Here is a 57671-nt window from a genome sequence, read left to right on the forward strand (position 1 = left end):
GTTCCGATCATTAAGATAATTGGCAGTAAAATCGTAAAAAAGGAAACCCCGACAGACGGATAAGATGTTGCCGAAACATTTGCCGCCACTACTTTCGGTTCTGTTTCCGGTTTTACCCTTTTACTAATATAATGAGCAAATAACGGGCCGCCAATGATACCGGCCGGCAAAGCGACAATCAATGAATAAAGCAAAACCTGCCCCACATCGGCATGAAAAATACCGATCGCTGCCATTGCTCCCGGATGGGGCGGGACGATGCCGTGTGAAATGGATAAAGCAGAAATCATCGGGATCGCAATCAGCAAAAGATTTTTCTTCGTTGTTTTTTGGATCGCAATCACAAGCGGCAGTAAAATGACAAGGCCGACTTCAAAAAATACCGGAATACTGATAATCAAGCCGGCAAAGAAAGTGGCCCATGGAAGATTCCGGTCACCGAATGCCCGGGTGAAATAATTTGAAATCTGTATACCGGCGCCTGATTCGGACATCATTTTTCCTAGAATGGTGCCCAGTGCAAGAATCCCCAGCAATGAACTGAGAATACCCCCGACACCTTGTTCATAATCTGTCACAATTTTTGTGATTGGCAGTCCGGCTGCAAGGCCAAGAGCCAAACTTGCAACCGACAGACTGATGAATGCATGCCATTTTAACCATGTGACCCCGACAATGACGAGTGCAATGGCAAGGATGGTAATCGTGATGAGATAAGCACTGCTCATGAAAATCACTGCTTTCTTTAATAATTTTAAGAGTACGATTGCTGATGAAGCGAATGGCCTCTTATCCGTTGATGCAAAACAGGAGGCCTTTCCCCCGGCCGCAACACCGCTGATGTATAAATAGGGCTTGTTTTTTGGAACCGGCTAAAAAGCATTCCCGGTTCAAACGGCGAAAATACCCGGCTAGAGCCGGCATTCATCTGCGGCTTTAAAACGCGGCTGGCGTCAGGCAATGTATGCTTCAAATCGCGGCTCATGCTTGCCTCGCATTCGTTTTAACGGATATTCAAGCCGCGGCCAATACCTGTATAAATATCGCAGTACTGTTGCCTGCTGTAAAAATAGGCATCATGCATGGGTGCTCGGGTTTGATATAAAAACTCAAATTCAGCTTATATCGTTCATTTTTCCGCGTCTGTTCCAAATTGCGATTGTTGAAAAGCAGCAATATCGTTCCATTCATCGTTCAGTTTGCGCGAAAGGCGGATGAAGATCGGGAATAGCTGCTCATAAACCGCCACGTTTTCCGGGATCGGCTGATGGCTGTGTACAGAACCAACCATTGTGGAAACGACATCCAGGCTGTCCGCTTCTCCTACCGCATACAAGCCAAGTACAGCCGCCCCCAGGCAGGAACTTTCAAAACTTTCCGGGACATTGACCGGCTGATTGAAAATATCTGCCATCATCTGGCGCCAAAGCGGTGAACGGGCAAATCCCCCGGTTGCCTGGATCCGTGCCGGTTCTCCGGTTCTTTCCTTCATGGCCAGCATGACACTGTAAAGGTTGTAAATAATGCCCTCCAACACGGCCCGGATCATATGTTGTTTTTCATGATGCAGAGTGAGGCCGAAGAAGGCGCCCCGGGCATTCGGGTTCCACAACGGTGCGCGTTCACCGCTGAAATACGGCTGAAAAATTAACCCGTCCGCACCCGGCTTCACACGCGATGCCATTCTTGTCAGCACATCATAAGGGCTGATGCCAAGCCGCTTTGCCGTTTCAACCTCGGAAGCTGCAAATTCATCCCTTGCCCATCTCAATATGCCGCCTCCGTTATTGACAGGCCCGCCTACCACCCATTTATCTTCCGTCAATTCATAGCAGAAAAGCCTGCCTTTTGGATCAGCAGCAGGATGGTCCAGTACGGTCCGGATCGCGCCGCTTGTGCCGATGGTGACCGCAACAACGCCCGGATCAATCGCGTCCACGCCGAGATTTGAAAGCACACCGTCGCTTGCGCCGAGCACAAATGGCGTATCTTTGCCCAACCCCATTTGGTCTGCATATTGGGGATCAAGCCCGCTCATGATCTGTGTGGTCGGAACAGGTTTGGATAACCGGTCCGCTGTTAATCCGGCCAGTTTTAATGCTTCTTCATCCCAGGACAAGGTGTCCATTCTCATCAGACCGGTGCAGGAGGCAATGGAATAATCGATAACGTATTGATGGAACAAACGGTAAAAAACATATTCTTTAATCGAAATAAATTTTGCTGCTTTTTGAAAGATTTCAGGCCTTTCATGCCGCAGCCACATCAGTTTTGGCAATGGGGACATCGGATGGATCGGCGTCCCCGTCCGCATATAGATTTCATGGCCACCCAATTCTTCTTTCAGTTTGCGGCACCAGCCGATGCTCCGGTTATCCGCCCAGGTGATGCAGCGCATAAGCGGTTTGCCTTCCCGGTCTACAGGGATGACACTGTGCATGGCGCAGCTGAAGCTGACAAACCGGATTGTTTCGGGGCTTTGACCGCTCTTCTCTGTAACAGCCTGAATGGCATGAAGGACAGCTTGGAAAATCTGCTCCGGATCCTGTTCTGCAGTAAATGCATCCGGCGTATACAACGGATAACCTTGATTGGCATTTGCGATGATGGTTCCATCGGTTTTGTAAAGCACAGCTTTGGTGCTGGTTGTGCCGATATCAACCCCTATCATACAGGCGTCATGCATCGTAAAAGCCTCCTTTTTAGTATGTTAAAGCGAACGTAGCAAATTCATTGAATACTTGTCGACAACTTGAATGTAATAAAAAGTGATGCCGCCGGGCCAGATTGCCGAAAAGAAATGGAAACATAAAACCCTGTGCCAGGCAGGCTGCGCCTACTCCGTTTTTCCCTCTGCCGGAAAAGATTTATCGAGTGTTCTTTTTGAGTCTTTAAAATAAGCAGAAACAGATTGTTCCACGTTTTCTTCATTTCCGGTTAAAAGGCTGTTTACGATTTTCCGGTGTTTTTCAATGACCCATGCCAGATGGTCAGGGCCGTGGGCAAAAACATCTTCCGTTGTCACGAGGAGTACGGCCATGATCAAGGACTTCATGCCATTCCAAAGATTCAAGATCCGTTTATGGCCGGCATGGCGGATGATCCGATCATGGAAAGAAAAATCGTAATAGGCGAAATCGCTGTGATTCTCGTATTTTGCTGCAATCTTCATTTTATCGATCGTCTCGTTCAGGAATTGGATCAACTGTTCCTGAGGAGCAGCAGACACTCTTTGCTGCGCAAAAATCTCAATCATTTCACGTACGTCGTACAGTTCATGAATATCTGTCAGTCCCATTCCCAGTACGCGGGCGCCCATTCTTTCCAATTGAATAAGACCGTCGTTGGCAAGGGCTTTCAATGCATCACGGACCGGCGAACGGCTCGTCCCGTATTTCCGGGCAATCTGGTTTTCGGAAATGATGTCACCAGGCTTGATTTCATTTGTAAGGATCAGCAGGCGCAATTCATTTGCGATCTGCTCGCCAAGAGAAGCATTTTTCATCCATTGTTCAGGGAACTGCAGCATATTCAAAACTCCCGTTCGTGTAAATTTGATCCCGAAAAGCCTGTCTCCGTTTCAGGCGGCTTACTGGCCGGACCGGGTCACTGCATGTCCGCCAAATTCATTCCGGAGTGCGGCAACGACTTTGCCGGTAAAAGTATCTTTTTCAAGGGAACGGTACCGGTTCATTAAGGATAAGGCAATGACCGGTATGGATGCTTGCAAATCAAGTGCGGTTTCAACCGTCCATTTGCCTTCGCCGGATGATGCCATGACACCACTGATTTCATCGAGATGGGCGTCTTTTGAAAATGCATCTTCCAATAGTTCAACAAGCCAGCTGCGAATGACGGATCCGTTGTTCCACACTTTTGCAACAGCCTGGTTGTCGTAGTCATACGGGCTTTTCTCGAGAATTTCAAATCCTTCAGCCAATGCTTCCATCATGCCGTATTCAATACCGTTATGCACCATTTTGAGGAAATGGCCGCTTCCCGGTTTTCCGGTGTATAAATACCCGTCTTTTTCTGAAATTTTTTCAAAAAGGGGCTCCAACTGATCAAATACCGGCTTGTCTCCCCCGATCATCAGGCAGGCGCCATTCCGGGCTCCGTTGATCCCGCCGGACGTGCCGACATCAAGAAAATGAATGCCTTTGTTTTGAAGCAAAGTATAATGCCTGCATGAATCGGTATAATGAGAGTTGCCGCCGTCAATTACAATATCGCCGGCGCTGAGCAAGTTGCTGAGCTTGTGAATGGTTTCGTTTGTCGGTTCCCCGGACGGCACCATCACCCAAATTTTTCTAGGGGCTTCAAGATTTTGGATCAGCGCTTCCAATGAAGGAAAGCATTTTGCCCGTGAATCAAGGGATGACAACTGTGCGGTTGCATCTCTGGACGTGTCATACGCCTTTACATCCACTTGGTGATCCAGCATATTGAGTGATAAATTCAACCCCATTTTTCCAAGTCCAACGATCCCGATTTCCATAAGAGATCCTCCTCTCGTAAGATTGTAAGATTAGTATACTTGTCGACAAGTTGAATCGTGAGCGCTTTCTTTTTTGTGAAAAAGTAAAATGTTTTCGTTTTCAAATCCATCATAGTTGATCGAACAGGGGTTGTCAAGGAAGAGAATGTATTCCTATTTTTTCCACTTATCTGCATACAAGCGTTCCATCGATCCGGAATGGGAAGTTTCAGGTGGTATAAAACTGGATCGGATCTCCCCAGACGCTCCAAGAGCTTTACCTCCGTTAAGTGTGGAGCCTCAAAACGGCTAGAGGTCTAAAGAAAGGCTCTTAAGCTGTTTCGAGGCTTTTTACTCTTTGATTCTTTCTTAATTGTACTCATATTGAGTAGAAGCTTATTATGCCAACAACCCAAAGGAACAATAGTATTCCAATAATTGTAAACAACATAATTTTTGTACTTTTTTTCATGACCCGGCCCCCTTTTTATTAACACTTTTTACCAATCCGCGTAATGCCTGTCCATCTTTTTCCATCACATTTTTACCAATTCTTCATCTATCATTATTAATCAAACAATAAGGAAATTCCTTTAAAAAATGGCCATTTTGTTGCGGGAAAGTAAAATATTTTCGATTTCAACTTTTTCATAGTCTGAGAGATATGCCCGCCGGTCCGCATGGAAATTTTCAGTTGGTATCTAAACTTGATGCAGATCAAATGCAGATTTTCACAATTGATATAGAATAAAGGGAGGGGGAATTCAACAGATCGGAGTGAAAAAAGATGAAAACGATCATTGTGTATTCAACCATGACAGGTACAACCGAATTTATGGCAGAACAAATTGCGGCAGCCCTGACAGAAGCGGGTTATGCCGTTGATATAGCAGAATCAACCAATACAAGCGCGCATGAACTTACCGGTTATGATCTGATTCTGATCGGCGCAAATACATGGGACGAGGGCGATCTTTGGGATGAGATGATCGATTTTTATGAGGAACTTCCGGAAGTCGATTTAACCGGCAAAAAAGGTGCGGTGTTTGGCGCCGGCGACTCTTTTTACGAGCATTTCGCCACCGCGGTGGATACGATGGAGGAAGCATTGAAAAAGCAGGGGTGCGAGCTGCTTTTGGACGGGTTAAAAGTGGATGTCGTCCCGGATGAGGAAATCGAAACCGCCTGCAAAGATTTTGCCCGGAAACTTGATTTGCGCTGCCGCGAGCTGGGGCTTGTGCAGCAATGAACACCGTCATCCTGCACAAGCTTTCCCTTTTGCCAGAAGAGCCGGGATGCTATTTGATGAAAAGCCGGGAAGGGGAAATCATTTATGTTGGAAAGGCAAAAAAGCTGAAAAACCGGGTACGCTCTTACTTTACCGGTTCCCATGATGAAAAAACAACCCAGCTTGTCGGAGAGATTTTTGATCTGGAATGGATCGTCACAGCGACCAACACGGAGGCTTTGGTGCTGGAAATGAATCTGATTAAGCAGTACCGGCCGAAATACAATATTATGCTAAAAGATGATAAAAGCTACCCCTTTATCAAAATTACGGATGAACGGCACCCTCAGCTCATTTTAACGCGCGAAGCAGGCCGTGATAAAGGGAAATATTTCGGCCCGTTTCCGAATGCCCGGGCGGCAGCGGAGACAAAAAAAGTACTGGACAGGCTTTATCCGCTCAGGCGTTGTCCGGAATCAAGCACCCGCCCCTGCCTGTATTACCAGCTTGGACTGTGCATTGGCACCTGTGCAAGGGAAGTGGGTGAAGAAGAATACAAGGAACAAATCCGCAAAATTGTCCATTTTTTCCACGGCGGTTACCGAGCAGTTTTAAAAGACATGAAAAAAGAAATGATGCAGGCAGCAAAAAAGCTTGATTTTGAAAAAGCGGAACAACTGAAGGAACAAATCATGCAAATTGAAGTGACCATGGAAGATCAAAATATCGTGCTGAACGACCCTGTAAGCCGGGATATATTCGGCTTTGCTGTTCAAGACGGGTTCATGTGTGTCCACGTTTTTTATATGCGGGACGGCAGGATTATAGAGCGGGAGGTTATTTTCAGACCAATTGGAAGTAAGGAACCGAAAAGGGCATTTCTTGACTTTTTACAGCATTTTTATGGCGAGAGTGGCAATACGTTGCCAAAGGAAATGCTCATTCCGGCAGCAGTTGGGAAGGAAGCGGCCGAAATATGCGTTTCCGCCCGTATCGTGCAGCCGAAACGCGGGCAGAAAAAAGAAATGGTGCAGCTGGCAACTAAAAATGCGCGTATTGCGCTGGAAGAAAAGGTTTCGTTAATGGAACTTGAAACGGTGTAGACTGCCGCATATTTCACGGCAATATCGGCAAAAGAATACGTACTGCAGTGCCTTTGCCAGGTTCGCTTTTTACATTGATAGAGCCCCCGTGAAGTTCCACGAGCTGTTTCGTAATCGCCATACCGAGGCCGGGATCACTTGTCTGTAAAGCGTTTTCCGGGTAAAATGGCATGAGAAGCTAAGCCATCATCATATGACAATAAGAGCTTGGGCAAAACTAAATTTTTTTTAGGGGGCTCATCACATGGAGTGCCATCATCATATCCATGGTTCCCATCCCGGGCATGGTTGTAAAAGCCATGCGGGATGCATACGGCTCGTGCCTATTTTCAACCATCTGGAAGAAGAACAGATGGCGAAGATCGGGGCGTCTGTTGAAACGCTGGCATTACAAAAGGGGGAAATACTTTTCCGGGCAGGGGAAAGAGATGATACGCTGTATATTATCCATACCGGAAAAGTAAGGATTTACCGGTTGGCAGATTCGGGAAAGGAGCAGCTTGTCCGCATATTAAATCCGGGTGATTTTACCGGCGAGCTGGCTGTTTTTCAACCGGGGGAAATTCATGAAAATTACGCAGAGGCCCTGCAGGATTCGACCATCTGCAGGATGAAACAGAAGGACCTTCAAGCCTATTTGCTGGCATATCCCCAAATCGCTTTAAAAATCTTAACGGAAATCACAAAGCGTTTGGAAGAATCGGAAAAACAAACGGCCCGGGTAGCGGTCGAAAATGTGGAATCCAGAATCATCTCCTTTTTAGCCAGTTGTGTGGAACAAAGCGGGACGAATGATACAGTGATTGCCTTGCCAATGTCTAAAAAAGATTTGGCTTCTTATCTTGGAACAACCCCCGAAACCATCAGCCGAAAGTTTACAAATCTGGAAAAACAGGGATTAATAGAACAGTTGCCAAATAAGAAAGTCAAAATTCCTGACTTGGACGAGCTGTTATTGTATGCAGATGAGGCAACGTCAGCCGGCGGCCACCACTGAAAAAGTGCTGAAAAAATAAACAAGCGGCGGGAAACCACTAATAATGGTGACCCGCCGCTTTTTGTGTGTCCAAAATTTTGCCTGCGCATTTTTTCAATGGACCCGGCCTGCGGTGTATTTTTAAAAAAATCTTGACAAGGGTCAATGATGAAAGCAAGTGGCTCTTTTAAAATAATCGTATAACAGGTGAGGGGGAGTTCCAATGTTAGAACAAATCCATCAACATAAGCATCATCTGGCATGGATCGCCGGCGTTTTGATCGTTCTTGGTTTATGGATGAACTGGATGGGCTTTTACGCCTGGAGGGACGGTTTTTTGATGGCGGCAACCGTTGCTGCTGTCCTTCCCATCGCCATCAAAGCCTGGCAAGCGGCGAGGATGAAAACGTTCAGTATTGAGTTGCTCGTTACGGTGGCGGTTGCAGGTGCCTTCCTGATCCACGAATATATGGAATCCGCAGCCGTCACTCTTCTGTTTTTGTTCGGCGATTATTTAGAAGCCAGGACATTAAAGAAAACCCGTTCGTCTTTAAAGCAATTGGCAGATATGGCCCCGCAGGAAGCGATCTTGCTTCAAGAAGACGGAACCCGAAAAAAAACGGCCGCAGATCGCGTCCGGGTAGGGAACAAGCTGGTTGTCCTCCCGGGCGGCAAAATTCCGGTTGACGGGACCATTGCAAAGGGCCGGGCATTCGTGAACGAATCAGCGGTTACCGGGGAACCGGCACCCGTCATGAAAAAAGAAAACGATCCTGTTTTTAGCGGCTCGATTTTAGATAACGGCTATATCGAAATGATCGCTGAAAAGGTCGGGAATGACACAACCTTTGCAAAGATGATTGAACTGGTGGAAGAAGCACAGGATGCAAAATCGAAAACCGAACGTTTCCTCGACCGGTTTGCAAACTATTACACACCGGCGATTGTCATCCTTGCACTCGCCGTGTTTGTTTTTACCCGTGATTTTCACAAAGCGATTACCTTCCTGGTCATTGCCTGCCCAGGTGCGCTCGTGATTGGCGCTCCCGTGTCAAACGTAGCGGGAATTGGAAACGGCGCGAAACACGGTGCGCTGATCAAAGGCGGGGATGTGATGGAAAAACTGTCAAAAGTGGATACGCTCGTATTTGATAAAACCGGCACGCTGACAAAAGGGAAGCCGGAAGTCACGGATTTGCACCTGCTTGGCACAAGGCGCGAAGAGGAAGTGCTCGGGCTTGTGGCCAAGGCGGAAACCGTTTCTGAACACCCGCTCGGCCAAACGATTGTGAAAGAAGCAGAAGCAAGGGGCATCCCGTTTAACCGGTATCACTTGCAGGAAGGTGAAGCGATAAAAGGGAAAGGCATGACGGCAACCATTGATGGCATAGCCATTACTGTGGGGAACCGCAAATTGATGGAAGCACAAGGCATCACCATTTCTCCATCAGCGGGCAGTTACGCAACCGATCGTGAAAAAATGGGGAATACTGCTATTTTTATTGCGGTCAATGGAAAGTTGGAAGCCATTCTGTCCATCGCCGACCAAATCCGTGAAGATGCCCGGGCTGCCTTGGAGGACATGCGCGCTGCCGGGATCAAAAGGATCGTCATGTTAACAGGCGATAACCGCCATACCGCCCGAGCCGTCGCCAACCAATTGGGTATTGATGCCTTTCATGCAGAGCTGCTTCCGGATGAAAAAGTGGACTATGTGAAGAAACTGAAAGAGGAAGGAGCTGTTGTGGCGATGGCAGGAGACGGCATGAATGATGCCCCTGCGATTGCAACGGCAGATATCGGGCTTGCCATGGGGAAAGGCGGAACGGATATCTCTATCGAAACGGCTGATATCGTTTTGATGGCAGACAAGCTTTCCCAATATGCCCATGCCTTTGCCCTGTCGAAAAAAACGATGCGGAATATGAAACAGAATATAGCAATTGCACTTTCGGTCGTCGTATTTTTGCTTGTTGGTGTTCTTCGGGGACAAGTAGACCTTGCAGCCGGGATGTTTGTCCATGAAGGAAGCGTTTTAGCTGTTATTCTAAATGCAATGCGGTTGATCGGATTTGCACCAAAGGGCGGACGGCAGAAGTTCAAGATCAGCAAAATCGGCCAACTTGATGGAGATCAATTACGGAAACCAGTGCGGCATGTAAAATAAAAACAAAAGGAGGGAAACGGAATGAAAAAAGCCGTGATGCAATTAGAAACGTTAACCTGTCCGTCTTGTATGAAAAAAATAGAAGGCGCGCTGGACAAAGTGGAAGGTGTGGAAAATGTGAAAGTACTTTTCAACGCCAGCAAAGCAAAAGTGGATTTTGACGAGGCAAAGGTTTCGGCAGATGAATTGAAAGAAATCGTTGAAAAAACAGGCTATCAAGTTCAAGCAGTGAAGACGAATTAAAAAAGGATAAGGTTGAGGCCAGTTGTTGGTCCCAACCTTTTCTTTTTTTGCAACCTGAAAGACGTATACGAATCAGCCCAGAAAGGTCGCGGTTGTTGGATCAACTTTTTCATTTTTGCAACTGCTGCTTGAAAGGGGCGGGAATAACGGGCTAATCGGGATTGCCTCTATAACGTAGACAGGTTCTATGTGAAGGAAGGCCTCCGTTTTTTTCAAGCTTCCTTAACAGGAAGATCTTCGTTATTTCGTGCTTCCTTAACGTAGCTGGGCTCTATGTGAAGGAAGGCCGTCGTTTTTGCATGCTTTCTTAACGTAGCCGGGTTCTATGTGAAGGAAGGCCGTCGTTTTTGCATGCTTTCTTAACGTAGCCGGTTCTACGTGAAGGAAGGCCGTCAATTTTGCAAGCTTCCTTAACATAGCCGGGTTCTATGTGAAGGAAGACCTCCGTTTTTGCATGCTTTCTTAACGTAGGCGGGCTCTATGTGAAGGAAGGCCGTCGTTTTTGCATTCTTCCTTAACGTAGCTGGGCTCTATGTGAAGGAAGGCCGTCAATTTTGCAAGCTTTCTTAACGTAGCCGGGCTCTATGTGAAGGAAGGCCGTCATTTTTTCAAGCTTTCTTAACGTAGCCGCACTCTATGTAAAGGAAGGCCGTCAATTTTCCGTGTTTCCTTAACGTAGCCGCCCTCTATGTAAAGGAAGACCTCCGTTTTTTCAAGCTTCCTTAACATAGCCGCGCCCTATGTGAAGGAAGATCTTCATTTTTCCGTTCTTCCTTAACGTAGATGAGTCAAGTCCAGGTTATTGTGTAAATTTATGGGCAAATGTTTTCAACCACCCTTTCATTTTTTCGGCTTAACTTCCATGGATTTTTTTCTTCATCTCCGGGAAGGGATGTCAAATGCCTTTCAATTTGACATCCCTTCCCGGAGATGAAATCATCCATGATGGAAGTTAAGCTGAAAATGCTGCTAACTATTCTTTCCCATAAGTGACTTCCTCTTCGAGTATTCTGTATCTTGATACTGCATTAAAACGGCACCAACCAAACGAAAAGCAGATTGGGTATTAGGAAAAATGCGAATGACCCTTTCCCTTCTACGAACCTCTTGGTTAAGCCGCTCGAGGGAATTAGTACTCCGTATGTGCATACGAATATTCTCAGGAAAGTTCATGTATTGGATAGTATCTTCAAAACCTTCATCTAAAATGGCCAGGGCTTTTTCAAATCTTGCTTCTGTACCAAATTTGTTTATTAATTCATCTTTAAACTTGCGTATGTCCTCAATCGTAACGGCCTCAAACACGCGCTTAATCATCACCCGGATTTCTGCAGTATCTTTTTTGGGCAGTTTTTCAATGATATTGCGTTTAAAATGAACATTGCACCTTTGCCAAGCAGTGCCAATGAATTCCCGTTGTATTGCTTTCTGAAGGCCCATGTGAGCATCGGAAATAACGAGTTTTGGTGATTGGAGTCCACGTGATTTAAGTTGTTTAAAAAATGAACTCCAACTCTCCAAACTTTCTGCATGGTCAACGCTTAAACCCAGTATTTCACGTGTATTCTTCTCTGTAATGGCAGTCGCAATATAAACAGCCTTTGATATGACCTTATGGTGCTCCCGTACTTTTATATACATGGCGTCCACAAACACATAAGGGTAGTAGGTTGTATTCAACGGTCTCTCGGCCCAAGCATTCACAATGGGATCCAGTTTTTGCGTAAGGGAAGAGACAAACGACTTGGATACATTCTTACCGCAAAGCTGTTCTACGACATTTGTGACCTTACGGGTAGAGACGCCATTGATGACCATCTCCAACATAGAAAGGACGAAAGCTTGGTCACATCTGGCATACTTTTCAAATAAGGTAGTTGAGAATTCGCCATTACGTGTCCGGGGAACTTTTAATGTAACATTGCCGATGCTCATCAACAGCTCGCGTTCATAGTAACCGTTCCGGTAATCCCGGCGTTCAACAGCGCGTTCATAAGGGCTCGTTTTTAAATAGTCATCCCTTTCCTTTTCCATAAACTCGTTTAACACGAGGACAACCGCTGATTTAATTACCGCGTCAAGATCTGAAGTCATGATGGCTTCTTTTAAAACATCCAAATTTAGGTTAAACTGTAAGTGAGTCATTTTATCTCCTCTTTTCATTGTTTATTGTCGTTGAAAACAGTGTTGCCAAGAGTTGATAAAATGACTCCTTCTTTTTACACAATTATACGGACTTAATCCGTAGATGGGCTCTATGTGAAGAAAGCCCTTCATTTTTCCACGCTTTCTTAACATAGCCGGGCTCTATGTGAAGAAAGACCTTCGTTTTTCCATGCTCCCTTAACGTAGCCGGGTTCTATGTGAAGGCAGCAGCCCACATTTTCACCAGTGCTTTACGAAGAGCGCCCCTATGAATATGAGAAGGAAACGCTTAAAATTTTTGCCATTGTGCTTCTGGTTTTTTGTAATGTCATGTGTGGAGGGGAAATTTAATGGGTAAAGTCAAACCGATGTATTGTACCTGCTCCCTCAATCGTCTAAAATGGATAACGGACTGTGAAAATCCATTCCATTAGGAAAAAGGCGAAGAAGGCTGCTCCGTATTCGGCATCTTTTTACGGACAAACTTGAAACATATTCAACGTAACTGAGGATTGATATCTTTTGTCGAATATGGTAGGATAACAACATATAGAAATTCTAAAACAAAAAAATACTAAATATAGTATGCGAGTATTGGTGGCTTTGAAATGCCTGAAAAGGGAATCCGGTGGGAAACCGGAGCTGCCCCCGCAACTGTCAGTGTGGACGAAAGAGCGAACCACTGTACCGGCTGCTTTTTTTGGCGGCGGTATGGGAAGGGCTTCATTAGAATGAAACACAAGCCAGGAGACCTGCCAATACTCGAAGTTTCTATTCTTCGGGGTGCGGGAACGGGAAACGGCGGAACAGATGATCACGGATGCTGTTTTTCTGCCGTTTTTGCCGTTCATCCCCCTGAAATGAACGGTTTTTTTGCGTTCAAAAAAGGGAGGAGAAAACGTGATATCTATTCAACTGGAATCAAAAGAAATGATTTTGCAGCTCATTGATCAAATGTCTGCAGGCCTGGAGATTGAAACCGGCGCTTATAAGGAAAAGATTTTAAAGTTATGGGACCAGGATGCCTCTTTGGTGGAAAAAACAGATCTACTTATTAAACATGCCCTTGAAAATATCGATGAAGCAGGTGCGACCTGGACATTCTTTGCAGCGAGAATTTACTTACATAAGCTTTATGCCGAAGCCGCCAAAAACCGGCATTATGATCCAACCCTCAAGTACGGGTCTTTCTATGATTTGATCAGGCAGCTGGTAGAAAAAGGCATTTATTCTCCAAAACTGCTTGACAAATATACAAAGCAGGAAATAGAAACGCTCGGCCGCCTAATCGACCCGGAGAAGGATTTGCTTTTTACGTATCCCGGCCTCTATACGCTCGTAACCCGTTATCTGGCAAGTGATTTTGAAAAGCATGTCTATGAACTGCCGCAAGAGCGCTGGATGGTGATTGCGATGTACCTGATGCAGGATGAACAGCAGGAAACCCGGATGGAACATGTGAAGGAAGCGTACTGGGCACTCAGCAATCTGTACATGACGGTCGCAACCCCGACGCTCGCGAATGCGGGCAAAACGCATGGCCAGCTCTCGAGTTGTTTCATTGATACAGTGGCGGACAGCCTGCAATCAATCTATGACAGTAACACCGACATCGCCCAGCTTTCGAAAAACGGCGGCGGGATCGGTGTGTATATGGGAAAAATCCGTGGACGGGGAAGCGCGATTAAAGGTTTCCCGGGCATGTCGAGTGGTGTGGTGCCGTGGATCAAACAACTGAACAACACGGCAGTGAGCGTTGACCAGCTCGGGACAAGAAAAGGCGCCATTACCGTCTACCTCGATGTGTGGCACCGCGACATTGAAGATTTTCTCGATTTGAAGTTAAATAACGGCGATGACCGGCTCCGTGCCCGCGATATTTATACAGGCGTGTGCATCCCAGATTATTTTATGGAACAGGTGGAAAAGCGCGGGGACTGGTATGTTTTTGATCCGCATGAAGTAAAAGAAGTCATGGGGTTTGCTCTTGAAGATTTTTACGATGAAGAGAAGGGAAAAGGGAGCTGGCGTGAAAAATATGAGGCGTGCATCCATGCCGATCTCCGTTCGAAAAGGAAAGTTCCGGCGATCGAGATTATGAAGCGCATCATGAGATCGCAACTTGAAACAGGAGCGCCGTTTATGTTTTACCGCGATGAAGTGAACCGGCAAAACCCGAACAGCCACAAAGGGATCATTTACTGCTCCAATTTATGCACGGAAATTGCCCAGAACCAGTCCCCGACTGAGCTGATTGAAGAATGGATCAAAGAAGAAAATGTGATCGTAAAGAAATACCGTTCCGGGGATTATGTCGTCTGTAACTTGAGTTCCATCAATCTTGGGAAAGCTGTCCCGGACGGGGTGCTCGAACGGCTTATCCGCATCCAGGTCCGCATGCTCGATCATGTGATTGATGTCAATACGTTGCCCATTAAACAAGTGCAAATCACGAACAAAAAGTACCGTGCGGTCGGGCTTGGCACGTTTGGCTGGCATCATTTGCTGGCACTTGAGGGAATTGAATGGGAAACGGAAGCAGCCGTCGAATATGCGGATAAACTGTACGAAAACATTGCCTACTATGCGATTAAAAGCAGCATGGAATTAGCCAGGGAAAAAGGCAGCTATCCGGCATTTCCAGGCAGCAAGTGGAGCACCGGCGCTTATTTTACCGGTAAAGGCTACACAAGTGAACGCTGGTTGGCGCTTGCTGAAGAAGTGAAAAAATACGGCTTGCGGAACGGATATTTAATGGCGGTTGCACCGAATGCGACCACTTCGATTATTGCCGGCTCGACAGCAAGCATTGACCCGGTTTTCCAGCCTTATTATATGGAAGAAAAAAAGGATTACAGATTTCCGGTTACAGCGCCTGATTTAGACCACCGGACGTACAACATTTACCGCCGTTCGGCTTATAAACTTGACCAAAGATGGTCCGTCCGGCAGAATGCGGCAAGGCAAAAACATATTGACCAGAGCATCTCTTTCAATTTTTATGTGCCGTACAATATCCGCGCGCAAGTGTTGCTTGATCTCCATCTGCAAGCTTGGAAGTCCGGCTTGAAAACGACCTATTATGTGCGCTCGACCTCCAATGAAGTGGAAGAATGCGAGTGGTGCCAAAGTTGAAAGTGCTGATTGCGTACTTATCCTATAGTGGCAATACAAAAGAAACGGCGGAACTGCTGGCATCCTGGTGCAGGGCGCGCGGGATGGCGGTGGACATGCACGAAATCGGCATTTCCCCGCCGTTTTCGCCGCGCGACTATGATTTGATCCTGGTCGGAACTTTCACATGGGAACGGGGCGCCACGCCTGAAGAAGTGAAGGATTTTGTTCTGGAAATTGGCTGGAAACCTCCCAATGTCGCTGTGTTTGGAACGGGGGAAACGCAATTTGGCGGTGATGATTTATTCTGCCTGGCCGCCCGCAAACTTGCGAAATTTTACAACAGCCCATGGGAACCGTTAAAAATTGAACAGTCTCCGAGGGGAAGCCAGGAAAAAGAAGTGGAAAAATGGATAGAAGGAGTGCTGGAAGATGTCAAACGCTTTGCTGGAAAAAGCGAAAACGTTGGATCCGGTTCACCCGAATAAAGCGACTGCCTTATTCGGAGGAAAGTCAAGCGGAATTTTAAACTGGAATGATCTTGCTTATCCGCACTGGTACAAGACGTATAAACGATTGTTGGGGAATTACTGGCAGTCGGATGAAGTGAATATGTCAACAGATGTGAAACAATTCCCGCTGTTATCGGAAAAAGAGCAGGAAACGTTTTTGAAAATCATCAGCCTGCTGGCAACGCTCGATTCTTCACAAACGAGGACGATTTTGCTTGCTTCACTGTATGCGACCGATCCGTCCGTCCAATCGATTTTGGCGGTGATTGCCCAGCAGGAAGCTGTCCACAATGAGAGTTATTCTTATATTTTATCGTCCGTCGTGTCCCTTGATAAACAAAATGAAGCGTTTGAAATTGGGCGAAAAGATCCGGTGCTACTAAAGCGGAACAAAAAGCTAATGGAGCAATACAATGCGTTTGCCCAGCAGCCGGATGTGGAAGATATTGTGAAAACGCTCGTGTATTCGACACTGCTGGAAGGGTTGTTCTTTTATTCCGGTTTTGCTTTCTTTTATAATCTGGCGCGGCAGAACAAAATGGTCGGCACATCGACGATGATCAGTTATATTAACCGCGATGAGCTGGAACACGGGCGCTTTATTTCGGAACTGATCCGCGCGGTGCTTTCCGAACATCCGGAATTGAACACGCCGGCCTTTTCCGATTGGGTATATGCCCGGTTCCGCGAGTCCGTTGACTTGGAAACCGAGTGGTCGGAATACGTGCTCCAGGACGTGGAAGGGATCGATCTTGAGGAAATGGCAGGTTTTATTAAATACCGTGCCAATAAAATGCTGCGCATGATCGGATTAAGCGAGCTGTACCCGGAACATGTTGAAAATCCGATGAAATGGATTCGCGCCTATGCTGATAATTTCGATGCAACCAAAACGGATTTCTTTGAACAAAAGTCCCGTTCTTATACAAAAGTGAGCGATTTGAACGGATTTGATGAGCTGTAATCTGTCTAGAACACAGTTTGCAGCACGGTGAAAAAATATTTTCGGAAAGAAAACGGCAAAAAAAGATCTGATGGATGGCACTAGCAAAAAAGCGGGAGTGATTCCCGCTTTTTGCATGCCAACTAGGGCTTGCTGAATAAGCAAAATTTCTAGATTTGGCAAGGATGCTGACGGATTTGGCAAAAATTTAAATGCAAGGGGTTTACAACCAATTTAGGGAAAAACTTGCATTCAAAAGCCAATACAAACGAGATATTTTTAGACAGCGTTTACGGACAAATAGGGTGCAAACTCAGAATTGGATTCGTTCAGCAAGCCCCAATTACGTGGTGAAATGCTTTTCCTTTTTCAAACGCATGAGCGCTTTTTTATTTTTCCACAGCAGGATGATGAAGTTGCCCAGCCAGATCCATAAGAGAAAACGAGGATATTTTTGAAAAATGAGAAAGAGGGATAGCAGCAGGAATCCGGTTGTCGTTTGCAGGCTGTCTTCACTGCTGGTTGTTTTTTTGCCTTTTTTCACCACCTTTGCTAGGACATAAAAGCATGCAAGAATAACGGCATAAGTGAGGGATATGCGAAATTTGGTCAATGCGCTCCATACGCCGAAGCTTACGGCAAGGCCTTTTCCACCGTTTCCCTTTAAAAAAGGGGAAAAGGCATGCCCGGCAATCGGTGCCAGGGCAATGGGAATCAACGCCTTGTGCGATGGGACCGCCCCCGATTTTATGATCAGCCAAACTGGAAGAAAACCTTTGCCGAAGTCACCCGCAATGCCAAGCAGCCCAAATTTGTAACCGGCTTTTTTCCAAAGGTTTGCTGCACCAGGGTTTCCGTCCCCGGTTTTGCGAATATTGACGTTTAATAACAAGCCGATCCAGTAAGAAAACATCAGCGAACCGGAAAGAAAACAAAGTGCTGATAATAAAAAAGTCATTTGTTTTGCCCCCTTCCCACATCAATGTATCTGCCTTTCCAAAGCACTTTTTTACGAAAATGGGACTGATAAAGGGAATACAGGATGACAACCAGGAAAAAAATCATCGATAAAAAGTGAAATAAAGGATGCAGGATGCCAAAGTTTCCCGTATGCCGGTTAAAATAATAGATTTGGGCGGCATACAGCAAATACCCCGCAACAAAGTAAGGGATGCCGGAGAAGCAGCCGAGCTCGGATATGAGCAGACCGAGAATCCAGAAAACTACAGCCGCAATTGTAAAAGGATGAATGGCTGATGTGCTTAACACCGCCCCTTTTGCAAATCCTTGCAGCTCATGGCTGAAACCGCCGGGATACATGTGGAAGAAGACGAGCCCGCTTCCGGTAAAATTGGTGACCGGAATGCCAGCCTGTTGAAAACGGGCGCCTAAGTTCAGGTCGTCCAGCATTTCAGCGCGGATATTCCCGTGCCCGCCAATTTTGTCATAATCTTCTCTTGATACACAAATACAGGCACCATAAAGCCCTTTTTGTCGGTTTAGGCGCTCAAACGGCGAGGTGAATGAGAAAATCCCGAGCAGGTTCAGAACCATTGCCAGTTTCTCATAAAATTTTTCAGTAAGATGGTATGGAACGACAGAGATGGCGCCTCCCTGCTGTTTTTGTGCTGTAACAAGAGAGCTGATGGCGTGTTCAGCAAGGCGGATGTCGGCATCGAGAAAGATAAGCAGATCCCCGGTGGATTTCACGTAACCGTTCCAGACGGCCCACGTTTTTCCGGTCCATCCATCCGGAAGATCAGGCGCAGAAACGACGGTGACACCGAATTTTTCTGCTGTTTCTTTTGTTTTGTCTTCGGAATGGTCGTCCACCACAATGATTTCACCGGGTTTGGTTGTTTGCTTGTTTAAAGAATCCAACAGGGCAGGCAGGGTGTTTTCTTCATTTCTTGCCGGAATAATAACGGATATCTTTTCCCGCCCGGCTGTGCCGTGTGCTTGCGGTAAAGGGCGCTTACGGAAAAGGACGAATCCCGTCAGCAGGCCGCATAAAATAAACCAGAATAAAATGGCAGACATGTTCACCACTTCCTGTTCTGCTGTATAGAGTGAACGTAGGGTAAATTTGTATGGCAAAGCAGTTAAGATGAATTTTGTATCTCTATTTTACATCAGGGCTTCCCGGAAGGAAAAAGTTAGCATGCAGATAGAATGATGGTTTTGCGTCTGCCCCTCCTGTTCTGAGGGCATGGCAGATGAAATTTGAAAAAATAGTGTGCCCACCACTTGAAAAACGAACGTTTGTCCTTTATAATAAAACTGAAAAATAAGAAAAGGAGTGCTGCCTTTGGAACTTGTAATGGAAAAACATGCCGGTTATCACGTGCATGATCGTTTTTTTAAGGAGCTGATCCAAAACTTTTTTCAGGAGTTTATGGAGGCGTTTTTCCCGGATGTGTCAGCGGATCTCGACTACCGCCGGGTGCGGTTTTTGTCGCAGGAACAGTTTACGGACTTTCCGGGCGGTGAGCAAAAACGGGTTGACATCCTTGCCGAAACGAAGGTAAAAGGCAAAGATACCGTGATTCTCATCCATGTAGAGCCGCAGTCGTATTACGAGAAACCTTTTCCTGAACGCATGTTTCGTTACTACATGATGATCAGTCTCCGGCACCGGAAACCGGTATTGCCGATTGCCGTTTTTAGTTACGAGGAGAAAACAGAAACCCCTGATACGTACACCTTTGCGTTCCACAACATTGAAATTCTTCGTTTTCACTATTTATCCATTCATCTGATGAAACAAAATTGGAGAAATTATATCCGGAGCAACAACCCTGTTGCCGCGGCATTATTAAGCAAAATGGGGTATACAGAAAAAGAACGGGTGCAGGTCAAACTGGAGTTTCTGCGGATGCTGGCCCGGATGGAACTTGACCCTGCAAAAATGAGGCTGTTACACGGTTTCTTTGATTATTATTTAAAATTGAACGAAAAAGAGGAGGCGGAAGTAATGGAAAACATTAAAATGCTGGATCCAGACGAAGCAGAGCAAGTATTGAAGCTGCCGAATTCCTATTTTGACCGCGGGTATAAGAAGGGGAAAGAGGAAGGCAGAGAAGAAGGAAGGGAAGAAGAAAGAAAAGAATTGCTACAAACGATTCCAATTGCCATCAAAATGTTGCAGGAGGGTATGAAGCTTCAATTAATTGTGGAAAAAACTGGCCTGAGCCAGAGAGAAGTGGAAAAAATAAAACAACAATTGGAGCATTCATAAGATGGAAGTCAGGCTGCCTGGTGTGGATGGAAAAGAAGTTGTCCTGGACTTGCCAAATTCTTACTTTGACCGCGGGTATAAGAAGGGGAAAGAGGAAGGCAGAGAAAAAGAAAGAGAACGATTGATTATCAATTTTCTAAAAAATCAAGTGGATGTGAAGGTCATTGCCCAGGGATCCGGCTTGAGTGAAGACGAGATCATGAAGATCAAAAGGCAGATAGAAGGGGAAAAGCCTTGAACCCGAGTTATGACGAGGCAGAGCAAGTATTGAAGCTGCCGAATTCCTATTTTGACCGCGGGTATAAGAAGGGGAAAGAGGAAGGAATTGAAATAGGAGTAGAGAAGGGAAGAGAAGAAGAGAGAAAAGAAATGTTGCAAACGATTCCAATTGCCATCAAAATGTTGCAAGAGGGTATGGAGCTTCAATTAATTGTGGAAAAAACTGGCCTGAGCCAGAGAGAAGTGGAAAAAATAAAACAGCAACTGGAAAATTTATAAGTAAAAAAAGATTTTCACCGGACATCTGTTTGCCGGTGCTTTTTATATGGCAAAACTTTCTAAAAATACAGCTGTTAAAATTTCGTGCAAAATGTATTATAATTTTAAATAGAATAAAAAAGGGGTGAGGAAATGGAGGAAAGTGTTACAAAGGCAGTTCAGGATTACTATCCCGATTCATTTGCAACTTGTTACGGCTGCGGGCGGCTGAATGAAAAAGGCCATCATTTTCGCACGGGCTGGCTGGGGGACAAAACCATCACGATTTATACGCCGCTTCCTGAATATATGGGGGGAATTCCAGGGTTTGCCTACGGAGGGATCGTAGCATCGCTGATTGACTGCCATAGCGCCGGTTCCGCATCGTTGTATGTGCTCCGGAAAAACGGCAACGAACTTGGCGACGGGACAGAGCCGCCACGGTTTGTAACCGGCACATTAAAAGTGGAATATAAACACCCTACCCCGCTTGGTGTGCCGCTTAAGGCAATAGGAACCGTTACCGAGATTCATCCGAAAAAGTACCGGATCAACACAGAAGTATTTGCGGAAGATAAAGTGGTCGTAACAGGGGAAGTTATCATGGTCATGATGCCGGAAAAATTCAGGGAGAAAGTAAAACAGCAGTAAAGCCTAGCGCGGCATCGGTCCTTGAAAGATGCGCCGGGTAAAAACAATCAAGCAGCATGGAAAGCATCTTCCGGGCAACCGGCACGGATGCGGACCGCCATTTCCACAAGACAGCCAAACAGAATAGAAAGATGGGGAATAGATTGGAAAAAGTTGTACAGCAACTTGCAACAGAAGCGCATACACTACGAGCGAAAGGAATCGCGCTTGTTTTATCAGGCGCGGTACTATGGGGTGTATCCGGTACGATTGCGCAATATTTGTTCCAGCATTTGCAAATGGATATGCAATGGCTCACGGTCATGCGGCTGCTTGTATCCGGCCTGCTCTTGCTCGGATTTTGTTACGGAAGAGAAAGAAATCGTGTCACAGGGGTATGGAAAGACCCGGCTTCACGGAGAGATCTGATTTTTTTTTGCGGTTTTCGGCATGCTCGGCGTCCAATACACCTATTTTGCCGCTATCCGGTACGGCAATGCAGCAACAGCAACCATTTTGCAAAGCCTCGAGTGTGTCATTGTGCCATGTTTTCTGGCCGTCCGATTCAGGAGAATGCCTGGTCGGCGTACGTTATTTGCCGTCTTTCTTGCAGTTGCCGGAACATTTTTGCTTGTCACACACGGCAGTTTTACGACGCTGTCCATTTCGGGAAAAGCACTTTTCTGGGGTATTTTAACGGCTTTGACCGCTGCTTTTTACACGCTCCAGCCAATTAAGCTTCTCCATCAATGGGGTGCGGACGTAACTGTCGGTTGGGGGATGCTGATCGGGGGCGCGGTCTTAAGTTTCATCCATCCGCCGTGGCATGCAGCTGGGAACTTTTCTCCGGCCGCGGTGCCGGGGATTGCTTTTGTCATTTTATTTGGAACGCTGGTTGCCTTTCTTTGCTATTTGGAAGGGCTGAAATATTTAAGTGCATCAGAAACAACCGTACTTGCCACAGCAGAGCCGCTTTCCGCCGCATTTTTAACTGTGGTGTGGCTCCATGTTCCGCTCGGCTTTTTTGACTGGGCCGGTGCGCTGATGATTATCAGCACCATTTTCATTTTGGCGTTAAAAGGAAAACATGCATAACACCGCGTGGCGGTCATGATACCAGCTTCAGCCCGACCGCTGCGCCTAAAATCATCGTGATAAAAACAATTCTCCGCCAGTCTCTTGATTCTCCAAAAAATAACATGCCGACAATTGCGCCCCCTGCTGCACCGATTCCTGTCCAGACGGCGTAGGCCGTGCCCATCGGCAGTGTCCGCATCGCAAACGACATAAACAAAAAACTTCCGCCGAAAGCAAGCACCATGAGTAGCACAGACGACAGATTGCGGCGGCGGTTTACCATATTCATGGCAGCCACGCCGAGCGTTTCACATAACCCTGCAATGAATAGAGAAGCCCAAGCCATCAAGAATCCGCCTCCCCGTTACTTTTTTCATTTTCCACAATCCTTAAGCCGATAATGCCCGCCAGCAGAATGAAAATCAAAACAATTTTTATCAAACTGAACGGTTCGCCGAAAAATACGATTCCGGAGAAAACCGTTCCGGCAGTGCCAAGCCCGACAAAAACGGCATATACCGTTCCGACCGGCAAATTCTTGCTTGCCGCAATGAGTGCGTAAAAGCTTGCAGTAATGGCAACCAGCGTGCCCGCCCATTCTAACAAATTATCCGCATGCTTCAGCCCGATGACCCAAAAGACTTCGAAAAAAGCACCAACAAGCACAATGAGCCAGGACTTGTTCATTTCAAACACCTCCATAAAAAATCCCGGCGAGCTGCACAAAAAGCATCCCCCGGGTTGTACCATGGCAAAAACGTGATCCTTCATCTATCCTTTTTGTCAGCCGAAAAGAAACGCGTGTACATAATCATATGTATTTTTGGCAAGCAGCAAAAATGTGACGGCGATAAACAGCGCGCGCACATAGCCGCTCCCCTTTTTGATCGCGAACCGCGAGCCGATGATGGAACCGGCGATTTGCCCAAGGCCCATCGGAATCCCGTAGGCATAATGAACCTGCCCTAAAAAAATAAACATAAGGAGGGCTGAGATATTGCTGCCAAAATTTAAAAACTTCGCGTTTCCGGCTGCTTTTAAAAAGTCAAACCCGATCATAAGGTAGGCAAACATTAAAAAGGAACCGGTGCCTGGGCCGAGAAATCCGTCGTAAAAACCGATCAAAAAAATGAGTGCTGTAAACAGAATCAGCCGGCGGACGGATAATTTTTTATACGTTATGATTTTTCCCCAGTCTTTCTTCGTCACCGTATAAATGCCGACTGCGGCAAGCATGATCAGCATCAATGGTTTTAACACATCCGGATCCATGAGATGGACGGTGTAAGCGCCGAGCATCGAACCGAAAAACGTGAGCGGAAACATTTTATAAATGGAAGATAAATCCAGTTTCCCGGAACGGTAAAATACAAATGTGCTGGTAAACGATCCCATTGTCCCCGCGAGTTTGTTGGTCGCAACCGCTGCAGACGGCGAAAGCCCAGTAAACAGCAGGGCAGGCAGGGCAATCAGGCCGCCCCCGCCGACAACAGAATCAATAAAAGCTGCACAAAACCCAAAACCAACTAACAGTGCCAACATGGATGGATCGAGCCCGAATATCATAAAATCAGCCTTCCTTTTTTATCACTGTTGTTATCGTAGCGAAAAATTTAAAAATTGTAAATATCTTTCCGCTCTGGGTATGTGCAAAATTTTTCCAACGGAATGAATAAGGGACTTCCGTGTGCTTTACTAGCTACAGCTGCATTTTGCTATGCTGTCCGTATCAGCAGATAAATAAAGTATGGTGCGCCGAGGATTGAAATGACAATCCCGACCGGTAGTTCCATGGAAGGTATCACGACTCTTCCGACTGTATCGGCCAAAAGCAAAATGTTTGCCCCAATCAGCGCCGTTAAAGGCAGGGAAAATTCATGCTTTGTCCCCATAATCCCGCGGGCAATGTGGGGCGCAATCAGGCCGAGAAACGTAATGCCACCCCCGACCGCTACACAGCATCCGGCCAGCCCGACCGCGGTCCCGAGAAGTTTCAGTCTTTCTTTTTCAAGGGGCACCCCGAGTCCTGTGATGACCGGCTCATCCAGACGCATAATATTCAAGTAACGGGCTTTGTATATAGCAAATGGGAGCAGAACAACCAGCCAGACCAAAGTGACAAGGACATAATCCCAGTTTGTTGCCCAAATGCTTCCTGATATCCAGGTCAGCGTTTTTGTGAAATCCTGGGGATCCATTTTCATTTGCAGGACAGTTGTTGCCGCATTAAAAGCTGCATTTAATCCAATCCCTGTCAGAACAAGACGGGCGGGCGCCACGCTTCCCCCTTTTTTTGCAAGCAAATAGACGAGGATCGCCGAAAGAAAGGCGCCGGTTAATGCGAAAAACGGCATGACAAAAATAGAAACTACCTCGGCAAGAAAGGCCGTGCCCTTAAAAAAGAATGTATATAACACAACGGAAAAGCTTGCTCCTGCATTCACGCCGATAATGCCGGGATCTGCAAGCGGGTTTCTAGAAATGCTCTGGAGAATGCCGCCTGAAACGGCAATTCCGGCGCCAATCAGCATCGCGAGCATGATCCGGGGCAGACGGAATTCAAACAGGGTCATCCGCTGGTTGCCAACATCACTGCCGAAAAAGGCAGACCATATTTGCGGAAACGGAATATTCATCGTGCCTGTCCGGATGCTGGCAAAAAAGAGGACGGCCAGCAAAACAAGTAGGATAGCGCAAAGCATGCTGAATTTCCGTTTGTCGGTTGAAAGCCGGTTTCCCACTACAATCCGCCCCCTTCTTTTCGTGCCAAATAGAGAAAGAACGGGACGCCGATGATTGCGGTCACTGCGCCTACCGGTGTTTCAAAAGGGGCATTGATCATTTTTGCAGCATCATCGGCAATGATCAACAAAAGGGCGCCGAGAATCGCCGAACAAGGGATGATCAAGCTGTAATCCGACCCGACAAGGAAGCGGGTAATGTGCGGGATGACCAATCCGACAAACCCGATCATTCCGGCAATGGATACGGCCGCCCCTGTCAGCAAAAGAACGGCCACAATGCCTGCTATGTAAACAAATACCGTGTTTTGGCCGAGTCCTTTTGCGATTTCCTCCCCGAGGCTTAAAATAGTGACGGCGCGCGAGATGGCAATGGCGATGATCACACCGGCAATGATGGCCGGAATCACATACTTGAGCTGGCTGGATTGCACACCGCTCACGCCGCCTGCATACCAGTAGCTCAAATCTTTTGATATGTTGAAACGAAGCCCGATCGCCGTAGATAAGGCGCTAAGCAGAGAAGTAACGGCCGATCCGGCAAGCGCCAGCTTTACAGTGGTGTTCCCGCCCCTGGATAAAGCTGTAATTGAAAAAACGAGTGCCGCCCCCAAACCGGCTCCGGCAAAAGATACGAAAATCAGGCTCCGGTAAGAAATACCCGGAAAAAAAGCATAGGCAATCGCCATAAGAAAAAGGGATCCCGAGGTTACCCCCAAAATAGACGGGGATGCGAGCGGATTTCGCGTCATTCCCTGCATGACCGAACCGGAAACGGCCAGCCCGGCACCGACGCATAAAGCGGCAATGGCACGCGGCAGCCGCAATTCATGGATGACGACATGGGCCGGGTTGTTTGCATCATAAAAAAACAAACTTTTCCATACAGTTGTATAGCCGACATTCGATGCACCCAATTGAATGGAACCCGCGACGGCAAGTATGATAAAAATCCACCCGAAGCCGAGGATAAAATAAGCCAGTCGTTTTTTATACGGTTGATCCTGCACGCGGTGTGCCGCTTTACTTGTGTGCGCTTTTGCCATCCCTGACTTCCTTCCTTCTATTTCGATACGGTTAAAAATTTATGATTCAAAAAGAAAAAAGATTGACAGAATGAAAAATTTTCGCTTTAATTGATGTTGATAATCATTATCATTTATCTGTCTACAATATTTTAACATAATGCCAGGGGGATGAAAATGTCTTACAATCTAAAATTAAAAAAGATTTTCCAAATATGCGGGATTGTCTTTCTGTCCGTTGCCCTTGCTGCCTGCGGGAACAGCCAGTCCGGAAATGGAAACGGAAACAAGCCTGCCGGCGGTTCAAAAACCCGGACGGTAACAGACGTGATGGGGCATAAAGTAAAAGTGCCGGCTCATCCGAAACGCGTCATTGCGACTTATTTGGAAGACCATCTTGTTGCACTCGGGGTGAAGCCTGTCGCACAATGGAGTGTCAGCAACGGCATTCAGGAATATTTGCAGGACGATTTACTGAAAGGGGTACCGGCTATTTCTTACGACCTGCCTTATGAACAAGTGCAAAAATTCAAGCCGGATTTAATCCTGATTGACGATGCCAGTATGGTGGAAGGCGGGAAGTATGAACAATACAGCAAAATCGCTCCGACCTTTGTCGTAAGCAAAAAGCAAAACAGTGACTGGAGAAAAGAACTGCTTACTGTTGGGAAAGTGTTGAACAAAGAAGCAAAGGCAAAACAAGTGCTCGCAGATTATGAAAAAACAGCCAAGAAGGCAAAAGAGCAACTGGCGAAAAACGGAAAAGCTCCTTCTGCCGCTGCAATCTGGCTTGTGAACAATAAATTCTTTATCGTATCGAAAAATGTATCAAGCGGAGACGTCCTGTACAATGATCTAGGCTTGAAGGTGCCGGCTGTTGTAAATGAAATTTCCGCAAAAGCAACCAGCAACTGGAATGCCATCTCGCTTGAAAAATTAACCGAGCTGGATGCAGACTATATTTTTCTGATTAACAGCGATAAAACCCACGCAACAGAGCTGGACAACGCATTATGGAAAAGCATTCCTGCCGTCAAGAAACACCATGTAGCTGAATTTTCCGCTAATACCGGCTGGCTTTACTCCGGCGCGATTGCAAACAAAGAGATGATCCGGGATGTGTTAAAAACGATCAAATAATCCTTTTCGCGGCCTGCCGTCCATGTTGCATGAACGGCTTTGGCCGGGGGAATCACATATGGATTTCGGATCGGTGCGGACACGAGGGAAGAACCCCCTCTTTCCATCAATGAAAAATTTTAAAAATTTGAAAAAAGAACAGCAAGAATGCTTGAATTGTGGAAAAACCTGGAGATTACCGGTAAAAAATCGATTTGACACCCATTTAAAAACCTTATAGAATAAAAATGATATTAAGAATCATTTTCATTTAATGATAGATTCATAGGAGGAACTGAGATGCCAAAGCTTTGTGCAGAAAATTTAAAAGTTGCCTATGGAGATCATGAAATTATTAAAAACTTAAATTTAAATATACCAGCCGGAAAAATGACGGCGATCATCGGCCCGAACGGATGCGGCAAATCCACTTTGTTAAAGGCATTGGCGCGCATCCTCTTTCCGAAAAACGGATCCGTTTATTTGGATGGAAAAGAGCTGGCAAAACAATCAACAAAGAAAATTGCGCAAAAGCTTGCGATTTTGCCCCAGTCTCCGAGTGTGCCGGAAGGACTGACGGTTTCGGAACTTGTATCTTATGGCAGGTACCCGCACCAAAAAAGGTTTGGAAAACTAAATCGTGAAGATTGGAAAGCAATTTACCGGGCCCTTGAAATGACCGGAACGGAAGAATTGAAAGACCGCCCTGTGGATGCGCTTTCGGGTGGACAGCGGCAGCGGGTCTGGATTGCGCTCGCACTTGCGCAGGATACCGAAATGATTTTACTGGATGAACCGACAACCTACCTTGACCTGTCACATCAGCTGGAAGTGCTGGAACTCTTGCAGGAACTGAACAGAATGGAGCACCGCACAATCGTGATGGTGCTGCACGATTTAAACCAGGCGGCCCGTTTTGCGGACCATATCGTTGCCATGAAAGATGGCGAAATCCTTTACGAAGGCAGCCCCGAAGCTGTGGTGACAGTGGAAATGATGCGGGAATGTTTCGGATTAGATGCCCAAATTGCAGTTGATCCGAGGTGCAAAAAACCGGTTTGCCTTTCCTATGATTTGATTAAACCGTATAAAGAAGTACGTGCACAAATGGCGTAGCCACTTTCTTTATGAGCGGGAATGGAGGATCTTGGCATTGGACCATAAAATATACGATGTAACCATTATTGGCGGTGGGCCGATTGGCTTGTTTACGGCGTTTTACAGCGGCATGCGAAAATTAAAGACGAAAGTGCTGGAGTCTAGCGGCCAGCTGGGCGGAAAAATCACGATGTTTTATCCGGAAAAAACATTGCGGGATATTGGCGGGATCCGGAAAATAACAGGCGGGGATCTTGTTAAGGAACTGATCCGGCAGGCGGAAACTTTTTCGCCAACGATCCTTTTTCATCAGCATGTATCCGGATTACAGCGGCGCCCGGACGGTATCTTTATGTTAAGTACGGAAAATGGCGGCCTTCACTTGACCAAAACGGTTATCCTCACTGTCGGGGCGGGCATTTTTAAACCGATTAAGCTTGATATTCCGGGGGCAGAGCGCTATGAATCCGGCAATCTCCATTATGCCGTCGATGACTTGAATCGTTTCCGCAACAAGCGGGTGCTGATTTCTGGCGGTGGGAATGCGGCAGTCGACTGGGCAAACGAACTGGCCGAGATTGCCGAAAGCATTACGATCGTACACAGGCGGGAAGCATTCAGCGGGCATGAATCCGATGTGTCCGAAATGGTGAAAAATGCACGCCTTTATACCCCTTACTGCATCTCAGCCCTGCACGGAACAGGCAATCGGATCGAACGCGTTGCGGTGAAACAGGTCGGGACGGGCGAAGAAATATGGCTTGAAGCCGATGAAGTTGTCGTGAACCACGGCATTCAGGGCGATTATGGCGGCATTTTAAACTGGGGTCTTAAAATGAAAGACGAGCGGATCGAGGTCAATGGCGCGATGGAAACGAATATACCCGGGATCTTCGCGGCAGGGGATGCGGCAATTTACCCGCACAAATTAAAATTGATTGCCGGGGGGTTTGCGGAAGGCCCGGTTGCTTTAAACAGCGCCGTCCGCTATATGTGCCCGGATGCAGAACCGATGGCCATGTATTCTACGCACCACGAAGATTTTGTAGATGAAAACGGCCGCGAAAAAGAACCACAGGCACGCTAAAAGCTAATAAGGGCGTTGAGATGTGTCTCAGCGTCTTTTTGTGTGCACTGAAAAGCAGCAAAATGCGCATCCGCTCCTTTCTGTCCGCACATGGCGGTAACTGCAGGGAAACGGCGGATATCATGACCCGCCGTCTGTTCATGCGCTGCGCTTGTTATTTTTAAATTCGCACTGCACCACTAAAAGGGTTGCGTAAGATTGTATTTCTTTTTTGTGTTTTTTCAGGTCTTCAAAATCATGAAGCGGAGGGGCCGGCGCAGAATCATCTTTTGAAAAACCAATGGCTCCCAAAATCTTTTTGCCGCTTGCCGATTCCGCGCTGTCAACGCCGCTCAAGGAAAACGCGTTGATGTCTTTATCCCCTGCTGCCGGGAAAGTTTTAAATGTATTGAAGGTGGTATTGCCTTTACCCGTATAGATGCCTTCGATGACCTTATAACGTTTGCTGTTTTCGCTTACCGGAGAGGCTGTGAACATAATTGTCCCTTTCTTCCCCGCTTCCTCTTCCAGTTCAAAAAGATGGTTATTCACCAATTTTCCGTATTTGTATTCTTCCAGCCAGATTCTAACGGATTTATACTTGTTAGGGTCGACACGGTATTGATAAAGAAAAGAGTTGTCCGTTGAAGCGTGTAAAATGGCTTCTTCATTTGCCGTTAGTTTTGCCGGTTTAAATGTGTTGGCATTGGCAGGCTTCCCGCTTTTCCCAAGCAGATTCCATCCGGTGAGAACACAGAGCAACAGCAGGGCCAAGCATGCAAACAAAACTTTTTTCATAAAACACCTCCCTAGCTTATTTTATCATTAAAATTGAAATGTTTTAAATACTTTTTGGAAAAGAAAACGCCGCTCATACGGATGTTTTTACGATCAGGCGATTTGCCGGCTATATAAGTTGAACTTAACATTACTACTCCTTATGCGTTGCCAAAAGCCATATCTAACCTGATCATAGTTAATTTTGGCACGAAAAACTTATATAGGGCTTGCTGAATAAGCAAAATTCCTAACTTTGGCAAGGATGCTGACAGCTTTGGAAAAATTTAAATGCAAGGGTTTTATGAAAGACCCATGGAAAAGTTGATCCAACGTATAGAGAAGACAGAATCGTATTTTCGCAGATGGATTCTTCTTCTAGAGCTTGCTGACAAATTGGGTACAAACGCAGAATTGGATCCGGGGTTCAGCAAACCCTAATATAGACGGGTTCTATGTGAAGGAAGGTCTTCGTTTTTTCGTGCTTTCTTAACGTAGACGAGCTCTATGTAAAGGAACAACGTCTTTTTTCCATGCTTCCTTAACATAGGGCTTGCTGAATAAGCAAGATTCATAGATGTGGGCAAGGATGCTGACAACTTTGGAAAAAATTTAATGCAAGGTGCAAGGATTTTATAAAAAATCCAGGGAAAAGCTTGCACCAGAATCGCATTTTCGCAGATGGATTCTTCTAGAGTAGAGCTTGCTGAAAAATTGGGTACAAACGTAGAATCGGATTCGTTCAGCAAACCCTATGTTCACTTTATATAGGATGAAATAGAAAAAGAAAGGGTATCCTATTTCTGGAAAAGAACAGAACGGGGTGAGAAGTTGAAACACATCGTCATTATCCTGCTCAGTACCGGCATGATGTTGCTTTTGGCCGGGCTTATGGTCTATTTTATTATAAAGCATGATACATTGCGCTGGGGAATTGCGGCCGGCGGGATTGTGTTAAGTGCGCTGCCGCTCGGCTTATTATTTTTAAAACATAACCGGATCAATACGCCCTCGATTATTGGCTGGTATATTTTCGTGATTTGCTCCATCTGCCTCGGTTCGATCGCCGGATTTTACGGGCGTTTTTCGTGGTGGGACACGTCCGTTCACTTTTATAAGGGCATTTTTACAGCTTGTATCGGCGTTACGCTGTATAAAATACTGGTTCCGGAGGCGGCAAGGCGGGGCATGTCGCGCTTGATTCCCGCATTGTTTGCCCTCGGGCTTGCGATAACAGGGAGCGTTCTTTGGGAGATGTATGAATTTTTGGGGGATGTAATTGCCTCCCATACGATGCAGCGCGGCGGCAATACCGATACGATGGTGGACTTGCTGGCCGGATTTTTTGGCGGGGTGCTGATCGCGATATATACTGGATTCAGGAAACAAAATGTATAAGAAAGAAAGTGGGATTATGGACCGGAAAATTGTGTTTGGAATCAGCTTGGTTTATGTACTGTGGATGGCCGTTTTGTGCGCCATGCAATATACGGCCGGCGCGTCCTGGAAGGCTGCGGTCGCTGCAGGCGGGGTGATCTCGGGCGCAATTCCGCTTATCCTTTCGTGGGTTCCGCGCCTTCGGTTCCACTTGCCTCTTGTCATTTCTTATTTTCTTTTTTTAACCGGCTCCCAATATTTCGGATCGATCCGCGGCTGGTACGGCTTAGGCTGGTGGGACACCTTCCTGCATTTCGTGAGTGGCCTTCTTCTCGGATTTGCCGCTATCGCACTTTATGAACGGCTTGTGCACCGGGATGCGGGCAAGGCGATCTCCGCATGGTTTGTATTTTTGTTTGTGCTTGGGTTTGCCGCGCTTGGCGGTGTAATGTGGGAGATCTATGAATTTTCAGGTGACCAATTTTTTGGCACTACTTTGCAGGGCGGCGGAAACAAGGATACCATGACCGATTTGATTGCAGATGTGCTCGGCGGCCTGGTTGTGGCAACAGGGTCCGGGATACGAACGAAACGAAAGTGAGAAACAAAAACCAGCATGCCGCATGCGTGTGGAGCCCTGTGTTTCCGGAGCTTTATGAATGGTGGAATTTTAAAAAAATCTGCGGTTTTCAAGAAACCGGCGAAATAGAAATGGCTTGAGGAAATAAAGCGGAACCAAAAATCAATGGAAAGCGGATCTGAAAAACCAGCCATTTTCAAAAAACCAATGGAAAATGGCAAAACTGCGGAAAGATCATCCGGGACATCAGCGAAAAGAACGAAAAAATCGGCATATCAAGAATGCCGGGACATCCCGGCTATACTGTCAGCCGGGATGTTTTTTTAAAATATTTTACCCCACCGGAAGGCTTTTGGTGTATAATTCAACAATGGGCGAGTACGGAAGCATTCGAATTTTTGTTGAAAGTGAGTGATCCCCGTGGGACGCAAATGGAATAATATAAAAGATAAAAAAGCAGCAAGGGATGCCAATACGAGCCGCATTTATGCGAAATTCGGCCGCGAAATCTATGTTGCTGCGAAACAGGGTGTGCCGGATCCGGTGGCAAACAGCGCGTTAAAAATGGTGCTCGAGCGTGCCAAAACATACAGCGTGCCGAAAGCGATCATTGACCGCGCGATTGAAAAAGCAAAAGGCGGCGCTGATGAAAACTATGACGAACTGCGTTATGAAGGCTTCGGCCCGGGCGGCTCGATGATCATTGTCGATACGTTGACGAACAATGTCAACCGGACCGCATCCGAAGTGCGCGCCGCTTTCGGGAAAAACGGCGGCAATATGGGGGTGAGCGGTTCAGTCGCGTATATGTTTGATAAAACGGCAGTCTTTGGCATTGAAGGAAAAACAGCGGATGAAGTACTGGAGCTTTTGCTTGAGGCTGATATTGACGTCCGCGATGTCTTTGAAGAAGACGGTGCCGTCATTGTTTACGCGGAACCGGACCAGTTTCATGCGGTTCAGGAAGCTTTTGAAAATGCCGGCATTACGGAATTCACCGTTGCCGAACTGACAATGTTACCGCAAAACGAAGTCACATTGCCGGATGAGGACCAGGAGAAGTTCGAAAAACTGATTGATGTGCTGGAAGACCTGGAAGATGTCCAGCAAGTTTACCATAATGTCAATTTAGGCGATTAATTAAGATGGACGGCGGGGCAATCCCGCCTTTTTTCGTATAAGCAAATTTCTTTGAAAGTAAGGCCCTGGTGTGTGAGCACATTTTCCGGCAAGCACGCGAATGTTGTCACATACAGAACCCGTATCAATAGACGCAAGAAAACTGAACCGGTATAATAAAAATACAATTTATTGTACATAATAGAGGGGATATTCTGTGAGCGAACATCCGAATATACATGTGGGCGGTCTTCAATTTGAATGGGAATTGGAAAAAGGAAGATTCATTTTCGAAGGGGAAGATGCGGTCCTTTTCTGGATTCCAACTGCGATGCGCGATCTGTTTACTACAATTGAAGAAATATCCGGGGAAGAAGCATCCAATGTTGTCTTTGAAACAGCGGGTTTCCGTCAGGGATTGCTCGTTGCCGATTATTTTAATAAAATCAAAGATTTCGATGTGAAAAAGGCGTCTGAACTCATTACCACTACTTACGCATCAGCGGGCTGGGGAAGAGCCGTGATGAAAGACATGAACTTTGATCAGAAGACGTTGACGATTGAGCTGAAAGACAGCTGGGAGCATAAAATCAATGTGGCCCAGGGAAAGAAAACGGGCAGCAATTTTCTGCCTGCCCACTACGCTGGTATTTTTACCGGACTGTTCCATACAAATATATGGTATAAAGTCGTCCGGTATCAGATCGAAGGCCACGACTCCACGATCATTGAGTATTTCCCGTCGGATATCACGGTGTCACATAATATTCACCAGCTGGCGCGGAAAAAAGAAGCTGAGCAGATTATTCAGCTGGAGGCGCTCGTCGAAGATAAGACGCGGGAGCTGAAAGAACTCGTCAAGCAGCTGTCCTCACCGATTATTCCGATTTTAGACGGCATTGTCGTCGTGCCTTTAATCGGGAAATATGACGATGAACGTGCCGAAGAGCTGGTAGAAAAAACATTGAAAAATTTGCCGCAGTACAAAGCAAAGTATTTGGTGCTTGATTTAACGGCACTCGATGTGGAAGACGATCCGCACAGCATCCAGTTTATTGAAAATATCGGAAAAGCATCTTCCTTAATCGGCACGCAAACGATCCTTGTCGGTATATCGCCGTCGATGAGCATGACCATTTCTTCTTCCGGGCTTGATTTCAGCCAGTTTGACTGCTTCCAGACGTTGCAGCACAGCATCCACTATGCGCTCGGACAATTGGGGAGGAAAATACTCTGATTGGCAAGGCCTGAAAAATCTGTTTCAAAAAGCGGGAGATTTGTTTCCCGCTTTTTTTATTTTTTACCGGGAAGATTGAACACAATGCGAGGAAATTCAGCTTATTTTTTCTTGAAATTTTCAAATGATTGTTTATAATGAAATCAACATACTAACCGGTTAGTCAACGGGGAGGGGATGAATCATATGGATTTTGATTACTCACCAAAAGTGAAGGCACTAATTTCGAAGCTTGAGCGTTTTATGGAAGAAAACGTCTATCCGGGTGAAAAGATCTTTGAGGAACAACTGAATGCACAGGAAACACGGTGGGCTGCTGTTCCGCCGATTATGGAAGAATTGAAGGCAAAAGCAAAGCAGGATGGGCTTTGGAATTTGTTTTTGCCGGACAATGAATACGGGGCTGGGCTTTCGAACCTCGAGTATGCCCCGCTTTGCGAAATCATGGGTAGATCCATCATCGCCCCCGAAGTATTCAACTGCAACGCACCCGATACAGGAAATATGGAAGTGCTTGCCCGGTACGGAAGTGATGAGCAGAAGGAAAAATGGCTGAAACCGCTTTTAAACGGCGAGATCCGTTCGTGTTTTTCTATGACAGAGCCGGATGCTGCTTCGAGTGATGCGACCAATATTTCATGCAGTATTGTACGTGACGGTGATGAATATATTGTGAACGGGCGGAAATGGTGGTCATCAGGCGCCGGCGACCCGAGGTGCAAAATTGCGATTGTCATGGGAAAAACCAATCCGGATGCACCGCGGCACGAACAGCAGTCTATGATTCTCGTACCGCTCGATACACCCGGCGTGAAGATTGAGCGGATGCTCCCGGTTTTCGGTTATGATGATGCCCCGCACGGCCATGCGGAAATTACATACGAAAACGTGCGGGTGCCGGCTGAAAATATCATTTGGGGGGAAGGAAAAGGGTTTGCGATTGCGCAAGGGCGGCTTGGGCCGGGCAGAATCCATCACTGTATGCGGCTGATTGGAGCTGCAGAGCGTGCGCTTGAACTTTTATGCAAGCGCATACAAAACCGTGCGCCGTTTGGAAAGCCACTCGCCGAACAGGGTGTCATCCGGCAGTGGGTGGCCGAGTCGCGTATTGAAATCGAGCAGGCACGGCTTCTGACATTGAAAGCAGCGTATAGGATGGACACGGTCGGCAATAAAGTGGCGAGAAAGGAAATTGCAATGATTAAAGCAGTGGCACCGCGGATGGCGCTTGCTGTGATCGACCGTGCCATCCAAGCGTTCGGCGGCGTCGGCGTTTCGGACGATTTTCCGCTCGCCCGGCTGTGGGCCAACGCGCGCACATTGCGGCTTGCAGACGGCCCGGATGAAGTCCACCTCGACCAGATTGCAAGGCTTGAGATAAAACCATACCAGGAAAGGGGATCGGCCGATGAACGTGTTAGAACTGTTTAGTTTAAAAGGAAAAACCGCCATCGTGACAGGCGGCGGTAGGGGGCTCGGTGAACAAATCGCGCGGGCATTTGCGGAAGCGGGGGCGGATGTCGTGCTCTGCTCCAGAAAAAAAGCGGCATGCGAAGAAGCGGCTGCACGCATCGAATCGCTCGGGGTGAGAGCGCTTGCAATGGAGTGTGACATTACAAATCGCACCCAGGTTGATGAAGTAGTCGCGGAAACCGTGAAGCAGTTTGGCAAAATCGACATCCTCGTCAATAATTCCGGCGCAACTTGGGGGGCGCCTGCCGAAGAGATGCCGATTGAGGCATGGGAAAAAGTGATCAGCACGAATGTGACCGGCACTTTCCATATGAGCCAGGCAGCCGGAAAAGTCATGATCAAACAGGGGCACGGCAAGATTATCAATATTGCCTCCATTGCCGGGCTTGGCGGCGTCGATCCGCGCATCATGGACACGATCGGTTACAACACAAGTAAAGGGGCGGTCATCACGTTTACAAAAGATCTCGCTGCCAAATGGGGCAGATACGGCATCAATGTGAATGCGATTGCGCCGGGCTTTTTCCCGACAAAAATGGCCAAAGTCATCATTGAACGCGGCAAAAATCCGATATTGGAAGCAACGCCGCTCGGCCGATTCGGAAATGATCAGGATTTAAAAGGTGCAGCTGTTTTTCTAGCATCCCAAGCTTCGGACTATGTGACAGGGGATGTGCTGCTCGTCGATGGCGGCATGCATGTGCTTTAAAAACCGACATGCCGGACGGTAATCGGTGCCTTATTAAGCCTAGGGAAACAGTCCATTTGGCAATGAAAAACAAGGGGGATTTGGAATGGAAAACAAAGTATGGCATGCTGTCTATACCGATGAGATTCCGAAAGAAATTGAAGTGCCGGATACGCCGCTGTACCAAATACTTGTTACTGCAGCCGAAAAGCACCCGGACCGGACTGACCTCTCTTTTTACGGCAGAAAGACGACCTATGCGGAACTTTACAAAGCATCGCTTGCCTTTGCTTCCGCCCTTCAGAAAAGAGGCGTGCAAAAAGGCAGCAGAGTGGCGATCATGCTGCCGAACTGCCCGCAGTATGTCGTGTCCTATTACGGTGCGCTAATGGCAGGTGCTGTGATTGTCCAGATCAATCCGATGCTTGTCGAACCGGAGATCAGGCATATATTAAATGACTCGGGCGCAGAAACCATCATTGTCCTAGATGATTTGTACCCGAAAGTGCAGGCCGTCCGCCCGGAAACATCCTTGAAAAATGTTGTCACAGCCAGTTTTAAGCCGGCAGCCGGCCCTTTGGATGATGCTGAACCCTTTGATGCCTTTTTACAGGCAGGCACGGATTACAACCCTCCTGCGCTCGACCCCCGGGAGGATATTGCCGTACTCCAGTATACGGGCGGCACCACTGGCCGGTCAAAGGGTGCGAGGCTGACCCACCGAAACCTTCTTGCCAATCTGGTGCAAACCTATGCATTTTTCAAACCGGTCATGGGGCCGGGAGAAGAACGGATTTTGACCGTTATTCCGCTTTTCCACGTGTTTGGCATGACATGTGCCATGAACTATGTAATCTACACCGGTTCGGAATCGATCATGCTGCCGCGTTTTGATCTTGAAGAAGTTCTCCAGACCATCAAGGAAACGCAGCCAACCTATTTTCCGGGTGTCCCGACGATGTATGTTGCCATCACGAACCACCCGAAAGCGATGGAGTACGGGCTGGATTCCATTAAGACCTGCAACAGCGGGAGTGCACCGATGCCGCTCGGACTTTTGCGCCAGTTTGAAGAAAAAACGGGGGGGCGTCATTGTCGAGGGGTATGGCCTTTCGGAAGCTTCCCCGGTTACACACTGCAATCCGGTTTTCGGAAAACGCAAGCCGGGCAGCATTGGGATCGCGATACCATCAACAGATTATAAAATCGTCGATGTTGCAACCGGCACGGAGGAACTGAAACCGGGCGAAGTGGGCGAACTGATTGTAAAAGGCCCGCAAGTGATGAAAGGGTATTGGAACATGCCGGAAGAAACGGCGGAAGCACTTCGGGATGGCTGGCTGTACACCGGCGATATCGCGAAAATGGATGAGGAAGGGTACGCTTATATTGTTGACCGCAAAAAAGATATGATCATTGCAAGCGGCTATAACGTGTACCCGCGCGATGTCGAGGAGGTGCTGTATGCGCATCCCGCCGTCCAGGAAGCAGTGGTGATCGGTGTGCCGGATCCATACCGGGGTGAGACCGTTAAGGCATTTGTCGTGTTAAAAGAAGGGCAGAAGATGACGGAAGAAGCACTGAGCGAATATTGCAGCGCCCATCTCGCCCCGTATAAACGCCCGAAGATCATAGAGTTCCGTGATGCGTTACCGAAAACAAATGTCGGGAAAATTTTGCGCCGCAAGCTGCGCGAAGAAGAAAAGAAAGTGCGCGAGTAAGAGCAGAAACGTGAAGCCGGGCATGTGATATAATTTTCTTAATATAGTAATAGATGGAGAGGACCGGCATGAAAGCGAAGATTACGGAACACAGCATACGCTTGTTTGAACAAAAAGGCTTCACGGAGACATCCATTCAGGACATCGTCGACAGCATCGGCGCGACAAAAGGCACGTTTTACTATTATTTTTCCAGCAAAGAACAACTTTTGATGGACATTCATATGGACTATATTACGAAACTTTTGGAAAAACAGAAGGCCATTCTCTCGGAAAACGCATCGTGCAAGGCAAAACTGCATGCGCTTGTCCTGATGCTGCTTGAAAGCATCAAAACGGAAAAAGCAAAAGCCCTGATCTTTTTCCGGGAGATCAAAAATTTAAGCGGTGAAAAGCTCGAACTGATTTTACAAAAACGCGAAGCTTTCCGCCTCGGGGTTGAAAAGCTGATCCGGGAAGGCATTGAGATCGGCGAGTTTGCGGAGCATCTGGACGCGAATCTTACTTCCTTTGCCATTCTCGGCATGGTGAACTGGAGCTACCAGTGGTTTAACCCGGAAGGTCGGAAATCGGCGGCAGAAGTGGCAGAACTGTTCATGGATATCGTCCTGCACGGGATTGAAAAAGCATAGAACCATGCAGCTGTCGTAATGGTGTTGTTTTGAGATCGAGCAAGCGGGCTGAACGGATTGAAAAAGCACATTACGTTACGGCGGCTGTATTTGAGAATGGCTTTGAGAAATAGAGGTTTAGTATCGGAATTATTCATAGCCAGGATCCTGGGATGTGCATCACCTACAGCTTCCGCAATGAGTTTGTATTGAGCGAGCTGCATGGGATGAAAAAGCGCATCACGTTATCGCAGCTGACAGAAAATGGCCTTGTGAAAAGAAGGGATTGCAGCAGCGGATCAATCATGGCCAGGACTTGGAAGGTGCAACACCCTACAGCTTTCGCAATGAGTTTGTATTGAGCGAGCTGCATGGGATGAAAAAGCGCATCACGTTACCGCAGCTGACAGAAAATGGCCTTGTGAAAAGAAGGGGTTACAGCAGCGGATCAATCATGGCCAGGACCTTGCAAGGTTGTAAAACCGTACAACTGCTGTAATGAGATTGTATTGCGGGACTGCACGAAATCGAAAAAGTGCATTACAATGCGGTAGCTGGAATTGGGGACGGCCTTGTGATGAGCAGACTGCACGGGATGAAAAAGCGCATCACATTGCGGCAGCTGTGACAAGAAATGGTCTTGGGAAAAAAAGGGATTGTAGCAACGGATCAATCATGGTCAGGACCTTGCAAGGTTGTAAATCTACAGCTACCGTAATGGTGTTCAAGCAAAAGGGAGGGATTTTTTTGCATGAATTGAAATTACGGACACGCTTTTGCGAAACAGATGCTATCGGACATATTAACAACACCAGTTACTTCATCTACTTGGAAGATGCCCGTTTGAAATTTTTTGAAAGCATTGGTGCAAGCGTAGAAATAAAAGATTTCAATATTATTTTAGCTTCAGTAAAATGCGATTTTGTCAGCCAGGCGTTTTATAATGAAGAACTCACGATCAGGACCGGTGTGGCAAAGCTCGGCAATACGAGCTGTGAACTGGCTCATGAAATTCTGGATGCAGAAACCGGCCGCTTGATCGCAAGGGGGAAAGCGGTTGTCGTTTTTTTTGACTTTGATAAGCAGCAATCCCGCCCGATTCCAGATGACATAAGGGGCATCCTGGAAAAGCATTTGCAGACGGCGATGTGAAAAACGATCTGCCTATTACGGGATACAAGGGGGAGAGGAAAAATGCATTCAGACACAATTCCGGTCCGCAAAGGGGAAGAACTGGACTTAACCAGGCTGCAGGAATACCTGCAGAAGAAGTTTCCGCAAATGCCGAATGTACCGCTTGGAATCGCACAATTTTCAGCAGGCCGTTCGAATTTGACCTATCAATTAAAAGCAGGTTCGTGGGAAGCAGTGCTCAGGCGCCCGCCGCTTGGCCCGGTTGCCCCGAAAGCGCATGACATGGGGCGCGAATTTCGCGTGCTGAAGGCGCTCCGGCCATTTTTCACACCGGCGCCGGAAGTGTTGCTTTTCGAGGAGGACCCGTCTGTGATCGGCGCTCCGTTTTTTCTCATGGAAAGAAAGCATGGTATTGTGCTTGACACCGCTTTTCCGCCGGGAGTGGAGCCGACAAAGGAGACGTGCCGGCGGATTTCCGGTATCATGGTTGACCGGCTTGTGGAACTGCATGCGATCCCATATGAAAAGACAGAGCTCCTTTCCATGTCAAAGCCGGATGGTTTTCTCGAACGCCAGGTGAACGGCTGGATTGAGCGCTACCTGCGTGCGAAGACGGATGAAATTCCGGAAGCAGAGCCGCTCATCCATTATTTGCGTGATCATATTCCGCCGCAACAAGGTGCAGCCGTGATTCATTATGATTATAAGCTGAATAACGCCATGTTTAACGAAGATTTTTCGGAAATGACTGGCCTGTTTGACTGGGAAATGGCGACCATCGGCGACCCGCTCGCAGATCTTGGCGCTGCGCTCAGCTACTGGACGGAAAAAGATGACCCGGATTTGATCAAAAATGGGCTCGGTGAACCGTCCGTCACGACGCTGGACGGCTTTATGACACGCCGCGAGTTTGTCGAAGCCTATGCGAAAAAAAGCGGGCGCGACGTCTCGAACATCGATTATTACTTGATTTTCGGTTACTTTAAGCTCGCCGGCATTTGCCAGCAAATCTACTACCGCTACAAACGCGGCCAGACACAAGACCAGCGTTTCGCCCATTTCGGCAACGTCGTCCGCAGCCTGATCCGTCACGCGGTGGAAGTGGCGGAAAGGGTGTGATTGGGGATTTTTCTTATAATGGGTGAAGGTGGATTCACGTTGTAGTTAAGACTTCCGGATCTGATTCTTTCCCGCAGTTAACTTTTGTTTGATTGGCATTTGGATTGTGCGTAACAAGGGCTTTGTATGAGCTTCTGTTACGTTTTTTTATGACCTGATTGTCGCTCCATTAAATTTTTGTCAACTGACAGGGTCAGCTTATCGTATGAAACATTTCAGCATGCTTCCTGACATCAAAATTATGTAAAAATGAGTAAGTCAGAGGTATTCTTTTTTAATTACAAAATCAAGAATACTCATGTCGGCGAAACAAATTTTGCAATCATAAAACGAGAAAAATCATCTGAAAAATCGTAAACTATTACTCGAAGGGAGATGGAGCTATGGAAGACTACTTGATGTACTTGAATGGTGAGTGGACAGGGGAAGGACTGCCAAAAATTAAAGTGGACAACCCTGCGTCCGGCGAAGTGATTGCGACGATTCCAAAAGGCGGAGAAAAGGAAGCCAGGCTTGCTGTGGATGCGGCGCATACGGCTTTTCCGGCGTGGGCGGCGCTTTCTGCCTATGAACGAAGTGCTTACCTCCGCACGTGGTTTGAACTGATCCGCGAAAATGAAAATGAGCTTGCCAGGACGATGACCATTGAACAGGGCAAGCCGCTAAAGGAAGCACTCGGTGAAATGCGTTACGCAAATGGCTTTATCGAGTGGTTTGCCGAAGAAGGAAAGCGTGTGTATGGCGAAACGATTCCGGCATCCACCACCAATAAACGCCTGTTTGTCCATAAACAGCCGGTCGGCGTTGTCGCGGCCATTACCCCGTGGAATTTCCCGGCTGCCATGATTACCCGCAAAGTTGCGCCTGCGCTTGCTGCCGGCTGCACCGTTGTCATCAAGCCGGCAAAACAGACACCACTTACTGCTTTGAAGCTTGCTGAGCTTGCTGCAAAAGCCGGCATTCCGAAAGGCGTCATCAATGTAATAACCGGGAGTGCGAAGGAAATCGGGGACACTTGGCTTGCCGATGAACGCGTCCGCAAACTTACTTTTACCGGATCGACCGAAATCGGGAAAGAGCTGATGCGCGGCTCAGCTGACACAGTGAAAAAAGTGTCGCTTGAACTTGGTGGGCATGCACCGGTGATCATCACAAAACATGCGGACCTCGATAAAGCTGTAGAGGGCACGGTTGCAGCAAAATTCCGCAACGCCGGTCAGACTTGTGTGTGCTCGAACCGCATTTATGTACAGGAAGAAGTGTATGAAGCTTTTACCAAGAAATTTACAGAAAAAGTGAAAGCACTCCGTGTTGGGGACGGCCTTGCAGAAGGAACGGATATCGGTCCGCTGATTGACCGGAATGCGGTTGAAAAAGTAGAACATCACGTCAAAGATGCAGTGGAAAAAGGGGCTACCGTGGAAACAGGCGGCAGCGCGAAAGATGGGTTGTTCTTTGAGCCGACAGTCATTTCCAATGTTACCGATGATATGATATGCATGAATGAAGAAACATTCGGGCCGCTTGCACCGGTAACGAAATTTACGGATATTGATGAAGCAATTCGGCGTGCCAATGATTCCATTTACGGTCTTGCTGCGTATGTGTTCACGGAAAATATTTCAGAAGGCATTCAAATTGCAGAGGGGCTGGAATATGGCATTGTCGGGCTGAACGACGGGCTTCCGTCCACGCCGCAGGCCCCATTCGGCGGTTTCAAGCAGAGTGGTCTCGGCAGGGAAGGCGGCCGTTACGGCATCGAAGAATTTTTGGAAGTCAAATATATTTCGCTCGGTTTATAAGTACCTGGATCGGCCTGCAGGAAAAAAGTGGGATCTCTAAAAATGGGGATCCCACTTTTTTGATCCTAAACCAGTTGCGGTACTTGGCTCGAATGTTTTTGAGGCAGATCCGGGGAAGTGGTCCAAAGGTCTTTTACAGGCTTTCAAAAAGACAAAAAGGGATCAGGCCAGAGCTCAAAATGTCCCCTAGAAGCCGTCAAAAAGACAAAAAGGAATGGGATCCGCCCCCAAATGTCTTTTTAAGACGTTTAAAAAGACAAAAAGGATCTGGGCAGTGGTCCAAGTGTCCTTTAGAGGCCTTCTAAAAGACAAAAGGAAATGATTCCCACCCTGAAATGTCCCCTAGAACACTTCAAAAAGACAAAAAGGAGGTGGGACCGAGTCCAAATGTCTTTTTAAAACGTTCAAAAAGACAAAAAAGGATCCGGGCGGAGGTCCAAATGTCCTTTAGAGACCTTCAAAAAGACAAAAGGCAATGATTCTCGCCCCAAGATGTCCCCTAGACGCCTTCAAAAAGACAAAAAGGAGTGGGGATCGAGCCAAAATGTCTTTTTAAGATGCTCAAAAAGACAAAAAGGATCTGGGTAGTGGTCCAAGTGTCCTTTAGAAGCCTTCGGGACCACTGAAAAAGTCAATCTGAAAATTCAAAATAATTATATGTACAATAAATTGAAAAAAAATGCCCCCAGTATTTGGTATAATAAAGTTATACTACAAACCAAAACCAAACTGGGGGTATCTATCATGCTTAAAGAAAAAGATAATCAATTAAGCATCTATTCCATATTATACGATAAAATTCCTGAAAATCATACACTTAAATTATTAAGAGATGAAGTGGATTTTAGTTTTATCAATAAAATGCTTGAAAAAACTTACTGTAAAGAATATGGAAGGCCAGCAAAAGAGCCCGAACTTATGGTTAAAATCTTGGTGTTACAAAAACTCTATGACTTATCTGATGAGAAAGTTATAGAAAATTGCTCATTAAACCTTGCATATATGTATTTTTTAGGAATCAATCCGGAAGACGACCTCCCTCACCCAAGTCTTTTGGCAAAATTTCGTAAAAGTAGATTAGAAGGCAATCTCACTATAGATGAAATTATTATTGAAATCATAAACCAATGCATTGAAAAAGGAATTTTACAAAAGGTTTCTGGTATAACGATTGATTCCACTCATACAGAAGCCAACACCAAAAAATATAGACCGGAACGAGTCATGAAACAATTAGCGAAAAAAATCTTTAAAACCGTTAAAGAAGAAAACGGAGAAATACCAAGTGAAATCAACCAAGAAATCCCTGATTATAAAGAAATAGAAAACCATGATGAAGCTAGAAAAACAATGAAGTCCTATCTTGAAGAAACGGTATCAAAGGTAGAAGAACTAGTTGAACTGGAGAAAGCACCTGAAACAAAAGCACTCGTTAATAATGCGAAAGAAATTTTAGCAGACCCGAAGTTTATGGAGCAAAAAGGGGTACGATCGATTGTCGACCAAGAAGCGAGAATAGGGTATAAAAGCAAAAATGATCCTTTCTTTGGTTATAAAACGGAATTTATGATGACAACAGAAGATCGAATGATTACAGCTGTTCATACTGGTAATGGAGCTTATGTGGATGGAACGAAGTTTGATGAATTATTAGAGTTAACCAAGAAAACGAGAATAAAAATGCCAGAAGTATATGGTGATAAAGCCTATTTTAAAAAGCCAATCTTAGACAAAATCTCTGAACTTAAAGCAAAGGCATACATCCCTGTAAGTGAAGCTGCATATCGCATAGACGAAGAAAGATTCAGTTATAACAAAGATTCTGACGAGTGGTTCTGTAGTCAAGGAAACAAAACAATCAAAAAGAAACACTATATAAGAAAATGTGGAAAAGAAACGTATAATTACTATTTTGACAGAGAACAATGTAGAAATTGCCCAATGCGAGAAGTTTGCATAACCGGAAAAACAGTCGGAAAAGTATTAGGGATCGGAATCAACACCCCAGAATTTTATGAGTATAGTCAACAACAGAAATCGGAGGGATTTAAAGAGAAGTATAAAAAAAGAGCATGCCAAGAAGGGAAAAATGGCGAAATGAAGAATTTCCACGGGTTAGATCGTGCCAAATGGTACGGTCTAAAAAGCATGGGCTTACAAGCCAAGCTAACAGCCTTGGCAGTAAATTTAAAGAGGATAGCCGCCATACTATCCTCTAAAAAGGCGAATTATAGCCAAACATTTGTCATTTTTACTAATTTCTATGGTAAAGAGTACCATTTACAGAAAATTTCTTACACTACACAGCAAATTTTACATAAAAAAATGGCTTTTTTCAGTGGTCACGAAGCCTTCAAAAAGACAAAACGGGGGTGGGACTGAGTCAAAATGTCTTTTTAAAACGTTCAAAAAGACAAAAAAGGATCCGTACGATGGTCCCAATGTTTTTTAGAGGTCTTTAAAAAGACAAAAGGCAACAAATTTCCCGGGAAAGCGTCCTTTATGGTGAAAGGAAAATAACACAATTGGTCGGGAAAAGTATTCGCAACTTAATGAGAGAAAAATTGCGATAACATTACTGGCACGAGTGCTATGAAAGACATGTCACAACAAATTTCCGGGCATTGGCATCAAGGAAGACAAAATGTCTTTTACTCGAGAAGGGGCGCAAAGTCGGCAAAAACTTTGTATAGAAATGTCTTTCCACGCCCGCATTCATGACAAAAGACACCAAGTTTCCCCGGGAAATGATCTTCAAACGATGATGAAAAGGAAGGATCCAGGGCTTGCTGAATCAGCAAAATCTCGGACGGGCAAGGATCCCAAGGGTTTTGCCGAACTTTAAATGCAAGGGTTTCAAAAAGATGTAGAAAAAACTTTGCACTCGAAAGCCATTTCATCCCCTTTTTTGCAGATATCGCTTCTATTGGTGGCAAACATGAAGGCTGGACTTGCAGGGTGAATCGGATAAGAAGCTATTATCCGATTCATTCGGCAAGTCTTGCTTAGATTCTCTCTTTATTTATGAACAATCCAAGCATTACAGCAGTACGCATTTGTCTTTGCCCCTGATCCGTTTTGCATTTTGAAACCCGCTGATTTCTACATTTTTCAAAATAACATTTTTTGCGCGGTACTGGATGGCGACAACAGGATTTCCCTTGAAATCATAATCCGGGTCGCCAAGCGCAGTCAGCCCGTTAATTACAACGTTTCGGTAAGCGGAAACAACGAGGCTGCGCGGCGTTGAACCTTCATATAAATCCGTAAACACCGGTGCGACAGAAACTAGATTGGCCGCCACAATATGGTTCGCGCTTTTCGAATCGGCATCTTTGCCTTTATGGTGGCCGATATGCCGGAAGTTAAAAGAGCGGTTGTCGCGGACAGAAAGATGGCCATACAAATGCACATGAGAAGCAGCCGATGCATTGTGGTGGGCTTTGATTTCAACACCTCCGAAACAGCCGCTTGATGCATTATTGCAAAGCCATACATGGCGCGAGCCGTCATCAATCTCAATGCCATTGGAGTTGGAAAACCCTTTTTTGTGGGCCCTTCCACTTGGGTTGTAACAGAAAGAATTTGAAATAAAACAATAGTCGCTATGGTGGGTGGTAATCCCGTCATCACCGAATCCGCTTGCCGTGAGCCCGTCCAGCCAGATATAGCGGCTCCTTCCTGGGGCGAGAAAGCCGTCTCCCAAATAATGATAACGGGCAGAGGATACATCAAAACCGTGCAGTCCGGCCCCCACCGCCTCCACATTTTTCACCCAGCCGAACGTGACGTGCGCAAAAGTCAGGCAGCTTGAACGGTTATTTCCTGCCGCCGTTCTTTCCTCTTGCCCGAGCCTTTCGACATTCCAATCGAGCGTGAGCCCCTCCACCGATATATGGTGATTGCCACGATGAAAATGGGCATTTTGGATGAGACGCGTTTTTTTCGGTGCATGCGGATGGAGTTTGATGATGGTTACGCCTTTTCCGCTGCCGCAAAGGCATGTCCATGAAGGCAGCTTAAGCCCCTTTACTAGAAAAACACCATTCGGTACGATCACTTTCACCCGGCCGTTTCCCAATGCTTTTTGGAAAGCCGCTGTGCAGTCGGTTTTTCCATCGCCGACCGCACCGTAATCTGCCACATTGACTGTACGGGATGCCACAGCCAGCAGACGGCTGTACGCTTGATCCAATATCGTTTTCCATTCCGGGTACACAAGGCCGTTCTGATCTGCAAGCGTTTTATACGGTTCAACCGGATATCGCCGGTTCAGCAGCAACCGTGAAAGGGAAAACGGTTTGTGAAATTCCGGCTGACAGTACTGTTGAAAAAGTGCTTCATTCTCCCGGATCAGGGTACCCGGCTGGACTGTCCTGCGTGAAAGTTGGCGCAGCAGTATGCCGTTTGTCCAGGGGTCATGATGCTTGTCCAAATGAATCATTTTTCCACCTCGCTTTGCCTTCATTCAGTCTGTGTCAATTGATATATGTAGTTTACCCCCGCAGGTTGGAAAACGCACTGAAAAAGAAGACTTTTCCAAACCATAGTTGTTAATATAAAAAATAAATTGAATTTTATGTTAGAATCAATGAAAAGGAAGGTGAAATTTAATGAGCCTGCCAAAATGTTTGAATTGTAACCATCAATTTAAGTGGATTTATATTTTTAAGAGACTATGGAAGTTTGACCAAACCATGGAATGTCCAAATTGTACAGCCAAGTTATATCCAAGTATGAAGTTTCGAAATAAAGTTGGTTATCTTTCTCTACTTTGCCTTTTCGTATCATTTGGACTGATGATATTGGGCATTCCAAAAGTTGCATTCATAACACTAATCGTCATTATTTGGGTTTGTTTGATTCTTACGATGCCTTATGTTTATTCGTTTGATAATAAGGAAAGACCTCTATGGTAAAAGGTAGCTGTTGCTCCTTTTTAAAAAGATGCTGCAGAAATCCGGGTGAGATGAAGCACAGATTTGAGCCTGGTACGACTGAGGACATCCGCAAGTTTAAAGATGAATGACCAATCTGGTACAGAAGCAAAATTTTGAAGAAAAGCCCAAGGAAGCTAGCCAAAAAATGAAGGGTCAGTTGGAAACCTTTTCCATCAAATGAGGATCAAAAACCGACATATAAACATTTTTCTTGAAAATGGGCCTGATTTTCTTTATCAGAATTTTTCGTTGACGAATAGCATAAGAAGGTATACAATAAACTTCAAGCTTATATATTGTTATTTTCTTATCAAGAGAGGTGGAGGGAAGGGCCCTGTGAAGCCTCGGCAGCAGGTCCGGAAATGGGCACTGTGCCAATTCCTGCAGGTGGTGGCCTGAAAGATAAGAAGATTTCCCGGGAATGGATATCTTCTTACTTCAGGGTAAGAAGATTTTTGTCGTTTAATCCTTAGTAATCGAATGCGAAAGAAGGGAATAGAGTGGAGCAAACGCGGCTCACATATGAACAGTTTACGTCGGATCCGTTCGCAGCGTTCGTGCCGGAAGATGAAACGAAGGGCGCATTGGAAATTTTGCAGTGGGCATATGGCACGTACGGCAAATCAGTGGTATATGCGTGCAGTTTCGGCGCAGAAGGAATGGTGCTGATTGATCTCATTTCGAAAGTCAGAGAAGATGCGGATATCGTATTTTTGGATACCGACCTGCACTTTCCGCAGACTTACGAATTGATTGAAAAAGTGAAAAAGAAATATCCGGCTTTAAATATACAAATGAAAAAACCGTCGCTTACGCTTGATGAACAGGCGGCGCAATACGGATCTGCCCTTTGGAAAAGGGATCCGGACCAATGCTGCTATATCCGGAAAATCAAGCCGCTTGAAGAAACGCTGCAGGGAGCGGCGGCCTGGATATCCGGCTTACGGCGGGAGCAATCGCCGACAAGGGCAAAAACGAATTTTGTCAATAAAGATGAAAGGTTCCATTCGATTAAAATTTGCCCGCTGATTCATTGGACATGGGATGATGTTTGGAACTATATCCGGTCTAACAATCTTCCATATAACGAATTGCACGACCAGGGATATCCGAGCATCGGCTGCTTCCCGTGCACACGTGCTGTCGGAAACAGCGACTCAAGAGCAGGAAGATGGGCGGGCTTTAATAAAACCGAATGCGGGCTGCATACGGTTCAGAAAAAATAAGGCTGCTATATAAAATGACATAGGTAATAAGAGTAAGCATCAGTCTGCATGACAAGATTTCGTTCATTTTACAAAATTCCTAGATTTGGTAAGAATGCGGCAAAAATTTATATACAAATCGGTTTTATGAAAAAACCAGGGAAAAAATTGCACTTGGAAGCTGATTCAGCGTATAGAGAAGATAAAATCGCATTTTCGAAGATGGATTCTTTTATATTTTGAGATGGAGCTTGCTGATAAATTGGGTACAAACGCAGAATTGGACCCGTTCAGCAAGCTCTAGCGGCAAAAGCAGCCAGCTTTTTCAGGTGCCCGCTTGTAGCCAATCCAGACTAGGATTGTTCAAGTGCTCGCATCAACCAAAACAACGAGTCCGATTAAGTTTAAAGCAGGTGAAGAAATGAGAAAAGTATATTTAGTCGGGGCAGGACCCGGCGATCCGGAGCTGATTACAGTGAAAGGATTGCGCCTGATCCGGGAAGCGGATGTCATTTTATATGACCGGCTGGTGAATCCGGACCTGTTAAAAGAGGCAAGGCCGGATGCAGAACTTGTCTACTGCGGGAAAAAACCGGATGCCCATACGATGACGCAGGATATGATCAACCACCTGCTTGTGAAATTTGCTAACCAAGGAAAAACGGTTGTCCGTTTAAAGGGCGGTGATCCGTTTATATTCGGTAGAGGCGGGGAGGAAGCGGAAGTCCTGGTGCAAAAACATATTCCGTTTGAAATCGTGCCGGGAATTACAGCCGGTTCCGCTGTGCCCGCCTATGCCGGCATTCCGCTCACCCACCGCGGGCTCAGTACATCCGTTGCTTTTATCGCGGGCGTCACGAAAAAAGGCGAAGATCTTGATGCGTATTGGTCCAAATATGCGGGAATTGATACACTTTGCATTTATATGGGCGTGAAAAATCTGCCACTCATCTGTGCGCAACTGATAAAGCACGGCAAATCACCGGACATGCCGGCTGCACTAATCCGCTGGGGCACGACTGAAAAACAGGAAACCGCGGTCAGCACGCTTGGAAATTTAAGTGAAAAGGCGGCTGGGCTGCGCAACCCATCGCTTTTGATCATCGGAGAAGTGGTAAAACTGCGCGAAGAGTTAAAATGGTTTGAACAGCTTTCTGCTGCTCCGGCCTGTACCGGGTGAACGGGTATGAAACAAGGCGTTTTATATGTCAGCCATGGCAGCCGTGTGCCTGAAACCGCCCGGGAAGCAACAGCGACGATCCGGCAAGCAATGGCGCAGGTGGATGCGGATCTCCAGGAAATTTGCTATCTGGAAATTGCGGAACCGGATATTGCGGCAGGGATTGATGCGCTTGTCCGGGGCGGCGCAGGGCGCATTGCTGTTGTGCCGGTATTGCTGCTGAGTGCCGGGCATTATTATGAGGATATCCCGCGCGCGATCCGGGAAGCGAAACAGCGTTATCCGCATATTGTGTTTACGTACGGCCGCCCGCTCGGTGTCGGGGACCGGATCATCGAAATTTTGGCAGAAAATATTTTGGAAACCGGCATGCCTCCGGGTGCCTGGATTCTGCTTGTTGGACGCGGCAGCCGCAACCCGGAAACACTGTGCGATTTTGCAAAAATTGCTGCCGGGTTGCGTGCGCAATTGGGGACAGAACAGATCAAAACGGCTTATTTGGCAGTGCTTGAGCCTCGTTTTGATGATGCGCTGAAGGAGCTGACCGCAACCGGGCACCCGGTAGTTGTGGCCCCTTATCTTTGGTTTACCGGCGTGCTCGTCCGGTCGCTGGAAAAGAAAGTGGGCATGCTGCAGCGGGAAGGATATGATATCCGGCTGGCACGGTATCTCGGCTGCCATCCGGATATGGCGGACGCATTGGCCGTTCGGGCAAAAGAAGCGTTGGGCGCAGAGGATTTTATTTGAGATCACGGGATTTTTACCCAGTCAAGCCTGCGGTGTTTTCTATTGTGCACCCCGGACTTTTTGGGGCGATGCAGTTTAAAAGGTGCCGGGGTGCAGCGTTCATTGCGCGTACCGGCACTTTTTTGGGTCCGATGCAGTTTGAAAAATGCCCGCGGCTCGGCGTTTTCCATTGCGCGTGCCGGCACTTACCCGATTCCGGCTTTCCAGGAAACGCTGGAATGGGAGCATGCCAAGCAGGGAGAACGGCGGGCTTTTTGCAATGGATAAACTGGAAAGGAGATCAGGAATGGTTTGGGTACCGGTTATGGTCGATTTAGACGGGAAGCAGGCTGTTGTTATCGGCGGTGGAAAAGTTGCGGCACGCAGATTCCGGCTTTTGCAGGAAGCGGGGGCATACGTTACCGTCGTGAGCCCGCACCTGAACGATGAATTGCAGGCTATGGCTCAACAACGCGCATTCATTTGGAAACAGAAAACATTCGAACCAGAAGACATCCGGCAGGCCGATGTGGTTATTGCAGCGACAAATGATCCGGAGACAAACAGCCGGATTGTTGCCCATGCCCCGGCCAAAGCCCTCGTGAACGATGCCGGCCATGCGGGAAATGGCAACCTTGCTTTTCCGGCGTTTTTCCAAAAGGGCAGGCTTTCCATCAGTGTTTCTACAGCCGGGGCAAGCCCGAAACTGGCTTCCAAAATTGCAAATGAATTATCCGAACATTATGATACGAACTACGCCCAATATGTGGATTTTTTATATGAGTGCCGCCAGCTTCTGAAGCGGCCGCAGTTTTCTCCATCGGAAAGAAGCGAATGGCTGGAGAAGCTGCTTGGAGAAGCATACCGCAAGCCTGAAAAGCAGCAGGAAACCTTATCTTTCTTTCACAGCCGCATACAAGGGACTGCCCGTTGAAAAACGAATGAAGCTGCAGCTTTGGGAAGTCAGCCGGTGTGCCCGGCGAAAAACTTGGCAAGCCTGTTTGCAACCCGGAATGGCTTCCGTTACAATGGGGTTAAAAATTTTCACAAAAAGGAGTGTCGCCATATGTCATTGGAAGATGTCAAAGCCTATTTTAAGCAGTGGGATCGGGAAGAAGATGTTCTCGTCCTGTCGTCATCAAGCGCGACGGTTGAACTTGCAGCTGAGGCGCTGAACACGGAACCGGAACGGATTGCAAAAACGCTTGCGTTCAGGGGTACCGGTGAGGAAGAAGCCCTTCTTGTTGTCACCGCGGGAGATGCGAAAATCGACAATAAAAAATTCCGGCAAACATTCGGCGGGAAAGCGCGGATGCTGTCACCGGAAGAAACGCTTGAGCATACCGGCCATGCTGTCGGCGGCGTCTGCCCGTTCGGTTTGAAAAAAGATTTGCCGGTCTATATGGACGTCTCACTCAAACGGTTCACGACCGTATTTCCGGCATGCGGGAGCGGCAACTCGGCAATTGAATTGACCTGCGAAGAATTGTATACATACGGGAAGGCCGAAAAATGGGTGGACGTCTGCAAGGGCTGGAAAACGGTGGAAGATTACCAGCAAGTAGCTGGGACTGGTGTCTTATCGGATCCGCAATAATCTACGTGTCGCTTCAGACTTGCCTTTGAGATGGAAAGAGGCCCCGGGTACGCGCCGGAAAATGCTTGATATATAATTAGGGCTTCCTGAATAAGCAAAATTCCTAGATTTGGCAAGGATGCTGACAGCTTTGGCATAAATTTAATGCGAGGCCTTCGTTTTTGCTTGCTTTCTTAATGTAGACGCGCCTTATGTGAAGGAAGGCCATCTTTTTTTCGTGCTTTCTTAACGTAGACGGGCTCTATGTTAAGAAAGGCCGTCAATTTTTCGTACTTCCTTAACGTAGACGCCCTCTATGTGAAGAAAGACCTTCAATTTTCCGTGCTTCCTTAACATAGACGGGCTCTATGTGAAGAAAGGTCATCTTTTTTTCGTGCTTCCTTAACGTAGACGGGCTCTATGTTAAGAAAGGCCGTCAATTTTTCATGCTTTCTTAACGTAGACGCGCCCTAAGTGAAGGAAGGTCTTCGATTTTTCGTGCTTTCTTAACGTAGACGGGCTCTATGTCAAGGAAGGTCTTCGGTTTTCCGTGCTTTCTTAACGTAGACACCCTCTATGTGAAGAAAGACCTTCAATTTTCCTTGCTTTCTTAACATAGACGGGCTCTATGTTAAGAAAGGCCGTCAATTTTTCATGCTTTCTTAACGTAGACGCGCCCTATGTGAAGGAAGGCCGTCAATTTTTCATGCTTTCTTAACGTAGACGCCCTCTATGTGAAGAAAGACCTTCATTTTTCCGCGCTTCCTTAACATAGACGGGCCCTATGTGAAGGAAGGTCATCTTTTTTTCATGCTATCTTAACGTAGACGCGCCCTATGTAAAGGAAGGTCTTCGTTTTTGCTTGCTTTCTTAACGTAGACGGGCTCTATGTGAAGAAAGGCCGTCAATTTTTCGTACTTCCTTAACGTAGACGCCCTCTATGTGAAGAAAGACCTTCAATTTTCCGTGCTTCCTTCACATAGACGGACTCTATGTGAAGAAAGGTCATCTTTTTTTCGTGCTATCTTAACGTAGACGCGCCCTATGTAAAGGAAGGTCTTCGTTTTTTCGTGCTTTCTTAACGTAGACGGGCTCTATGTTAAGGAAGGCCATCTTTTTTTCGTGCTTTCTTAACGTAGACGGGCTCTATGTGAAGAAAGGCCGTCAATTTTTCATGCTTCCTTAACGTAGACGAGTCAAGTCCAGGTTATTGTGTAAATTTATGGGCAAATGTTTTCAACCACCCCTTCATTTTTTCGGCTTAACTTCCATGGATTTTTTTCTTCATCTCCGGGAAGGGATGTCAAATGCCTTTCAATTTGACATCCCTTCCCGGAGATGAAATCATCCATGATGGAAGTTAAGCTGAAAATGCTGCTAACTATTCTTTCCCATAAGTGACTTCCTCTTCGAGTATTCTGTATCTTGATACTGCATTAAAACGGCACCAACCAAACGAAAAGCAGATTGGGTATTAGGAAAAATGCGAATGACCCTTTCCCTTCTACGAACCTCTTGGTTAAGCCGCTCGAGGGAATTAGTACTCCGTATGTGCATACGAATATTCTCAGGAAAGTTCATGTATTGGATAGTATCTTCAAAACCTTCATCTAAAATGGCCAGGGCTTTTTCAAATCTTGCTTCTGTACCAAATTTGTTTATTAATTCATCTTTAAACTTGCGTATGTCCTCAATCGTAACGGCCTCAAACACGCGCTTAATCATCACCCGGATTTCTGCAGTATCTTTTTTGGGCAGTTTTTCAATGATATTGCGTTTAAAATGAACATTGCACCTTTGCCAAGCAGTGCCAATGAATTCCCGTTGTATTGCTTTCTGAAGGCCCATGTGAGCATCGGAAATAACGAGTTTTGGTGATTGGAGTCCACGTGATTTAAGTTGTTTAAAAAATGAACTCCAACTCTCCAAACTTTCTGCATGGTCAACGCTTAAACCCAGTATTTCACGTGTATTCTTCTCTGTAATGGCAGTCGCAATATAAACAGCCTTTGATATGACCTTATGGTGCTCCCGTACTTTTATATACATGGCGTCCACAAACACATAAGGGTAGTAGGTTGTATTCAACGGTCTCTCGGCCCAAGCATTCACAATGGGATCCAGTTTTTGCGTAAGGGAAGAGACAAACGACTTGGATACATTCTTACCGCAAAGCTGTTCTACGACATTTGTGACCTTACGGGTAGAGACGCCATTGATGACCATCTCCAACATAGAAAGGACGAAAGCTTGGTCACATCTGGCATACTTTTCAAATAAGGTAGTTGAGAATTCGCCATTACGTGTCCGGGGAACTTTTAATGTAACATTGCCGATGCTCATCAACAGCTCGCGTTCATAGTAACCGTTCCGGTAATCCCGGCGTTCAACAGCGCGTTCATAAGGGCTCGTTTTTAAATAGTCATCCCTTTCCTTTTCCATAAACTCGTTTAACACGAGGACAACCGCTGATTTAATTACCGCGTCAAGATCGGAAGTCATGATGGCTTCTTTTAAAACATCCAAATTTAAGTTAAACTGTAAGTGAGTCATTTTATCTCCTCTTTTCATTAGTTTATCGTCGTTGAAAACAGTGTTGCCAAGAGTTGATAAAATGACTCCTTCTTTTTACACAATTATACGGACTTAATCCGTAGACGGGCCCTATGTTAAGGAAGGCCATCTTTTTTTTGTGCTTTCTTAACGTAGACGCCCTCTATGTGAAGGAAGGCCGCCAATTTTCCGCGCTTCCTTAACGTAGACAGCCTCTATGTAAAGGAACAACGTCAATTTTCCACCCTTCCTTAACATAAGGCTTGCTGAATAAGCAAAATTCCTAGATTTGGCAAGGATGCTGACAGCTTTGGCAAAAATTTAAGCTTGCACTTGATAGCGGATTCAATATATAGAGAAGACAGAATCGCATTTTCAAAGATGAATTTTTCTAGAGCTTACTGACAAATTGGGTACAAACGCAGAATCGGATTCGTTCGGCAAGTCCTAACTTAAGTTCATATGATATAGACAAAAACGGCGGGACACACGATCGTGTTTTCCCGCCGTTTTTGTGGTGGATTCACATATGCTGCTTTGATTTAATCATGGTACTTTTCGGCAATGGCGTTGGCGGCAACAATGGCATTGTACACATCTTCAGGCGTAACCGGGAATGGTTCGTTGCCCATTGTGTCATCATCGGCACAAGCATCTTCCGCCACTTTTCGCCATTCGGCTTCTACAAATTCTTCCACGCCGAGGTCCTTCAGTGTTAGCGGCAGGCCGACTGCTTTGATAAAGCGGATGACAGTTTCAAGCTCTTCTTTCGGTGCATTTTCAAGGACGAGCTGTGCGAGCAGGCCAAATGTCACTTTTTCGCCGTGCTGTGCACGATGGAGGGCAGGGACAGCTGTCATGCCGTTATGGATGGCGTGTGCTGCGGCAAGACCGCCGGATTCCGCACCGACACCGCTCAAATAGATGGTCGCTTCAATGGTATCCTGCACCGCCCGGGTTGGCACTTTGTTTTTCACGGCTTCCACTGCTTTTACGCCGTTTTCGAGAATCGTTTCGTAGCAAGTGCGGGCAATGGCCAGGCCGGTGAGGGATGGCTTCATTAAAACAAGGTTGTCGCCGTTTGCCGCGTAGCAGGCGCGCGCTTCAAAATAAGTGGCAAGCGCGTCCCCGATCCCGGCGGCGAAAAAGCGGACCGGTGCTGCAGCTAAAATTTCCGTGTCTGCGAGCACGACATCCGGATTGCTCGGCAGGAACAAGTAACGGTCAAAAGCGCCGTCTTCTTTGTAAAGAACGGCAAGGGCCGTGCACGGTGCGTCAGTGGAGGCAATCGTCGGAAAAATGACAACCGGAAGTTTTTCATAATAAGCGGTTGCTTTTGCGGTATCAAGCGTTTTTCCGCCGCCGATGCCGACAATGACATTGGCGCCTGCTTCACGTGCAAGCCGGCGGTTACGGTCTACTTCTTCCTGGGTGGTTTGATAATTGAACTGTTCGAAAGTTGCTTTCCCGCCGCCTTCCCGGACAGATTTTCCGGCTTCTTCTTTTGCGCGGCCGAGGATGAATTCGTCACAAATCACATAGGCATTGTCGCCCAAATCTTTTATGTACGCATATAAATTGGCAAGCAGGCCGTTCCCTACGATAAACTTTTTCGGCGATGTAACGGATTTTACAGGAATTTTCATAACATGTACTGCCTCCTAAAATTTTTTTCTTTCTACACTCTCATTATATTAAAAATGTAAGCGGAAACCAAGGTAAAAGATGTGAAAATAAGATCATCCGATGTTATAAAAAAACAAATAAATATGATGATTGAAAACGCGTTCAAAAAATTTTATAATATTGTTATACAACAGTGCTGGTTTTTAAACAGCAAGGGGAAACAGGGAGAAAATGAAAATGGGAGGGGAGTCCATGAACGTGCCATTGGTGTTGACGGAATTTCTGGATCGCGCGGTGCTTTTGTACGGCGGGAAAACAGCGGTGTATTGCGGGGACCGGGCGTTTACATACCGGGAGCTGAACGGAAGGGTGAACCGGCTGTCGTACGGGTTAAAAAATCTTGGCATTGAAAAAGGGGATCGGGTGGCCTATCTCGCGCCGAATACAGTGGAAATGCTGGAAGGCTTTTACGGGATTTTCCAGCTGGGGGCGGTGATGGTGCCGCTGAATATCCGGCTGACCCCGGAAGACTACCGGTTTATTTTAAATCACAGCGGATCGAAAGTATTGTTTGTGGACCAGGAGATGTACCATTTGATCGAGCCGGTAAAGGATGAGCTTGAAACGGTGGAGCAAATTATTATCCACTATAAAGAGGATAACTGTGCTGAAATTGATTATGACCGCTGGCTGGACAGATTTCCGCCGGATCCGTTCCCGCGTGCCGGCCTCGATGAAAACGATGTGTGCAGCCTGCTTTATACGAGCGGGACGACCGGAAATCCTAAGGGCGTGATGCTTACCCACCGCAATAATTATTTGCATGCATTAAGCGCGATGCACCATTT

48 protein-coding genes, 4 pseudogenes and 2 riboswitches (2 of these 54 cut by a window edge) are annotated in these 57671 nt (G+C 46.6%); of the genes and pseudogenes, 35 read left to right on the forward strand and 17 right to left on the reverse strand.

Going from position 1 to position 57671, the window contains the following annotated elements:
- From OF158_RS01785 to gnd, 4 genes are all read right to left on the reverse strand, one after another.
- Positions 1-728 carry the 5' portion of a GntT/GntP/DsdX family permease gene (locus OF158_RS01785; protein WP_014096403.1) on the reverse strand. It extends 601 nt beyond the left edge of the window, so 728 of the gene's 1329 nt are visible here — the first part of the coding sequence; it begins with the start codon at positions 726-728; its stop codon lies beyond the left edge, outside the window.
- Between the two features lie 401 nt (positions 729-1129).
- Entirely contained in the window at positions 1130-2686 is a 1557-nt protein-coding gene (gntK, locus tag OF158_RS01790) for a gluconokinase (RefSeq protein ID WP_035182746.1), read from the reverse strand.
- A 150-nt stretch (positions 2687-2836) separates the two neighbouring features.
- Positions 2837-3529 (reverse strand): GntR family transcriptional regulator, encoded by a 693-nt coding sequence (locus OF158_RS01795; RefSeq protein WP_017550602.1) that lies wholly within the window; start codon positions 3527-3529, stop codon positions 2837-2839.
- Between the two features lie 60 nt (positions 3530-3589).
- Complete coding sequence (gene gnd, locus OF158_RS01800; RefSeq protein ID WP_035182744.1) at positions 3590-4498, reverse strand: phosphogluconate dehydrogenase (NAD(+)-dependent, decarboxylating); 909 nt, start codon at positions 4496-4498, stop codon at positions 3590-3592.
- 766 nt (positions 4499-5264) lie between these two features.
- Between gnd and OF158_RS01805 the strand changes: the two genes are divergently transcribed.
- Together OF158_RS01805 and uvrC are read left to right on the forward strand one after the other, a co-directional pair.
- Complete coding sequence (locus tag OF158_RS01805) at positions 5265-5726, forward strand: flavodoxin (RefSeq protein WP_014096398.1); 462 nt, start codon at positions 5265-5267, stop codon at positions 5724-5726.
- Positions 5723-6808, forward strand: coding sequence for an excinuclease ABC subunit UvrC (gene uvrC / locus OF158_RS01810; protein ID WP_052042116.1), 1086 nt, complete (start codon positions 5723-5725; stop codon positions 6806-6808). Before OF158_RS01805 ends, uvrC begins: the two co-directional genes overlap by 4 nt.
- 13 nt (positions 6809-6821) lie before the next feature.
- On the opposite strand, the pseudogene OF158_RS01815 reads toward uvrC, so the two are convergent.
- Positions 6822-6938, reverse strand: a pseudogene (locus OF158_RS01815) (ATP-binding protein); the annotation flags it as partial.
- A 114-nt stretch (positions 6939-7052) separates the two neighbouring features.
- On the opposite strand from OF158_RS01815, the gene OF158_RS01820 reads away from it, so the two are divergent.
- The 3 genes from OF158_RS01820 to OF158_RS01830 all read left to right on the forward strand — a co-directional run bounded on the left by OF158_RS01820 (position 7053) and on the right by OF158_RS01830 (position 10194).
- Positions 7053-7805, forward strand: a complete 753-nt coding sequence (locus OF158_RS01820; RefSeq protein ID WP_035182739.1) for a Crp/Fnr family transcriptional regulator — start codon at positions 7053-7055, stop codon at positions 7803-7805.
- 202 nt (positions 7806-8007) lie between these two features.
- Positions 8008-9951 carry a heavy metal translocating P-type ATPase gene (locus tag OF158_RS01825; RefSeq protein WP_035182737.1) on the forward strand — a complete coding sequence of 648 codons (1944 nt, stop codon included), beginning with the start codon at positions 8008-8010 and terminating at the stop codon, positions 9949-9951.
- A 21-nt stretch (positions 9952-9972) separates the two neighbouring features.
- Positions 9973-10194, forward strand: coding sequence for a heavy-metal-associated domain-containing protein (locus OF158_RS01830; RefSeq protein ID WP_014096394.1), 222 nt, complete (start codon positions 9973-9975; stop codon positions 10192-10194).
- A gap of 969 nt (positions 10195-11163) precedes the next feature.
- Here the strand turns inward: OF158_RS01830 and OF158_RS01835 are convergent.
- Complete coding sequence (locus OF158_RS01835) at positions 11164-12339, reverse strand: IS256 family transposase (protein ID WP_017551449.1); 1176 nt, start codon at positions 12337-12339, stop codon at positions 11164-11166.
- 578 nt (positions 12340-12917) lie between these two features.
- Positions 12918-13114, forward strand: a riboswitch (cobalamin riboswitch).
- 125 nt (positions 13115-13239) lie between these two features.
- On the opposite strand from OF158_RS01835, the gene OF158_RS01840 reads away from it, so the two are divergent.
- From OF158_RS01840 to OF158_RS01850, 3 genes are read left to right on the forward strand one after another with little or no spacing between them, the layout of a single operon-like run.
- A complete protein-coding gene (locus OF158_RS01840; protein WP_017550091.1) occupies positions 13240-15474 on the forward strand; it encodes a ribonucleoside-diphosphate reductase subunit alpha in 2235 nt (744 codons plus the stop codon).
- Complete coding sequence (locus OF158_RS01845) at positions 15459-15941, forward strand: flavodoxin (protein ID WP_014096390.1); 483 nt, start codon at positions 15459-15461, stop codon at positions 15939-15941. Before OF158_RS01840 ends, OF158_RS01845 begins: the two co-directional genes overlap by 16 nt.
- Complete coding sequence (locus OF158_RS01850) at positions 15886-16929, forward strand: ribonucleotide-diphosphate reductase subunit beta (protein WP_035182730.1); 1044 nt, start codon at positions 15886-15888, stop codon at positions 16927-16929. The genes OF158_RS01845 and OF158_RS01850 overlap by 56 nt, the downstream gene beginning before the upstream one ends.
- 322 nt (positions 16930-17251) lie before the next feature.
- Here OF158_RS01850 and OF158_RS01855 read toward each other — a convergent pair whose 3' ends face one another.
- Both OF158_RS01855 and OF158_RS01860 read right to left on the reverse strand, forming a co-directional pair.
- The gene (locus OF158_RS01855) at positions 17252-17866 is read right to left on the reverse strand and encodes a glycerol-3-phosphate acyltransferase (protein WP_014096388.1); all 615 of its coding nucleotides are present in this window, start codon (positions 17864-17866) and stop codon (positions 17252-17254) included.
- A complete protein-coding gene (locus OF158_RS01860; RefSeq protein WP_014096387.1) occupies positions 17863-18948 on the reverse strand; it encodes a glycosyltransferase family 2 protein in 1086 nt (361 codons plus the stop codon). Before OF158_RS01860 ends, OF158_RS01855 begins: the two co-directional genes overlap by 4 nt.
- Before the next feature lie 268 nt (positions 18949-19216).
- Between OF158_RS01860 and OF158_RS01865 the strand changes: the two genes are divergently transcribed.
- From OF158_RS01865 to OF158_RS01885, 5 genes and pseudogenes are all read left to right on the forward strand, one after another.
- Positions 19217-20146: an RpnC/YadD family protein gene (locus OF158_RS01865; protein WP_048339797.1), complete on the forward strand. Its 930-nt coding sequence runs from the start codon at positions 19217-19219 to the stop codon at positions 20144-20146.
- Between the two features lies 1 nt (position 20147).
- Complete coding sequence (locus OF158_RS01870; RefSeq protein ID WP_014096385.1) at positions 20148-20384, forward strand: hypothetical protein; 237 nt, start codon at positions 20148-20150, stop codon at positions 20382-20384.
- Positions 20381-20644, forward strand: coding sequence for a hypothetical protein (locus tag OF158_RS01875; protein ID WP_014096384.1), 264 nt, complete (start codon positions 20381-20383; stop codon positions 20642-20644). The genes OF158_RS01870 and OF158_RS01875 overlap by 4 nt, the downstream gene beginning before the upstream one ends.
- 132 nt (positions 20645-20776) lie before the next feature.
- Entirely contained in the window at positions 20777-21274 is a 498-nt protein-coding gene (locus OF158_RS01880; protein WP_014096383.1) for a PaaI family thioesterase, read from the forward strand.
- 131 nt (positions 21275-21405) lie between these two features.
- Positions 21406-22348: pseudogene (locus OF158_RS01885) on the forward strand (DMT family transporter).
- 13 nt (positions 22349-22361) lie between these two features.
- Here the strand turns inward: OF158_RS01885 and OF158_RS01890 are convergent.
- The 5 genes from OF158_RS01890 to OF158_RS01910 form a co-directional block, all read right to left on the reverse strand.
- Positions 22362-22676 (reverse strand): DMT family transporter, encoded by a 315-nt coding sequence (locus OF158_RS01890; RefSeq protein WP_035182725.1) that lies wholly within the window; start codon positions 22674-22676, stop codon positions 22362-22364.
- The gene (locus OF158_RS01895) at positions 22676-23017 is read right to left on the reverse strand and encodes a DMT family transporter (protein ID WP_043052598.1); all 342 of its coding nucleotides are present in this window, start codon (positions 23015-23017) and stop codon (positions 22676-22678) included. Before OF158_RS01895 ends, OF158_RS01890 begins: the two co-directional genes overlap by 1 nt.
- Before the next feature lie 96 nt (positions 23018-23113).
- Positions 23114-23896: a TSUP family transporter gene (locus OF158_RS01900; RefSeq protein WP_035182721.1), complete on the reverse strand. Its 783-nt coding sequence runs from the start codon at positions 23894-23896 to the stop codon at positions 23114-23116.
- Between the two features lie 149 nt (positions 23897-24045).
- Positions 24046-25071, reverse strand: coding sequence for a FecCD family ABC transporter permease (locus tag OF158_RS01905; RefSeq protein ID WP_035182718.1), 1026 nt, complete (start codon positions 25069-25071; stop codon positions 24046-24048).
- Positions 25071-26117, reverse strand: coding sequence for a FecCD family ABC transporter permease (locus tag OF158_RS01910; protein WP_035182715.1), 1047 nt, complete (start codon positions 26115-26117; stop codon positions 25071-25073). The genes OF158_RS01905 and OF158_RS01910 overlap by 1 nt, the downstream gene beginning before the upstream one ends.
- A 156-nt stretch (positions 26118-26273) precedes the next feature.
- Here OF158_RS01910 and OF158_RS01915 point away from each other — a divergent pair, with 156 nt between their 5' ends.
- The 3 genes from OF158_RS01915 (at position 26274) to OF158_RS01925 (ending at position 29400) form a co-directional block, all read left to right on the forward strand.
- Positions 26274-27236 (forward strand): ABC transporter substrate-binding protein, encoded by a 963-nt coding sequence (locus tag OF158_RS01915; RefSeq protein WP_035182713.1) that lies wholly within the window; start codon positions 26274-26276, stop codon positions 27234-27236.
- Between the two features lie 279 nt (positions 27237-27515).
- A complete protein-coding gene (locus OF158_RS01920) occupies positions 27516-28331 on the forward strand; it encodes an ABC transporter ATP-binding protein (RefSeq protein WP_035182711.1) in 816 nt (271 codons plus the stop codon).
- A gap of 31 nt (positions 28332-28362) precedes the next feature.
- Positions 28363-29400 carry an NAD(P)/FAD-dependent oxidoreductase gene (locus tag OF158_RS01925; RefSeq protein WP_035182709.1) on the forward strand — a complete coding sequence of 346 codons (1038 nt, stop codon included), beginning with the start codon at positions 28363-28365 and terminating at the stop codon, positions 29398-29400.
- Positions 29401-29538: 138 nt separating this feature from the next.
- On the opposite strand, the gene OF158_RS01930 is transcribed toward OF158_RS01925, so the two are convergent.
- On the reverse strand, positions 29539-30177 hold the full coding sequence (locus OF158_RS01930) for a hypothetical protein (RefSeq protein ID WP_035182707.1): 639 nt from the start codon (positions 30175-30177) through the stop codon (positions 29539-29541).
- 810 nt (positions 30178-30987) lie between these two features.
- Here OF158_RS01930 and OF158_RS01935 point away from each other — a divergent pair.
- From OF158_RS01935 to OF158_RS01990, 12 genes and pseudogenes are all read left to right on the forward strand, one after another.
- Complete coding sequence (locus tag OF158_RS01935; protein ID WP_205421994.1) at positions 30988-31554, forward strand: DUF2238 domain-containing protein; 567 nt, start codon at positions 30988-30990, stop codon at positions 31552-31554.
- Positions 31547-32134 carry a DUF2238 domain-containing protein gene (locus OF158_RS01940; protein ID WP_035182702.1) on the forward strand — a complete coding sequence of 196 codons (588 nt, stop codon included), beginning with the start codon at positions 31547-31549 and terminating at the stop codon, positions 32132-32134. The genes OF158_RS01935 and OF158_RS01940 overlap by 8 nt, the downstream gene beginning before the upstream one ends.
- 399 nt (positions 32135-32533) lie before the next feature.
- Positions 32534-33253, forward strand: a complete 720-nt coding sequence (locus OF158_RS01945; protein ID WP_035182699.1) for a YebC/PmpR family DNA-binding transcriptional regulator — start codon at positions 32534-32536, stop codon at positions 33251-33253.
- Positions 33254-33449: 196 nt separating this feature from the next.
- Positions 33450-34469 (forward strand): STAS domain-containing protein, encoded by a 1020-nt coding sequence (locus tag OF158_RS01950; protein WP_035182697.1) that lies wholly within the window; start codon positions 33450-33452, stop codon positions 34467-34469.
- 186 nt (positions 34470-34655) lie between these two features.
- The gene (locus OF158_RS01955; RefSeq protein WP_035182694.1) at positions 34656-35900 is read left to right on the forward strand and encodes an acyl-CoA dehydrogenase; all 1245 of its coding nucleotides are present in this window, start codon (positions 34656-34658) and stop codon (positions 35898-35900) included.
- Positions 35878-36651: an SDR family oxidoreductase gene (locus tag OF158_RS01960; RefSeq protein WP_026685136.1), complete on the forward strand. Its 774-nt coding sequence runs from the start codon at positions 35878-35880 to the stop codon at positions 36649-36651. The genes OF158_RS01955 and OF158_RS01960 overlap by 23 nt, the downstream gene beginning before the upstream one ends.
- Before the next feature lie 85 nt (positions 36652-36736).
- Positions 36737-38351: pseudogene (locus OF158_RS01965) on the forward strand (long-chain fatty acid--CoA ligase).
- Between the two features lie 68 nt (positions 38352-38419).
- Positions 38420-38983 (forward strand): TetR/AcrR family transcriptional regulator, encoded by a 564-nt coding sequence (locus OF158_RS01970; protein WP_017550721.1) that lies wholly within the window; start codon positions 38420-38422, stop codon positions 38981-38983.
- Between the two features lie 726 nt (positions 38984-39709).
- Positions 39710-40114, forward strand: coding sequence for an acyl-CoA thioesterase (locus OF158_RS01975; RefSeq protein ID WP_017550719.1), 405 nt, complete (start codon positions 39710-39712; stop codon positions 40112-40114).
- Between the two features lie 42 nt (positions 40115-40156).
- Positions 40157-41215 (forward strand): phosphotransferase family protein, encoded by a 1059-nt coding sequence (locus tag OF158_RS01980; protein ID WP_017550718.1) that lies wholly within the window; start codon positions 40157-40159, stop codon positions 41213-41215.
- A gap of 383 nt (positions 41216-41598) precedes the next feature.
- On the forward strand, positions 41599-43017 hold the full coding sequence (locus OF158_RS01985; RefSeq protein WP_017550717.1) for an NAD-dependent succinate-semialdehyde dehydrogenase: 1419 nt from the start codon (positions 41599-41601) through the stop codon (positions 43015-43017).
- A gap of 744 nt (positions 43018-43761) precedes the next feature.
- Positions 43762-45237, forward strand: a pseudogene (locus OF158_RS01990) (IS1182 family transposase); the annotation flags it as partial.
- Positions 45238-46057: 820 nt separating this feature from the next.
- On the opposite strand, the gene OF158_RS01995 reads toward OF158_RS01990, so the two are convergent.
- Positions 46058-47461 (reverse strand): glycosyl hydrolase family 28-related protein, encoded by a 1404-nt coding sequence (locus OF158_RS01995; RefSeq protein ID WP_017550714.1) that lies wholly within the window; start codon positions 47459-47461, stop codon positions 46058-46060.
- Positions 47462-47630: 169 nt separating this feature from the next.
- Between OF158_RS01995 and OF158_RS02000 the strand changes: the two genes are divergently transcribed.
- The 6 genes from OF158_RS02000 to OF158_RS02025 all read left to right on the forward strand — a co-directional run bounded on the left by OF158_RS02000 (position 47631) and on the right by OF158_RS02025 (position 52665).
- A complete protein-coding gene (locus tag OF158_RS02000) occupies positions 47631-47936 on the forward strand; it encodes a TIGR04104 family putative zinc finger protein (RefSeq protein WP_017550713.1) in 306 nt (101 codons plus the stop codon).
- A 325-nt stretch (positions 47937-48261) separates the two neighbouring features.
- Positions 48262-48366, forward strand: a riboswitch (SAM riboswitch).
- Positions 48367-48457: 91 nt separating this feature from the next.
- Positions 48458-49183, forward strand: a complete 726-nt coding sequence (locus tag OF158_RS02005; protein WP_035182691.1) for a phosphoadenylyl-sulfate reductase — start codon at positions 48458-48460, stop codon at positions 49181-49183.
- Between the two features lie 400 nt (positions 49184-49583).
- Positions 49584-50342: a uroporphyrinogen-III C-methyltransferase gene (gene cobA, locus OF158_RS02010; RefSeq protein ID WP_017550710.1), complete on the forward strand. Its 759-nt coding sequence runs from the start codon at positions 49584-49586 to the stop codon at positions 50340-50342.
- A gap of 6 nt (positions 50343-50348) precedes the next feature.
- Positions 50349-51089, forward strand: a complete 741-nt coding sequence (locus OF158_RS02015) for a sirohydrochlorin chelatase (protein WP_035182689.1) — start codon at positions 50349-50351, stop codon at positions 51087-51089.
- A gap of 259 nt (positions 51090-51348) precedes the next feature.
- Positions 51349-52002 carry an NAD(P)-binding protein gene (locus OF158_RS02020; protein ID WP_225620941.1) on the forward strand — a complete coding sequence of 218 codons (654 nt, stop codon included), beginning with the start codon at positions 51349-51351 and terminating at the stop codon, positions 52000-52002.
- A gap of 132 nt (positions 52003-52134) precedes the next feature.
- A complete protein-coding gene (locus OF158_RS02025; protein WP_035182683.1) occupies positions 52135-52665 on the forward strand; it encodes a YbaK/EbsC family protein in 531 nt (176 codons plus the stop codon).
- Between the two features lie 1356 nt (positions 52666-54021).
- On the opposite strand, the gene OF158_RS02030 is transcribed toward OF158_RS02025, so the two are convergent.
- The gene (locus OF158_RS02030) at positions 54022-55197 is read right to left on the reverse strand and encodes an IS256 family transposase (protein WP_017551449.1); all 1176 of its coding nucleotides are present in this window, start codon (positions 55195-55197) and stop codon (positions 54022-54024) included.
- Positions 55198-55739: 542 nt separating this feature from the next.
- Entirely contained in the window at positions 55740-56843 is a 1104-nt protein-coding gene (locus tag OF158_RS02035; protein ID WP_017550705.1) for a glycerol dehydrogenase, read from the reverse strand.
- A gap of 232 nt (positions 56844-57075) precedes the next feature.
- Here OF158_RS02035 and OF158_RS02040 point away from each other — a divergent pair, with 232 nt between their 5' ends.
- A protein-coding gene (locus tag OF158_RS02040; protein ID WP_026685144.1) for a long-chain-fatty-acid--CoA ligase crosses the window boundary here: on the forward strand, positions 57076-57671 show its start. 997 nt of this gene lie beyond the right edge of the window; 596 of the gene's 1593 nt are visible here — the first part of the coding sequence; its start codon is at positions 57076-57078; its stop codon lies off the right edge, out of view.

Source organism: Weizmannia sp. WK01 (genome assembly GCF_025905465.1).
Classification (GTDB): domain Bacteria; phylum Bacillota; class Bacilli; order Bacillales; family Bacillaceae_C; genus Weizmannia; species Weizmannia faecalis.

Excerpts from the sequence above, each read along its gene's own strand:
- OF158_RS01955 (WP_035182694.1), top strand. The coding sequence starts at position 34,656 with ATGGATTTTGATTACTCACCAAAAGTGAAGGCACTAATTTCGAAGCTT.
- OF158_RS01985 (WP_017550717.1), top strand. The coding sequence starts at position 41,599 with ATGGAAGACTACTTGATGTACTTGAATGGTGAGTGGACAGGGGAAGGA.
- OF158_RS01835 (WP_017551449.1), bottom strand. The coding sequence starts at position 12,339 with ATGACTCACTTACAGTTTAACCTAAATTTGGATGTTTTAAAAGAAGCC.
- cobA (WP_017550710.1), top strand. The coding sequence starts at position 49,584 with ATGAGAAAAGTATATTTAGTCGGGGCAGGACCCGGCGATCCGGAGCTG.
- OF158_RS02030 (WP_017551449.1), bottom strand. The coding sequence starts at position 55,197 with ATGACTCACTTACAGTTTAACTTAAATTTGGATGTTTTAAAAGAAGCC.
- OF158_RS01880 (WP_014096383.1), top strand. The coding sequence starts at position 20,777 with ATGGAGGAAAGTGTTACAAAGGCAGTTCAGGATTACTATCCCGATTCA.
- OF158_RS01980 (WP_017550718.1), top strand. The coding sequence starts at position 40,157 with ATGCATTCAGACACAATTCCGGTCCGCAAAGGGGAAGAACTGGACTTA.
- OF158_RS01825 (WP_035182737.1), top strand. The coding sequence starts at position 8,008 with ATGTTAGAACAAATCCATCAACATAAGCATCATCTGGCATGGATCGCC.
- OF158_RS02035 (WP_017550705.1), bottom strand. The coding sequence starts at position 56,843 with ATGAAAATTCCTGTAAAATCCGTTACATCGCCGAAAAAGTTTATCGTA.
- uvrC (WP_052042116.1), top strand. The coding sequence starts at position 5,723 with ATGAACACCGTCATCCTGCACAAGCTTTCCCTTTTGCCAGAAGAGCCG.
- OF158_RS01970 (WP_017550721.1), top strand. The coding sequence starts at position 38,420 with ATGAAAGCGAAGATTACGGAACACAGCATACGCTTGTTTGAACAAAAA.
- OF158_RS01850 (WP_035182730.1), top strand. The coding sequence starts at position 15,886 with ATGTCAAACGCTTTGCTGGAAAAAGCGAAAACGTTGGATCCGGTTCAC.
- OF158_RS01805 (WP_014096398.1), top strand. The coding sequence starts at position 5,265 with ATGAAAACGATCATTGTGTATTCAACCATGACAGGTACAACCGAATTT.
- OF158_RS02015 (WP_035182689.1), top strand. The coding sequence starts at position 50,349 with ATGAAACAAGGCGTTTTATATGTCAGCCATGGCAGCCGTGTGCCTGAA.
- OF158_RS01900 (WP_035182721.1), bottom strand. The coding sequence starts at position 23,896 with ATGATATTCGGGCTCGATCCATCCATGTTGGCACTGTTAGTTGGTTTT.
- OF158_RS01820 (WP_035182739.1), top strand. The coding sequence starts at position 7,053 with ATGGAGTGCCATCATCATATCCATGGTTCCCATCCCGGGCATGGTTGT.
- OF158_RS01960 (WP_026685136.1), top strand. The coding sequence starts at position 35,878 with ATGAACGTGTTAGAACTGTTTAGTTTAAAAGGAAAAACCGCCATCGTG.
- OF158_RS01830 (WP_014096394.1), top strand. The coding sequence starts at position 9,973 with ATGAAAAAAGCCGTGATGCAATTAGAAACGTTAACCTGTCCGTCTTGT.
- gnd (WP_035182744.1), bottom strand. The coding sequence starts at position 4,498 with ATGGAAATCGGGATCGTTGGACTTGGAAAAATGGGGTTGAATTTATCA.
- OF158_RS02020 (WP_225620941.1), top strand. The coding sequence starts at position 51,349 with ATGGATAAACTGGAAAGGAGATCAGGAATGGTTTGGGTACCGGTTATG.
- OF158_RS02025 (WP_035182683.1), top strand. The coding sequence starts at position 52,135 with ATGTCATTGGAAGATGTCAAAGCCTATTTTAAGCAGTGGGATCGGGAA.
- OF158_RS02000 (WP_017550713.1), top strand. The coding sequence starts at position 47,631 with ATGAGCCTGCCAAAATGTTTGAATTGTAACCATCAATTTAAGTGGATT.
- OF158_RS01915 (WP_035182713.1), top strand. The coding sequence starts at position 26,274 with ATGTCTTACAATCTAAAATTAAAAAAGATTTTCCAAATATGCGGGATT.
- gntK (WP_035182746.1), bottom strand. The coding sequence starts at position 2,686 with ATGCATGACGCCTGTATGATAGGGGTTGATATCGGCACAACCAGCACC.
- OF158_RS01860 (WP_014096387.1), bottom strand. The coding sequence starts at position 18,948 with ATGTCTGCCATTTTATTCTGGTTTATTTTATGCGGCCTGCTGACGGGA.
- OF158_RS01855 (WP_014096388.1), bottom strand. The coding sequence starts at position 17,866 with ATGACTTTTTTATTATCAGCACTTTGTTTTCTTTCCGGTTCGCTGATG.
- OF158_RS01940 (WP_035182702.1), top strand. The coding sequence starts at position 31,547 with ATGTATAAGAAAGAAAGTGGGATTATGGACCGGAAAATTGTGTTTGGA.
- OF158_RS01910 (WP_035182715.1), bottom strand. The coding sequence starts at position 26,117 with ATGGCAAAAGCGCACACAAGTAAAGCGGCACACCGCGTGCAGGATCAA.
- OF158_RS01890 (WP_035182725.1), bottom strand. The coding sequence starts at position 22,676 with ATGGCTTGGGCTTCTCTATTCATTGCAGGGTTATGTGAAACGCTCGGC.
- OF158_RS01795 (WP_017550602.1), bottom strand. The coding sequence starts at position 3,529 with ATGCTGCAGTTCCCTGAACAATGGATGAAAAATGCTTCTCTTGGCGAG.
- OF158_RS01930 (WP_035182707.1), bottom strand. The coding sequence starts at position 30,177 with ATGAAAAAAGTTTTGTTTGCATGCTTGGCCCTGCTGTTGCTCTGTGTT.
- OF158_RS01920 (WP_035182711.1), top strand. The coding sequence starts at position 27,516 with ATGCCAAAGCTTTGTGCAGAAAATTTAAAAGTTGCCTATGGAGATCAT.
- OF158_RS01870 (WP_014096385.1), top strand. The coding sequence starts at position 20,148 with ATGGAAGTCAGGCTGCCTGGTGTGGATGGAAAAGAAGTTGTCCTGGAC.
- OF158_RS01895 (WP_043052598.1), bottom strand. The coding sequence starts at position 23,017 with ATGAACAAGTCCTGGCTCATTGTGCTTGTTGGTGCTTTTTTCGAAGTC.
- OF158_RS01995 (WP_017550714.1), bottom strand. The coding sequence starts at position 47,461 with ATGATTCATTTGGACAAGCATCATGACCCCTGGACAAACGGCATACTG.